Raw genomic sequence first — 57,671 nt, forward strand, 5'->3', positions numbered from 1 at the left:
CGCAAAGTCCGCACTACTGATGTTTTTATTACTTAGACCTTCAAGCGTGCCTTTGCCTGCATCCAAGGTCAGCGTATTGGCTGTGTTCTTCACAACCACCTTACCTGCTTCGAGTTGCGTTTGAGTCGTTCCATTTTCAATATTCACGCCCGTCTGACTCAGCACGGTTTTGTTTGTTCCCGTACCCGCGGTTACCGTATCAATATTCAGATCTTTACTTAAACTAAAATCAATGGTGGTGGTGCCTTTGCCATCATTTACCGCAGTCGATTTTAGATTAGTTTCACCTGTGGCTAAGCCAATATCGACCGTATCCGTCGGCTTCACTTGTGTTGCTGCCAAGTTACTATCTGATTTTACATTCCAGCCTTTGTTGGCGTTCTGTGCTACATCGCTGACTGACTTTAACTGTTCCTCAGTCGCTGCTTGTTTACTGTTATAAGTTGCGTTCGGGTCCCATGTGGTATTGGTCAAGCCATTGATTCGACCTGTGACACCATTCACCGTTACAGGGTTGCTGCCTGCGCCTGATCCAATCGTGACTTGATTGGCTAAACCAATATCCACATTATTACCTTGATTGCTGATCACAAGGTTACTGTCTGCATTGGAAATATCCACGGTACCGTCAGGTGCAACATTGCTCTTACTGGCAGCATTGTTATTGGTGGTGAGGTTCCAACCCTTATTGGCAATTTGCTCAACCTCATTCAATTGACTGCCATTTACTGCATCGGTTGAACTCGCATTCACATCACCTTTGGCCACGTTGGTGATCTTTTGATTGCCCGCACTAATTCCGTTCTTACTGATGCTTGGACTATTCGCAATTGCATTACCACTACCATCGACAAAGCTTAAGCCATTACTATTGATCAATGTGCCTGCTGCATTGACGCTATCGACTTTCACATCTTTAGCTAATTTAACCGTGAGCTTGTTATTTCCATCAGCCACAACACCAATATTATTATCTGTCAATTTACTGGCATCTGTTATACCACCAACGACATTGAGTGTTTCTCCAAGTTTACGCTGCACATTGGTACCGCTGTCCGCTTGAAAGGTTAGTGGTGTATTGGCTAAATCTTCAATTGCAGTATTGGTTTGATGCAACTGACTACCATTAATCGCATCCGTACTGGTTGAGCTGATTCGACCTGCTGCGACATTGACGATGGTACGTTCATTCCCTGCACTGCCCACACTTACACTTGAAGAATTGGTAGGTGTGCCTGCAAAACTATAGGTCTTACCATTAATCACCGTACTGGTTGTTTGTACATAATCGGCAGATTGCGAACCACGACCAAGTGCAACAGCATTGTTATGATTAACGACTGTATTTGCACCTATGGCAGTTGCACCTTCAGCTGTTGCCTGTGCATTGGTACCTTGAGCAATGGTATTGGTATTTAATGCTTTGGCATTGAAACCTTGTGAAATTGCTGCGTTGCCTGTCGCCAAAGCATTTGCACCAATCGCAGTTGCATTATCCGCAATAGCTTGAGCATTATTCCCTTGTGCAATCGAATTAATATTTAACGCTTTCGCAGCTACACCTTGGGCCAGCGCATTCTCCCCATCTGCTTTCGCTTGTTTACCTAAGGCAACCCCATTTGCGCCAACCGTCTGCGCATCTAAACCAATAGCGATCGCATCTTTCGCTTCAACTTTACTGTTTTTACCCACTGCAATAGTATTTTCTTCTGTTGCTCGGGCCGTATTCCCCAAAGCAATTGCACTTTGGATCTTGGCTAAACTATCTGTACCAATGGCGATGGTATTTGAATTGAGATTGTTGTCAATTTCATCTTTGGTTGGGTTGGCTTTCCCTGAAATAGAATTGTTCCCCATTGCAATCGCATTGCTTGCATAAGTGGTTGCTTGCGTACCTGTTGCAATCGAGTCACGGGCATTTGCATTAGCTTGTTTACCTGTCGCCAGAGCATTGGTTCCAGATGCCGATGCTTGTGTACCTAAAGCCAACGCGTCAGTACTTGAGGAACGACTGCTGACCCCAACGGCAAGCGCCCGATCGGCACTGGCTCGAGCATCATAACCTTGCGCTATACTTTCTTCACCTCGTGCAATGGTTTCTTTACCAATCGCAATTCCTTTACTATTGGTGACCAGTGCATTGCTACCAACAGCTATCGCATCATTCACTTTATCGTTAGTAGTTTGTGGTTCTGATTTCGCATCTTTACCAATGACAATACTGTTTTCACCACGACTAATCGCATGCTGACCAATCGCTACACCAGCTGCATCATATGCGATTGTGCCGGTTGAACCGATCGTGGTTGCATTATCTCCTAACGCATAGACTTGCGAACCAATTGCGGTACTGTTTTTATTCTGCGCAATCGCCTCAGGTCCAATTGCGACAGCATCGACCCCTGATGCACCTTCATTATTTTTATTTCCAATCGCTTCTGATTTAACGCTGATATATTTAACTCGACTCGCTTCAACCGCTTCTTGCATTTGAGCCAGATTGACAGCATCTGTCCCTACTTTGCCTGCTGCCAAGCCACTAATCACGGTATTGGGTCTTAAATTAATTTGCTTAGATGTCGCATCTGTATAAGTCACAGCATTATCAACACTTGGAAGCACAGCACCGCTGGAGATTGCACCTAAGGCATCAACCACCGTGTTATATTTAAATTCATTGCCTTTATTATCTTTCAGCGTAATTTGTGAATAATTACCGTTGTTATCGACACTCACATCGCCACCAATTAAATTTCCCACTTTTTCTTGGGCGATTTTTAATTGTCTAACGTTTACAGCATCATAACCATCCGCACCATCATCGACATGAGCAATTCGTCGATTAAATGCAGCCACTCCACCAGAACCATCTGAACCAACCGAGACAACACCTTGATTGCTCGTTTTAGTTGAAGTCAAATAGCCTGTTTGTGTTTCAGCTAACTCTTTTGAAGCGACAGAATTAGAACCCAATGCAATACTGTTGTCTTTTGCCCATGCATTAGTCCCAATGACAACCCCATTATCTGCATTTTTCTTGGTGCCTGTACCAGAACCGTCATCAATCCCTTCTACTTTTGAATTGGACCCAATCGCAACCGCCCCCTGATTATCAGCATTGGCAAGATAACCTACAGCCACAGCCGCCTGACCAGAAATGGAACGTCCACCAATTGCTGTCGTATGATCCGTATCACTGGCATCTTGATTTGACAAATACCCGATACTGACATTTTCTTCACCTGCTGAACCTTGTCCTGACTTAGAGCCAATCGCAATATTATAATTACCCGATGTTCCATTTGAGGCTTGTAATCCAATCGCAATATTTTCATTTCCCTTAATGTTCTGTCCGGCGCTAGTACCTATTGCAATATGGTTTTGATTACTATTTCCTGCATTATTGGCTGTACCCACACCAGCATTCGCACCTAAAGAAATGGCATTGCTACTATTCGCCTGAGCACCTGAACCCAATGCCGTGGCATTTGCTCCGCCCGCAATTGCACTATCACCTATGGCTGTTGCTGAACCTGAAGCGGCTTTCGCCCCTTGACCAATAGCAGTCGCATTGGTTGCAGAAGCCTCTGCCCCTGTACCGAATGCACTTGCATTTGCTGCACTTGCAATTGAGTTAGAACCAATCGCGATTGCATTTTTAGTGCTGTTACCACTGATTTTTGCGGCATCACCAATTGCAATCGAACTGGTAATTTCCATCGTATCAGTCGTCGCTGCCTGTCCAATCACGGTATTTTTATTGCCTAGTGCCTTAGTGTCTTTACCAATCGCAATTGACTCAATGCCATCGGTAGCAGGTGTACCACCAGCCGTTGCTGTTCCGACAACGGCATTATTACCAATCGCCACCGCATCTTTAGCCGCTATATTGGTCACAGCCTTTGGCCCTACCGCCACTGAGTCTGTACCATCTGCGACAGAATCATCTAAAACCGAAGTTGCATGAAAATATTTAGCACGTTCAATCCCTGCATTTAATAAATCCTGCTCTACTTGATACAGTTGATCACCCGTTACGACCTCCTTGGAGCCAGAACCTACAGTGGCATTTTTGGTCACTGTAATTTGACCATTATCAAGCACAACGCCATCGACAGTCACTTTGTCAAAACTGACTTCTGGCTTAGTTGCTACTGTAAGATTATTGCCTGATCGGGTAATCGCAATATTTGCACCATCATTAAACTGGACTGTATCTGAAGCTTTTACCGATGTGGCAGCATCGCCATTTGCTTGAATTTTCCACGTTTGATTCGATATTCCCCCGACTGAAGATTGTAGATTTGCAATATCTCCTTCATTGGTCGTGACTCGATTACCTAACGAAGAAATATCACCTGTGTTTTTAGATACACTCGAGTTTATTGATGAAATATCACTTGTATTTTTAGAGACGCTTGAATTTAAGGATGAAATATCTGAGCTATTTTGACTGACTTTATTATCGACAGTTTGCAGTTGTCCAAAAGTTGCAGCATCATCATTGTTCACCCCATTACTCAACCCAGATACTTTATTAGTCGCACTATCAATCACCACTGATCCCACGGCGACATTTTTAAAATTGACATTATCTAAAGTAGAAATCGTATGTTTGATATTAAGTGGGTCACTATTATCTGTAATGACTTGTATATTATTTCCCTGAATCACATCATCTGCATAGCTTGTCTCCATCCCCACTGTCAGATGAACCAGTATGACAGCGGCTGAAACTTTGATGGTTTTTGACTTTACTTTGGATTTGGCCAGCTCAGATACCGCGACCCAAACACCAATTGAAGCATTCCAAACCAGTTTATAGACTTTATTCATGATTTTTTCACCTTATCTTTTTATCTATGTTTTTAAAGTATTTATTTTGAATAAAATATAAACAGAAACCCGTCAAAGCCTTGGTAAATTCAAGTAATTCTTTATTTATAGTTTTGTTTTTTTAATGTAATTTACAAAAATACAATTTATTTTTTAATTATTTAAAATCCATTGATTAATTATATTTTACAAAAAAAATAAATCATTAAAATCAAGTAAATATAAATTAATTATAAAAACTTACTTATTATTTTAAAATTATTTAAATAATATAAACAACCCGTAATTACTCAGATTTCAATCTGTTTATTTGTGTAACTTTATTTTATCTTTCGTTAAGTTAAGTTTATATAAAAACAGTTTATAATAAAAAAATTTAGTTTTTATAGTAACTTAGGCTAAAAATATAAAAACACAATAAAATCAATAGATTTGCACAGAATCGCTCTGAGGCGTATTTTAAAAAAACATGAAAAATAAATAAATTTCAAACCTAAAGATAGATCGAATAAGAAAAGTGAGATCGAAAAATGATTGAATGGTTACAAGGCGAATTAAAACATAGCCCAGAAATATTATTGTTCTTATCCTTAGCGATAGGTTTCTGGATCGGTCAGTTTCAATTCGGAAAATTTCAGTTCGGTGGTGTAGCGGGTTCTCTACTTGTTGCAGTCGTACTCAGTCTCATCGGTGTTCCCGTCGATAATGGGGTCAAGGCTATTCTGTTTGCATTGTTCATTTATGCAGTTGGTTTTGAAAGTGGCCCACAGTTCTTCAAATCATTGGGTCCACAATCGATAAAAGAAATTCTGTTAGCCGTCTTTATGGCAATCAGTGGCTTAATCACAGTCTTAGTCATGGCGAAGTTATTCCATTTAGACAAAGGCTTAGCAGCAGGGCTAGCTGCTGGCGGAATGACCCAATCTGCAATTATTGGGACTGCAGGTGATGCGATTTCTCGCCTCGATCTCCCTTTGGCTGAGATTCAAAAACTACAGGCCAATGTCGCAATCGGATATGCCGTGACTTATATTTTCGGTTCATTGGGTGCCATTATTGTCTGTGTGAATATCCTGCCTAAATTTATGGGCAAAGAAATTCATGATGATGCGCTGAAAGCTCAGTCTGAACGTCTAAAAGGTGCTTTTGAATTAGCCCCAGGTCAAGAACTGGCGATGCCTGAAATTGTCGGACGTATTTATAAAGTCAAACAAGCTAGTGGGCAAACGGTGGCAGAGCTTGAAGCTAAACAAGCCAGCATCACAATTGAACGGTTAAAGCGAAAAGATCAACTGATTGATGTTGTACCAGAACTAACTTTACAAACAGATGATGTGATATTACTGGTCGGCCGTCGTGCCAGTGTGGTGGCTATTTCAGACCAAATTGGTACTGAGCTACAGTCTTCACAAGGCATGGAAATGATTATGGATACCACGGACGTGATCCTAAGAAATTCCAAATATATCAATCGTAGTCTCGGTGACATTAAAGCCAATACCCCTGCTTATTTGAAACATGGCATTTATGTGCTGGCGATTAAACGTAATGATGAAATCCAAAGCTTGAGTGATGATACCGTGCTACAACAGGGCGACGTCATTACGGTTTATGGAACTAAAAGTGATCTTGATCGTTTAGTCAAAGAAGCAGGCACAGCACTGCCAGAAAGCTTAAAAACCGATTGGATTTTCCATGGTGCAGGTTTGGTTGTCGGCTTGTTAATCGGTCTGTTTGTAATCCGTATTGGCGATGTCCCTCTAACACTCGGTGCGGGTGGCGGTGCGCTACTCTCAGGTCTTCTATTTGGTTGGTTACGCAGTCGCAATCAGGTTCATGGCAACATGCCATTAGCTGCCTCGCAACTGCTTAAAGATTTAGGTCTTGCGGGCTTTGTCGCTGCTGTCGGTTTACAATCTGGTCTACAAGCCATTCAAACCATTAAAGACAGTGGTCTGTCCCTATTTATGATTGGCGTCGTGGTTACCTTAATTCCTTTAATTCTTTCCATGCTTTTCGCACGTTATGTACTGCGTTATGACAATGTTGCGGTTATGGCAGGAGCCTTATCAGGTTCACGCAGTGCCAACCCAGCCTTTGGTGCCATTCTAGATAAAGCAGGAAACTCGATTCCGACCGTACCTTTTGCAATCACCTATGCCTTGGCAAACGTATTCTTAACACTGCTTGGCCCACTGATTGTTGGCCTTGCTTAACATCCATATTCAAAATTTTATTGCCGTCACTATAATTAAGGAGACTTCCCATGGGGAACGTTGATTATTCAAAATACTCAAAACTTAGCCCATTCGAACTAAAAGACAAATTAATCGAGCTTGCTCAAAGCAGAACGGACAGGATGATGCTCAATGCAGGACGTGGAAATCCGAACTTTTTAGCCACCATTCCACGTCGAGCCTTCTTTCAATTGGGGCTGTTTTCCACAACGGAATCAGAGTTCTCTTTCTCTTATATGCCAGAAGGTTTGGGCGGTTTTCCTCGCCCTGTCGGTTTGCAATCCCGCTTCGATAATTTCATTATGCACAATCGGGATAAACCCGGTGTCATTTTTCTTGGTAAAGCCATTTCCTACGTCAGAGATCAATTGGGCTTAGATCCCGATGCTTTTTTACTGGAAATGGTTGAGGGCATTTTAGGCTGTAATTATCCGGTCCCTGATCGAATGCTACGCATTAGCGAATCAATTATCAAAGAATATATATTGCGTGAAATGGGCGTCCAAGGCATGCCTAAAGAAGGTTTGGACTTGTTTGCAGTCGAAGGTGGAACCGCAGCAATGGCTTATATTTTTAACTCATTAAAAGAGAATAAAATTATTGCCAATGGCGATCGGATTGCAATTGGTACTCCAATTTTCACTCCCTATCTGGAAATCCCGAAACTGAATGACTATCAACTTGAAGAAGTATTGATCGAAGCGGACCCGAAATTAGACTGGCAATATCCAGAATCTGAATTGCGAAAACTGGAAGATCCGTCAATTAAAGCCTTTTTCCTCGTCAATCCAAGTAACCCGCCCTCAGTAAAACTGAGTGATGAAGGCTTGGCTATATTGGCAGATATCGTTAAAAAACGACCTGACCTGATTATCTTGACCGATGATGTTTACGGTACTTTCGCAGACAATTTCAAATCACTGTTTGCGATCTGTCCAGACAATACCATTTTGGTGTATTCATTCTCGAAATATTTTGGAGCAACGGGTTGGAGACTGGGTGTTATCGCACTATCCAACAATAATATTCTGGATAAAAAACTCGCCGCACTCTCTAAAAAAGACAAGAAAGAACTGGAAGAACGTTATTCATCTTTAACCACTGATCCAGCCAATATTAAATTTATTGACCGTCTGGTCGCAGATAGCCGTAATGTTGCACTGAACCATACCGCAGGACTATCGACACCACAGCAAGTGCAAATGGTCCTATTTGCACTGTTTAATATGATGGATTCTCAGCAGAACTATAAGAAAGCAGTCAAATCTGTGGTGCGTGAACGTGATGCGGCACTGTATCGCCAGTTAGGGGTTGAAGTTCCTTCCGACCCGAATTCTGTCGATTACTACACTTTGGTGAATTTGGAAAACACCTCTCGCACATTATACGGGGATGATTTTGCCGATTGGGTCATGAAAAATAAGAATCCAACCGAATTATTATTCCGTGTTGCCGATGAAACAGGTGTGGTGCTCCTACCTGGTTCAGGCTTTGGTGTACAGCACCCTTCTGCCCGTGCGTCATTGGCCAATCTGAATGAATACCAATATGCTGCAATCGGAGACTCACTAAGACGTTTTGCCGAAGAAGCCTATCAAGAGTACTTAAAAACCAAGAAAGCTAAAAAATAAATCTGAATCAAATTTTCAGTAAATAAAAAAGCAGCTTAGGCTGCTTTTTTATGGTTTTAAAATCATAACTGAACATTTAAAGATCGAGTACCAACTTTTTACCTTTAGCACGTGACACGCAGATCATCATCGATTGCTGCGAGGCTTTTTCATCATCACTCAGATATTGGTCAAAATGCTCCGCCTCACCTTCCAGAATCATGGTTTCACACGTGCCACAGACTCCTTCACGGCATAAACATTCCACATCAATATTGAGCAATTCAATTGCTTGTAAAATGGTTTGATTGCCTTGCACTTCAACTTGCTGATTGGATTTTGCCAGCACCACTGTAAATGCTTCACCTTCTTCGGGTACCGTAGATGCGAATTGCTCCCAATGGATATATTCATCGCGGTAACGATGGTAATTACAACGATCGATCACTGCATCAATCATTGGCTTCGGGCCACACACATACACATGCGTGCCTTTCGGTTGAGCGCCAATCAGTTGATCGAGGTCCAGACATTTTCCATCCGAATCGATATAGCTAAAAATATGTTCAGCATGTTTTTGCTTGAGTTCTTCTAACAGCGCGGCATGCTCTGGCGAACGATAGGCATAATGCAATTCATAATCAGCACCTCGTGCAGCTAACTCATCCATTTGCGGCACAAATGGCGTAATCCCTATACCACCCGCAATCAGAATATGTTTCTCACCATCTGCCGCCAATGGAAATAGATTCTTCGGTTCAGAAATCAGAATTTCACAGCCTTCATTGCACTGATCATGCATATAAACTGAACCACCTTTACCTTCAATATCTTTACGGACACAGACTTGGTAAGTCGATAAATCGTGAGCACAGCTCATCAGTGAATAGGCATTGGACAGTTGGTCATTCATTTTCACAATGATATGACTGCCACCATTGAATTGAGGGAAATTTTGTCCGTCCTGACGTTTAAATGTAAACCGTTTGATCAGTGGTGTCAGTTGCTCTACCCGTGTGACCACCGATGCAAACATTTCATAATGACTAGCCATGTCTAAATCCTCTTTACCGCATGCTGCTCATCTAAGCATTTTCTAATTTTAAGCGCATATTGCCTGTTGACCCTAGGTGAAGAGAGTCTTCACAGGCATTGTTGCTATAACCCTAAACACATATATTTAATGGTCATAAACTCTTCTAAACCGTATTTTGAACCTTCACGGCCAACACCAGATTGTTTCACCCCGCCAAATGGCACCACTTCGTTGGAAATCGCAGTTGAGTTCATCCCGACCATGCCGTATTCCAGCTGTTCAGCGACACGCCAGATCCGTGAAATGTTTTCGCTATACACATAAGCGGCCAAACCAAAAATGGTATCGTTGGCTTGCGCAATGACATCAGCTTCCTCAGTAAAGCGGATTAACGGCGCGACTGGCCCAAAAATTTCTTCCTGAACAATCTCCATATCACGAGACACATCGGTTAAAACCGTCGGTTCAAAGAAAGTCTGACCCAGTGAATGCTGTTGACCGCCACAAGCGACTTTTGCACCTTTACCGCAAGCGTCATCAATCAACTGTTTTGCTTTCAGTACCGCCTTGTCATTGATTAACGGTCCGATCTGTACATTCTGTTCCAAACCATTGCCGATTTTGAATTTTTGTACCTCTTGCACAAACTTCTCGGTAAAGGCCTGATAAACCTTGTCATGTACATAGATTCGATTGGCACAGACACAGGTTTGTCCTGCATTACGGAACTTGGCAAAAATTGCACCTTGTACCGCTTTATCCAGATCTGCATCATCAAACACAATCAGCGGCGCATTGCCCCCTAGTTCCAGCGCCAACTTTTTAATGGTGCCTGAGCATTGTTGCATCAATAACCGCCCCACTGGTGTAGAACCGGTAAAGGTCAATTTTTTGACTTTTTCATGGCTGCTAAAGACCGAACCAATGTCTTGTGATTTGCCTGTAACAACATTAAGGACACCCGCTGGGATACCAGCCATTTCCGCCAGTTTGGCAAGCGCAAGTGCGCAATACGGCGTTTCATTGGCTGGTTTAATCACGATGGTACAACCTGCCGCCAAAGCAGGTGCAGCTTTACGGGTAATCATGGCAATCGGGAAATTCCACGGCGTAATTGCTGCCACTACACCGACAGGTTCTTTGGTCACAATAAAGCGCTGCTGGCTATTGGTAGTTGGAATCACATCGCCATAAACGCGTTTGCCTTCTTCGGCAAACCATTGAATAAATGAAGCCGCATATTTCACTTCACCCAAAGCTTCAGCTAAGGGTTTACCTTGTTCAATGGTCATCATTCGCGCCAGTTCATCGGCATGCGACAAAACCAATTGATACCAAGCCAATAACAGGTCTGCACGTTTTTGTGCCGTTAATCCTTTCCATGCAGCTAAAGCCTGATACGCTACTTCGACTGCTTCGGTGGCTTCGTCTGCCCCCATATTGGGAATGACGCCAATTTCCTCACCTGTCGCAGGGTTGGTCACAGCAATGGTGGCATCGGATTGTGCACCCACCCATTGACCATTGATCAGTCCGCGTTGTTGAAATAACGGACTTGCTTGCAAACTTGACATGTCATGTTCCTATCGATTGAAAGCAAGGTACGGCCTGATCACCGCACCTTAAATTATCTGATGCCTGATACAAAATTACTTGTGATGTTGCGCAACAAGATTCTGGAAATAAGCAATACCGTGTTCACTGATTCCTGAACGTTGCTTGTCGGTCATGATACGGCCCTGACCACGATAACCCCGTGATTTTAAACCACGTTGTACGCTTTCAACCAGTTCGAGGTCTTCAGGACGGAAGACATTGCGATACCATTCAATCAGGTCTTTCTGATCTTGGGTCAGCTCTTCATTGGTGAAGAAAATGTCATAGTGCTGCAAAGTGGTTTCCGCATCCATCGGGAACTCATAGATCACCGTCATGAAGTTTGCACCCGGCGGTACGTTAAACATGGTGCACGGCCACGTCCAGAAACCACTAAAGGTCGGATCTTTAACCGATGGATCAAGCTTGAAAGATTTTTCTGAAGAACGTGCATAGCCATATTGCAGCGTCCAGTTTTGATGGGTGGTGTGCCAGTATTTATCTACTTGCACCGAATCAGCAAAACCCGGATGTGCTGGACCACAGTGATAACATTCTAAATAGTTATCCACGATCACTTTCCAGTTGGCAGGCGTTTCCGTGACGAAACGTGCCGCCAGTTTCAAGTCTTTGATGACCGCACAAGCTTCATTCAGTTTTTGTGCAAATTCAGGCAACTGATCTTCAACACAGGTAGCATTTTCATCCATATTGATAAAGACAAAACCGCCATATTCTTCCACTTTTAATGGCACCATGCTGGAGTTTTGCTTGTCGAAAGACTCAACATGATCACAGTTACGCGCCAATGCCAAGCTACCATCTAACTTAAAGGTCCATGCATGATACGGACAGGTAATCACGTTTTTGGCTTTACCACTACCACTTAACAGCTCATGACCACGATGCGGGCAAACATTATAAAAGGCACGTAAAACGCTATCTTTACCGCGGATCACGATAATATTTTCCCCAATCACCTTACGGGTAATATAGTCATTGGCTTGGGCAACTTCACTGCCATGTGCCACGCAAATCCAGCTTTTCGCAAAAATTTCTTCTTTCTCACGCTCAAACACCTGAGATGAGGTATAGAACACTTTTGGAAATGTCCATGCCACATCTGGGTTTGAACAGAAATCTTCTGGTAATTTTTCAACTGCATTCATGGTTTTACTCCATTAAACTGTTTTGTCCTAACGACCGTTTTATCAAAATTGGCTGATGTCCAAATCACTTGAACATTTGCTTTAACGAATTCAGCATGTGCTGATATAAATCCTGCACTACAGGACAGTCCCGTACTAAACGTAAACTGCCATGCAGTAATCCTTTGCCGAGATAAAACTCGGCGACAATATTGGCCTGCTTCAACTTGTCCACAAAAATACGTCCGTCGTCACTCAGTGGATCGTATTCAGCGACTGCAACAAAACTACGTGGCATATCACTGAAATCTTCTGCCAACAGTGGTGCTAAACGTGTGTCCTGCCAATCACTTTCATTCGGTGCATATTGTTTCAGGTAATAATGCATTTCCTCGAGCGTCAATAACGGCGCCTGTGCATGCTGCTGGCAAGACGCTGTATCAAAACTGCTGCCCAAACATGGATAAATCAAGGCCAGACCACAGGCCTGGACACCTGTATGCTGTAGCTGAACTGCCAGTGCTGCAGCTAAATTTCCGCCTGCACTATCTCCTGCTAAGGCAATCTGCGTTGGGTTAATGTTCCACTCTGCCCCATACTCACGTAGCCAGTGATAGACCGTTTCACAGTCTTCATAAGCGGCTGGAAAATGATGTTCTGGCACCAAACGATAATCCACACTCAGTACTGCAACATTCAGATCACGACATAAATAGCGGGTGATAAATTCATGTGAATCCAGATTTCCCAGCATCCAGCCACCACCATGGATAAACAACACGCAAGGCCAACCTTGCGCAGGTGCTTGGCCCAAGGGTGAATACAACCGAAGATTGACGGGATGAGTCGCATGCGTAACGGTTTTATCTTCAATCTTCACCGTTCCATCACGTGGTAAGGTGTAATGCAGACACATGGCATCATAAGCTGCACGAATTGAATCAATATCGTTATCCGCTGCTGAATAAATGCTGCTCCAGTACACCAGACTTTGCATTTCTTCGCTTAACGCATCGCGCGTGTTCGGTTGTGCTGTCATGACAATTCCTTTTGACTGCTTTTATGTGCCAGTGCGGTTACCGCAATATCAATCTGCATCTGTTGATTTGGGTCAGTATGCTCAAGCACTTCCAAGTCATTAAAGCTACTCTGTTCAATCAAATGCGATGGCACCTTGGAATAATCTTCAATCAACCATTTCACCAAGCCATAGGTCTGTACCAGAATAATCACAATAAACGGTAAGGCAGTCACAATGGTGGCAGTTTTCATGGTGTCTAAAGGTGCTTTAGAGAAAATCATCGCAATCGGCACTAGGGTTAACATCAAACACCAAAACAAACGCGCATTCGGAGATGGATCTTGCCCTTCACTTAGGCCACGGGTACAGGTTGCAGAAACCGCATAGCCCACCGCATCCATATGTGCTGCAAGGAAAATCACCATAATGCCAAGGAACAACCACATCATCAGCTTGCCTGCTGGCAATAAGCCCAACAGTTGACCAATCGCCACTTCACCGCCCTGTTGGCTCAAGATTTGCGGCACATTGACCATGCCGTGAATAAAGCTGTGAACGCTGTAATTTTCAAATACCCCAAAGATGAACCATAAACCAACGCTACCGCCGATGACCATGGCAAGAATCACTTCTTTAATGGTGCGTCCTTTGGAGACACGGGTCACAAACAACGCCACACCGGGTGCATAAGAAATCCACCATAACCAATAGAATACGGTCCATTCACGGGTGAACTTTCCATCGCCCATCGGGTCGGTAAACAAGCTCATATCGACAAAGTTGGTCGCCATCAGACCAAAACTCATCAATGAATTATTCATAATGAATTGGGTTGGCCCAAAGCACAGCACATAGATCGCAAACAGCACCACACCCAAACACACCATATGACTCAAACGCTGCATGCCTTTATCCATACCAACATAGGAGCTGAGTGCGAATAACACTGACACCGCTAAAATGATGATGACTTTGGTCATGAAGGTATTCGGAATACCTGTCAGCTGCGACAGAATGTTGGTAAAGGTCACCGCAGTCAGTACCAGTGAAATGGTCAAGGCACCAAACATACACAGCAAGAACATTAGATCGACCACACGTCCAACTGGACCCGTTGCTTTAAAACCCGTTACTGCTTCGACCATTGATGCTAAGCTCAGGCCTTTATTCTTTCTGACATGGTAGCTATAGCACAGTGAAATCGATGCCAAGGCATAAATCGACCACGCACTTAGACCAGAGTGAAAGAAGGAATAAGCCACACTATATTTCAGGGCTTCTGCCGATTCTGGGGCTAAATTCAAACCCGGAGTTTGATAATAATAGGCCCAGTCTAAAAAGCCCCAGTACAAGGTGGATGATCCAATCCCCGACAAAATAAACATGAAAATCCATGACATGGTGCTGTATTGGGGCTTACCTTCGCCGAGCTTGATTTTGCCGTATTTACTAAAGGCCAAACCGAAGGTAAAAATAATTGATAAAAAAGCAAATAGTAGGACTGGCGTGGTAAACACCGACGTGGTCCACTGCATCCATTTTGCAGCCAGTTGTATTGATTCAGATGAGTAGATTGCCAGCCCAGCCACCGATGTAAATACAACGGCAAGACTGGTGATCGCAAGCGTCTTATCTGTATAAGGCTTTGTAATTTGATTATCCATATCTATTCAATCCATCTCGGATAGTGACTATTCCCTCAGGGGTACTTACTCCATCGCGAATAAATCCATTTTTTGCTGAGTCACACAGGATGCAATCGCATCACCCACTTCATAGGTCTTGGCAATACCACCGACATCAGGTGTTTTCGGGCCATGCACCAACACATGCTCAATCGCCTGCATGATTTCCTGCCCTGCCTGAATCACCTGCTCATCTCCATCTGCCAGAAAATCCAGCATCATGGCACCCGACCAGATCGCCGCAATCGGATTGGCAATCTGTTGTCCGTAAATATCGGGTGCTGAACCATGTACAGGTTCAAATAGCGAAGGAAACTTACGTTCAGGGTTGAGGTTGGCCGAAGCCGCCAAACCAATGGTACCCGTGCATGCAGGGCCTAAATCCGACAAGATGTCACCAAATAAATTCGATGCCACCACCACATCAAAACGCTCAGGCTGTAGAACAAAACGTGCCGCTAAAATATCAACATGTTGCTTATCTACCTTGATCTGCGGATAATTTTTTGCCATTGCATCGATACGTTCATCCCAATACGGCATGCTGACTGCAATACCATTGGATTTGGTTGCAGCCGTGATTTTTTTAGCCTCACGCTGATCTGCAAATTCAAACGCATATTTTAAAATACGATCGACACCATGACGGGTAAACACCGCTTCCTGCAACACAAACTCACGATCGGTGCCTTCAAAAGCTTTACCACCAATCGCTGAATATTCACCTTCACTGTTTTCACGTACCACATAAAAATCGATATCGCCGGGTTGTTTGCCAGCCAATGGACATTTCACCCCAGGCATTAACCGAACAGGGCGTAAATTCACATACTGATCAAAACGACGACGGAACTGCAGCAATGATCCCCATAGTGAAATGTGATCAGGCACCTTTTCAGGCCAACCCACTGCACCAAAGAAGATTGCATCATATTCCTGTAGGACCTCAAACCAGTTATCCGGCATCATTTTGCCGTGTTCAAGGTAGTAATCACAGCTGGCCCAATCGAAGCTATCCATTTGAACTTGAATGCCATATTTGTCTGCCGCTGCCTTTACAACCTTGATGCCTTCTGGTAGAACTTCTAAACCAATCCCATCACCCGCAATCGTGGCAACTTTATACTTTTTTGCCATAACGCTCCCTTACACCTTTGGTTAATATCCTTAGCTGTAAACATGCTGTTTTCAGCAACAATGATCAATAAGAAAACTATCACCCCAATGGACACGGATCGTGAATAATCTACCTAACCTATCGGATTTAAAGGTTTTTTGCACAGTCGCAAAACGCAAGAGTTTTGTCGATTCAGCTGAGGAGCTGGGTGCTTCACCTGCATTTATCAGTAAACGCATCAACATTTTAGAAACCAACCTAAACTGCAAACTGTTCCATCGCAGCACCCGCCATGTCAGTTTGACCGAAGATGGCAAACTGATTTTGGATCGAGTCTCGAATATTCTGGATGAGTTTGATGAAATCAGCGAGCTGGTGAATAACCCCTTAAGCACGCCCACAGGTCATCTCGACATTGTCAGCAGCTTTGGTTTTGGCCGTAAACATGTTGCGCCCATCTTGTCTAAATTGATGACCATGTACCCCAAACTGGAAATTCAATTCGATACCATCGATAACACCAAAGACCTGATTCAACACAGCATTGATCTGGATATTCGGATTGGTAATGACATTGCCCCGAATATGATTGCCAAAAAACTGATGTCTAATTTTCGGATATTTTGCGCAGCGCCCAGTTATTTGCTCAAACATGGCATGCCTGAAAGTCTGGAAGATTTACGTAACCACGATTGCCTGACCATCAGTGAGCGTGACCAATCCTCAGTATTATGGAAATTACGTCATCCTTCGGAAGATCGGTCGGTACATGTCACGCCACGCTTTATCTCCAATAATGGCGAGATTATTCATCAACTGGCCATTGAAGGACATGGCATTATATTACGTTCAATCTGGGATGTTGCCGATGAACTAATTAGCGGTGAATTGCAGCATATCTTGCCTGAATACTGGCAAGATGCCGATGTTTGGGCAGTGTATCCTTCGCGCTTAAAAAGCTCGTCTAAACTACAAACCTGTATCTTGTTTATTCAGAATGAATTGATCAACCGCTTACAACATGTTCAGAATTTGACTCGAGGTCAGTTGATCCAGCCGATTGAGCCAATCAATCCGAATACGGAAAAAGTCTTTTTATAATCGCGATAAGCTACCTGCTTTCTTTTTTCACCAACATCATGCACATTAGCGAGATCATGAATCAGCAGGCAGCCTATGAGCACGGCAATATTTGTCCTTATTTTAATCGCAGCGGTATGCCATGCCACATGGAATGCCATTGTAAAAGCAGGCACAAATAAGTTTTTAACCACGGTATTGGTCACTGCATCAGCAGCAGTTTTAGCAGCGCTACTGCTGCCCTTTTTCCCCATGCCGCATCGCGAGAGCTGGCCTTATATTCTGGCTTCAACGGCAATACAAATTCTGTATTTTGGCATGGTGGCTAAAATCTATCGCGTTGCCGACATGGGCCTGACCTATCCCTTGATGCGTGGTACAGCGCCGCTGATTGTGGCCGTTTTAGGCACCTTATTACTGCATGAACAACTACATTTCAATGCATGGCTTGGCATCATCACTATTTCCATCGGCATTTTATCGATGATTCTGGCTGCGCCCCAAACGGGACGTAAAGGTATTGGTCTGGCTTTGCTGAATGCCGTCTTGATTGCAGGATATACCTTGCTGGATGGTCATGGCGTTCGCCTTGCAGGATCAGCCATTGCCTATATCCTATGGAGTTTCGTACTTTCAGGACTGATCTTTTTTATCTTTGCCCTAAAAATGCGATATCGTCAGATGGGTGAGTATTTTCGACATAATTGGCATTTAGGCTTAATTGGTGGCATCGGTTCATTTTTCTCTTATGGTTTGGCGCTATGGGCAATGACGCTTGCACCTGTTGCGATTGTTGCCGCACTAAGAGAAACCTCGATTTTATTTGCCACACTGATCTCAATCTTTATTCTAAAAGAACGCATCAATGCGGTACGGATTATCTCCTCATGTCTCATTTTAGTTGGTGCTTTAATCTTAAGAACCGCCTAAACGAAAAAAGCCAGTCTATCGCAAACAGACTGGCTCATTTTCAACGCTGAGTTTAGAAGTAATAACCCAACGATAAATAGAACAATTTATTCCATTGATTGCTGTCACCTTGAGCAAGGCCATCCGCACCACTGCCCGTCATTGGGTCATTGCGACTCCAGATATATTCACCCTGTATGCCGATTTTTTTATAGTTAAAATATAGGCCTGCGATTAAGCGATCCGAATCTTGATAGCCTGATTCATCTTTATAAAAGCGGCTATAAGACACATAAGGTTTAATATTTTCTAACTGATGGAAAGGCTTGGCAAAGGTGTAGTTAATCTCATTGGCCATATATTTGCCTTTGTTGGCCACTTGATAGGGATAATCAAATGCACCAATGGTCGAGCTTTTCGGCAAAAGATCATCTGCATTTTTAATATTCTGCTCACCTGCCAAAAATAGCCATTGCCATGCCTGATAGTTGGTGGTGCTAAAGACGCTCCAAGTACTGCGATGCCCATCTTGATGAGTACGGTTATTTTCCAGTTCTGAATACCAGTAAGAGCCACCAATTTCCGTCGAGAAATTCTGCGATTGATCGAGCTCAAATTTTCGGGATAAACGCGTCACCCACATATTCTTTTCATCAATATCGGTGCCTTGGGTCAAATCATCTGCCCGCACAAAGTTACCGCTATAGCGACTGGAATCATTGGAGGTACCTTTGTAATTGCCACCATCGGTAGGATAAAAACCAAGAATGAAATTATACAGATTGTCCTTATACTGGTACTTCACCCCAAGGTTTTGGATATCTTCCAGTCCAACGGTATTCAGCAAAGTTTCATAATAACTATTGCCCCACAGTCGTCCAAAGCCAAAATCAACCGATTGAAAACCGACTGTCAGTCGTTGCTGATCCGAGAATTTATAGCCTGCCCAAGCATCTTTTAAAAACAGTGCATCACATAAGCGATCATACTGGTAGCAACGCACATCCATTGAAGCAATCCAATTCGGATTTTCATAACTGAGTACCGCTTTGATATCTGCCAGTCGCCAATCATCGTTTTTGGAACCTTCATTGGCTTCGACAATATAGTCTTTATGGATATAGCGAGTACGGATTGCGCCTGTCAGTTTCAGTTCACCCGCTTGTGTTTTTGGGTCACCGATACTGAAATCGGCGGCCAAGACTGGCATATTTGCCAAGATACCCATTGAACCCAAGAGAAATAGTGCTTTTTTCATTGTTGTACGTCCTTGTTTAACCTCATAAGAAAATGAAGAAATTCATGCAGACAAACAACGCTTAAACTATAAAGTTGGTCTTTACGGAGTGTGTTTAATAAAACAGGATTAAGCTCAGACAAGTATGGAATATCCTTTTAGATAGATAAAATTATCAATAATTGAATTACAGCCAAAAGAGCATAACTGAGCTTATAACTATCATAGAACCAAAAAAAACAGATAACTTAATATAAAACCATAACTTTTTATGCTGCTCTACCACGCTCATAGCCGAGTTGAAATCCAAGCTATAGAATAGTTTTCTTTTTTCAAAAAATTTTTTTAAGCTTTTCTCGGAAAATAATAAAATTGTACTGACAAAAGTGACACCTAAAATCACTGCTTCAATATTAGTCACATCCATTGATTTATTTTTATACAAGTTACCGTAAAATATACTCTTTAAAGCTTCATTGCGATTCAAATACCTTGCAGCTAATTGGTGAAAAGTAGCCCACAACACAACCGACAATAATAAATAAATTACTAACAAGTCTTTAATTAACATAAAAAATACTCATAAAATGTAGTCCCATTATGTTAAAAATAAAAGACCATAAAGTTTAAAATAATGTTAATTGTAAAATTAATTAAATCACACCCATTAATTATTGTTAAAATAAGGAACTAACATTAAAATAAGCTCATTTAAATTTCAATAATAGCTTAGATTTAAATGAAAAATTTTTTAGTTCTCACATCACTTATCTTCTTGATTTCATGTGGCAATTCTCAACAAAATTCCACCTCAAATACAAACAATTCAGATGCAGAAAACGTGTATATCTATGATCAAAAAACAAATAAAAAACTAAAACAAGCAGAAGATTTCATCAACAATGATCAATATGATAAAGCATTTCCGATCTTATTAGAGCTTGCTAAACAAGGGAATCCAGTTGCTCAGAATGATGTTGGTGCAAGTTACCAATATGGATTTAATGGCGAAACCGATAAAGAAAAAGCTATTCATTGGTATACATTAGCAGCTAAACAAAACCATGCCCCTTCAATACATAACTTAGGCTTAATAGCGTTTAATAAAGCAAAAAATGAAGATGACTATCAAAAAGCATTAACCCTTTTTGAAAAAGCAGCTAAGCTTGGTTCTTATGAAGCTGTTAATTATATTGGTATATATTATGAAAATGGGATTATCTTTCCACAAGATTCAACAAAAGCTTTAGAAAAGTTTCTATTTTCTGCAGATCATGGTAGTGCTGCTGGTCAGTTTAATGTAGGACAAGCATACTATTATGGTAGGGGAGTTAAGCAAGATTACAAACAAGCATTTGAATGGTACACAAAGTCATCTAAGCAAAATTATGCAACAGCAGCTATTCAACTAGCAAGTTTATATGATGAGGGTAAAGGTACTGATAAGAATATAAACAAAGCTATTGAATTGATAAAACCATATGCAGAACAGGGTTATGATCTTGCGCAATACAATATTTCTCTTTACTATAAAGATAAAAATGAACTAGGAAAATCTATATATTGGCTAGACCAATACAAGAAAAACCCAACTAAGAGCGATTAGATAAATTTAATATTCTATGAGCTATAAAATTATTGATTATTTTTCTTCAAATAATCCTCTTCATCCATAATTTCCCACTTGCCAGAAGGATCATCTACTGCGATTTGTATATTATCTCCATTTTTTAAAATCCGAATATTTTCTTTAACTACTTTACTATCTAGTTCCAATAATTTTTTTTGAGCGGCATCCAATCCAAACTCTTTTGCTAAAGTGTAATAGGCATACGCAAGATCAAAATCTTGTTTTACTCCGTCACCTTTTTCATATAACGACGCCAAATTATAAGCAGCACGAGGTTCACTATTCTCTATTGCTTTTTTATACCAATACACAGATTTTTCAATTGACTTATCAACAACTTCTCCTTTTTTATACATAACAGCAACATTAAATTGTGACGGTGCATAATTTTTTTCAGCAGCTTTTAGAGAATAATCAAAATACTTATGCTTATCTTTTATACCTCCCCAACCTTCATAATAACAATTAGCAGTATTTGCAGCTCCTAAACCATAGTCAAAAGTTGCTGATTTCTCATAATATTCGCATGCTTTTTTTAGATCTTTTTCAAGATAGAAACCATTAAAATACATAAAACCGATTGAATTAATAGCCTCAGGTACATTTTTACTCATTGCATTCTTATAGTAGTTGTAAGCTTTCTCATAATCTTGCTTAACTCCATTACCATGAGCATACAAACTCCCCATATTGTTTTCAGCCACTCCATTATTATTTTTTATTGCCTTTTCATACCAATATATTGATTTTTCAATATCCTTCTTTTGATTTAAATATCCATTTTCAAAAACCACCCCTACTAAATTTTGCGCAATAGGATTATTATTTTCAGCCTCAATCAATAAAGCATTAAAATATTTTATTTTTCCATTATTGTCTTTGCTTTTTACAACTTTATCAATTTTAGATAAATCTAGACTAACACCTTGGCCTTCCCTACTAACTTTATTAGCTTTTACATCACAACCTGTTAAGCTTATCGCCAATACTAATGTAGTAAGCAAAAATTTCATTTTAAGGAATCCTGTTTTATCCAACCAAATATAAAGCGGATCTGGATAATCCGCTTCTTACCAATTAAATTAACCTAAGACTAAATATCTAAAATATTTTGAGTCACTCATTTTTAAAAAATTTGAACTATTCACATTTATTACTTTAATTTGGATGCTCAATATACCACTTCAAGTTTTGCTGTGCTTTTGGATCACCTAAATCTGCCAAAGGCTTAATAATTTCAATGGCTTTCACAACATTCTTATTAACACCTTTGCCGCTAAAGTACATCTCAGCCAATTGAATCTGCGCTAGGCTATAATCTTGATTTACAGATTTAGTAAGCCATACAAAAGCTTTTTTATAGTCCTGCTCGACCCCTTCTCCATAGTAATAAGCTTGTCCAATATTAAATAGAGCACTTGCATTATCTGCATCAATATCTATAGCTTGAGAAAAATATGAAAGCGCCTTTTTATAATCTTGTTCAAAAACTATTCCTTCTTGATGATAAATTCCTAACATATTGATAGAATCGGCATTATTCATACTTGCAGCTTTTTCAAAATACGGTAAAGCCTGCTTATAATTTCCTTTTAAAAACTCTAAGATACCTAAATTATGGATACCACCAACATAATTTTTATCAGCTGCTTTTTGAAACCATTTTTTAGCTTGTTTTAGATCAGTCTCTCCCCAAAAGCCATGCTGATAACCATTGCCTAATGCGTTTTGAGCTTTAGCATCACCTTGATCCGCAAGTTGCTTAAATATTTTATATGCATCTTCATATTTATCTTCATCGAATAAATTTTGTTCTTTTTCAAATAAAGGATTAACGTCTTGTTGGCTATGGTTATCTTTCGATTTTGTCGTATTAGCAGAATTACCACAAGCGACTAAAATAAATGAAGATAAAAACAAAGTCAGAAAAACTAAGAAAACATTCTTTTTAGTCTTAATCCACATATTCGATACCTTTTACTTCACTTTATTTTTATTATAACAACTTAACAAAAATAAAATTTATAAAACCCACACCTGTTAAAAAATACTAAAATCATAAAAATTAATATTCAAACATAAAGAAATAAGTTAACGACCCAACAAATAACACCCCAGAAATAAAAAAAATCAAAGAATATTTTTTTAAAAAAATGTAATTATTATTAATAAATTCAATCAACTCATCTTTAGAAAAGTTATTCATTACTACATTATGTTTATCATCATAAACTGGGAGGCGCCCACTTTTCTTATAGAAAATATTATAATGAATAAAAAAAGAAAATAGCAGAGATTGTATTTTCAAAAATCTCATAAAATGAGTATTTTTTACCATTGATTTTAGGAAAATTCAATTCTATAAACTTATTTTTATTCATAAAACTATAAGAATATAAATAACTTACCAAAAACAGTAATATACTAAAAATAAAGATAAAAAAATTAAAACCCATTATTTACACAATCCCATACTTTGATACAGTGCTTTATCCACATACATACTTGAACCAGCAGCAGCACCTAAATCCTGCTACAGTTATAATTACCTGCCCAACTTTAGCATGAGGCGTAATACCTAAAAATCCAACTAGACGCTTGCTTAAAATTTCACCTACAGCTAATGCCGCTCCAGTTTAGTAAGATATTTGATCAATTTTTCTTATGCAATTAATAACGGCCTCAATATCAACTTACTTGATTTTCCCCATCTAGTTGATACTGAGTAATTAATTTTATTTTTAATATAAAATGTTATTCACAACCTATAGTTTCTTTACATTTAATGTCCCAATATTCATATTTCCCATTATCATTCATAGACTTATAGTAAAGTCTAATATTATAAATTGCGTCTGGATCACCCTTTTCAGCCATTTCACTAATAACATTTATAGCTTTCTCAACATTTTTCTCCACACCATACCCTTTATAATATGATGTTGCCAACTGAATTTTCGCAAAATCATAGTTTTGCTTTGCAGACTCATCATACCAATAGAAAGACTTTTTATAGTCTTGTTTAACTCCCTCACCATAAAAATACATTTGCCCTAAGTTGAATTTTGCATCAGGGTTCCCCAAATCAGCTGCTTTTTTGTAATATAAAAAAGCCTTATTTAAATCTTTATCAACATAATCCCCATTATTATACATAATACCCAAAAGATTAATAGCTGGCGCATAATTATCACTTTCTATTTTTTTCAATATAGACAAAGCTTCAGCTGAATTCCCATCCTCTAGTTTCAATCTACTAATATTGTACATTGCAGGAACATAATTATTATTACCCGCTTCAGCATACAATTTTATTGCCTTCTTTATATCCTTTTCAACAAATATACCTTTCTCATAAAAAAAACCCATTTCATTCTTTGCAAAATCATCATTTTTTTCAACTAATTTTTCAAGTATACTAAAAGCACCTTTATAGTTCTCACTATCCATTTCAGCTTGATATTTAGAAACATATTCTTTTTTTTCAGCTTCAGAAATACCACTAGTGCTTTTTGAATTACAAGCACTACTAAAAACAAGAAAGAAAACTGTAAAAATAAAAACTATTTTTTTAAAATCAAACATAATTAATCCTTAGATATCAAATCTATTTCCACAATAGGATCTCTATCAAAATGCTTTTTAGAAAAACGTCTATATGGATCAATGATTAATAATCCATAAGTTTGTGATTGTGCTAATGATGCTGATAGATGAGTTTTTTCATTTGAGATAGAAGATGCTTTCTTCGATCCAATTGATGCTGCTGCACCATAGCCTTTTCCACGTATAGTACGTCCATCAGCAGTTTCAGCTATTGTATGTACTCTGCTCAAATCCGCAATAGGCAATTTAACAGTGTTAGTAATACTATATCCAGATCCAGTGAGATCTTCTACATGTTGGGCATTTGTTCTTACTACAGAATCGCCTATGCTGAACGAAAGCCTTTTAAGATGTTTTTTAATTTCTTCTTTAGTCCACTTACGTTTTTTTACAAGCCCCTTTTTCTGATAGCTTTCAATAATTTCGTAAATGGTACCTTTACCACTTTGAACATCTGATACTATATTATTTATTAAATTCTGAGATAAATCTATTTGCTCAATAGTAGATACATATAGCATCTTATTACCATTTAAATCATATGCAAAACCTAATTCAAAGCTCCCAACGAAATTAAAAAAATCTGTTCCTAAACTTACTGATGCCTGCGTAGCTTTTTCTTGAAGTGCCATTTGTACAGGAAAACCACTATTACTTCCGTAAAAAGCTCTTCTCTTGATTTCTATATCTATTTCTTGTCTTGCAAATGCATTTTTGAAATAATCTCGATTATTTAATACCAATGTTTGACCTACATTCAAAGTATCAATTTTTTTTATTTTATTATCAAAAGCTATTTCATCAACATTTAATGAGTACTCTTTAGCTATAGAACTTAATGTATCACCTGATCTAACAATATGAGATGACTTAATAAACATTTTTTTATCAGGGCCAATAAGTTTTGGATCAGCAATTTTTATAGGATTATCACCAATATAGAGTCTTTGTCCTTGATATATTTTAAACTCATGCGCTAAACCATTGTTCGACATTAAAAGCTCTTTAGATTTATTAAACTTCCTAGCGATAGATTCCAATGTATCTCCAGACTTAACCTCATAAAGATCACTTCGTTTATTACCACTACTTCCTTTTACATCTGTTTTAAAAATTCCAACTTTTTCAACAGGAACTCTAGCTTTAATAGTTTCCTCATAAACAATAGATCTTAATATATAGGCACCAGTATCAACATTAAGTTTTTTTATAAGCTTCCATTCTTTATGCTTAGTTGGAAGCCCTTTTACCTCTACATAAATATAACCACTAAATCCATTGATTTCAAAAATTTTGGATAATCCATTTTTATCAGTTTTTTCCCCACCTTTTGTCAAAGTACTTGCAATTTTTGGATAGACTGTTGGATACATTCTTATTCTATATTCAATATTAGCAACACCCTCGTCACAATTTGCATATATAAATTTAAATGAAAGCTTTAATTTCATTTCTTATCATCCAATTGAATTTTTAAAAATTCTTCTTCAACATCAATTTCAACATCAATTAACAATGAATAATTTTCACTTTCCGTACCAAATACCCTCTTTGTTCTTCCCCTTTCATCTAAATTCCCAGCATAAAAATAGCCTTTACTAGATAGGAATTTATAATGAGTATTTTGATACTCTAGATTAGTGGAATAATAGGATAAATCTGCTCTTAAGCTAAATTTCGTTGTATCTCCCGCCCCTTTCAAAACAGGTAATTCATATTGAGCTTTCGCCCCACCCATAAACAAATGCTGTCCCGCCTTCACCTCAAACTTCCCACTGGTCACAGGGAAAATCCCTGAGCCATTCAACTTAATCTGAGAACCGCCCGCAGTAATCACAATCTCTTTAGGGCTACTAATCTCAATACGGTCTTCAGTCGAAATAATCTGGATACCTTGCTTGGCAAGTAAATCCATGCCATCCGATTGTGCCTGAACTTCAAACTTACCTTTGGCGGCCACCTGTTTAATTCCATTCTGCGCAGCGAATACACTGATTCTGTTTTGCGCATGCGTAATCAGGTTCTTCTGTGTACTTAGATTGATACTATCGCCTGCAAACTGATTGATCTGTCCATCTGCCGATAAATGAATATCTTCATTGGTACTTAGGCCAATCCCTGCTGGTGAATTCAGCAATAGCAATGATTTTTTAAACTGGGCGATTTTTTCTTGAATCTGTTCCGCAAACTCTTTCAGTTGATCCAGCGATTCTATTTCATCGGTTTGCTGATTCTTGGCAACTTCGCTCAGTGCCTTGGCATTGCTTTGATTGCCTTCTAGCTGCTGTTTAGCGACTTGGGCATCCAAATGTTCACCTTGGGCCTGATCCTGTTTATAGGTGGAAACGAGAAGACCTTCGCCTGCCCGCACTGCACCCCATTGGTCGGTACGTAACTCGAAACCTTCGCCTCGATCTTCACTTTCGGCTTTGTCTTTAGGATGGCTGAGTTTACCCAGATTCAGTTGGCTGACGGCATGACTGCTTTGTAGTTGAGCACTGATCTGTCCTGTGGTGTCATCAAAGCGGAGTTGGTTAAAACCTTCACCTTGGTACTCTTTCGATTTGATCCCCGCCAGTTTCTTGGTGTCTGGCAGCTTACCAGCATTGTCAAACTTGGTCGGGCTACGATGACCTTCATGAATTCTTCCCACCACAAAGGGACGGTCGATATTGCCATCAAAGAAGTCGATGACAACAATCTCACCAATCCTCGGTAATAAGCGTGCGCCATAGCCTTCACCAGCCCAAGGCGTCAGTACATCCACCCAAGCTGAATCGGTGTCATTGTCATTGGCACCTGCACCACCATCGTGGCTATGATCGTCGTTGCGAGTAAACAGGAAACGGACTTTAATTCGTCCCCATTCATCGACATGGATTTCTTCACCGCTTGGCCCAACCACTTTAGCTCGTTGCGGTGAGGCGGCTGGGCGGTGTTGTAAAGGGTTAAATTCAGGTACGGTTTTAATGCTGCGGCGTTGTAGCGTCAGTTGATTGGCTTGGCGTTCATCATTATTAGATTGAGTGGGTTGCCAATTACTTTGTGCTAATAATTGATTGATCTGTTGATGTAGATCTTTGGGCAAATTGTTTTGGTTATAGAAGTTTTTGCCTGTAATCAGGAATTCTTTATCGCTGCCAGCATGTTGATCAATTTCAGGATGTTCAGCCAATTCAAACCAGTAACCCACATGCGTGTCGCGGACGGTGGTATCGGCGATAAATTGTTTGGATTGTAAGTCGTAATATTGACCGAGATTTTGATTCAGTTTTTCGATCTGTGCATTGCCCGATGCGGTTGCCCCATCTTCACCATTCAGATCTTGCATCCATGCCGGTGAGAAATGCCATGCTTGTTCTAGACCAAGACTGGCATTGTCATATTGAGCACTGTGTTTATGTGTGCTCTGCACACTGCCTGCGCCATCTTCCTGTTCCAGTACATCGGCTTGCCAACGCTGTACATGCACGCTGCTCGGTTGTAAGCTGCGTTGCCCGACCAAACTGGTCATGCTGTCATATTGCTCTGTCGCACTGCTGCGATGGTAACGAATCGTTCTTCTGTCTAGCGCTTGGTATTGGCTATTGTCATCAATCAAGCGTAGTTTTTGCGGCTGAATCGCAGCGCGACTTTGCGGAACGATTCGTTCGGCTTCATCAATTAACCAGCTAATCCCTTCGCTACGCATCAAAGATGTTAAAAAATCTTCATCTGATTGATTATATTGCATAATAAAGGGACGGATATCATAGTTCTGGCTCAGTCCGCTTAAGTCCAAAGTTAAGCTTGACGCAAATAAGGAACTCTTTTGCTGCCACTCCTTGAAGATAAGTTGCACGACATCAGGCACGCTCTTGTTCATAAACACACGGCTGTTACGGCGTTGTTTCCACAGTGCGGTGGGATCTTCTAAAGTCAGCTTATAGACGGTTAAGCTACCATCCGATTGCCCTTGTAAGGCTTGAGTAATGATCCCTGTGACACGGGTCAATTGACCTTGATCGGTCACCGTATCAATTGCCGCTTGGCTACCAATAAATTGTTTGAGTGGAATGGTCGCATTGGTCGACAGGCAAATCAGTTCTGCCTTAAATCCATCATTGAGTTGATGCTGACCATCAATACGTTGTAGGAAGACTTGAGTATTTAAGTTTTGATTAGAAAATTGAATATGGATTGCGCGCTTTTGTGCAGTAAGGCCCAAATTGTCCAAGGCCTGAAATATATTACTCAACATTATTTTATAAAATATTAACTAAAATTTACGCTATTTTATAAACAGCATACAAATCTGTCTATATTTTTAATGTTACGTTCTTGCAACAAAGCCTACAATAAACAGAGGATTTTAGTCTAAGCGCTTAAAATAATGATTAATAATTTTTTTTACAGGATTAAATAAAAATACATATAAACCAAAATGTTTTATCAAATAAGGCCAATTCTCCCTATTTGATAAAACAGCAATCATTCAGCCTTAGACTGTAGCCTTAAAATAATCTTCTTTCGGCATATCAATCACTTCAACACACAACTGTATCGGATAGCTGAGCTCAGACTGGATATAGCTTTTTTGCTGCAGTCGCTGCAACAATGCCGCACCAACAGCTTGTTTTTGAGCCTGCGTTCTGCCACTCAATAAATACAGTTTTAAATGAATATAGGCTTCTTCTGTTTCATTCAAACCAATTAAAAATATCTCGTCTTTAAATGCACGAGATTTAATATCATGTGCGACAAATAAATCCGTTTCAATTAATGCGATATTTGCATCTTTTAATAATTGATGCGGGTTTAGTTCAGTTAAATTAGCCGAATAGTTTGCAATTAAATGCGGCATTTTTATGATTCCTATTCTACAAATAATAAAGCTAAACGGACTTGGTCATAAGCCATTCGCGGACTAGTGGCTTCAACAATGGGACGCAATTTAATCGAACCATCATCAGTAAAATGTTCAGGGTTTTTACGTTTATGCAAACGCTTATAAATCTTACGCACTTCTTCAATCACTTCATCGCCTGGACTGGCAACTGAAATATCCAGACCCTGCTCTTTATGCAAACGTGCCAAATGATTGATGATCGTTGCAGGGGTTAAACCACGCTCATGTGCAATATCTTCAATTTCATAACCCTCTTCAAATAAAGTACGGGTTTCATCCAAGGTCGCAGCGGCATAATTCTGTTTCGCACCTTTGGCGATTTTCTTTTCATTACGGGCAATTTCAGTGGCATTCAATGTGCCACCACAATGCCGAATAAAAGCATTATGCTGTGTGGTTAAATCAATATTTTCAAAGTTGGTTTCTGCTTCAGTCGATAATTCCTGAAAACGGCGATCCGCTTTGATTGCGAGACTATCTAGTTCAAGTGCCTGCTCGTTAAAGCCAAGCAGCTTCAGCCCTGTCAGAGATTTTAAGCGTGATAAAGCCACATAACCCTGACCTTTTTCAAAGGTATTACTGAGATTGATTTCTGCAGCTTCCAAAGTCATACCCTGACTTTTATGAATGGTAATCGCCCAAGCCAAACGCAACGGAATCTGTTGAAAACTGGCAATCGCCTTACCTGCTTCATTTTCAATGGACCATGTTTCTGGCTCAACCAAGAAGGTTGTGCCATCAGTCAACTTCACTTTAGGTAAAATGCCCTGCTTATCGTCTTCTTCAAAACCAATGACTTCACCCAAACTGCCATTGATATAGCCCATATCAAAGTTGTTTTTAACAAACATGACTTTGGCATTTTTCTTTAGGGTGAGTTCTTCAGGCGCACGCACTGATGATTTTAAGGTTTCCATCAACTTTTCGTTGCCATCGACAACTGCATTGAATTGATGGCTTTCATTGTCAATTTCATTCAGGTGCTGATAATTAATATTATCGACATCCATATTGTGCGTATATAAACGGGTAAAGGTCTCGCCAATATCATGCTGCCGCGATTGTTGCAAAGCACTAATATGGTTGCTTTGAATATTCTGTGCCCGAATTGCATTGAGAATCTGATTGAGGATTTCATCATCCTGACGATGCTGTTCCGTTAAATAGCAGACACGGAATTTCGCTTCGACCCAAGCATCAGACATAAAGCAGAATTTATCGCGATTGCTTTCATCCTTTTTACCAACAGGCGGTAACTGAAAGAAGTCACCTGCTACAATCACCTGAATCCCACCAAAGGCCTCATCACTTTCTTTAAAGTATTTCAGGACTTGATTGACCAGATTCAGTTGCTTGGCGTGCAACATGGAAATTTCATCAATAATCAGAACTTGGGCATTTTCCAAATGCTCTTTTAAGTATTTACGCTCTTTCATTCGCTTGAGGTCATCATCACTCAAACGATCTTTAATTCCAATCCCTGCCCAAGTGTGAATAGTCATACCATTCATATGGGTTGCCGCAATCCCTGTCGATGCGGTAATCGCCACAGGCACTTTACGCGCTTTGAGATAATGGATGTATTGATTAAGCGTATAGGTTTTACCTGCACCAGCTGAGCCCGTTAAAAAAACATTTTCCCCAGCTTTAAGTAACTTGAGTGCAGTCTCTTGTTTCATAATTTCTTCAGTCAAAAACAACAGCGCATAGCTTAACGATTTTTTGTCTAAAATAAAAATGCAATACGAAATCTAGCCGCATTTCCTCATCAAACCTCCAACATTGTTGAACGCTTGATGTCGCATAATTGCATTGACATCCAAGGGTTTTCATTTAATGTGGTTGTTAATGAATTCAGACTTGATCTATAAAAATGACTACTTCAAATCTCTATACATATCAACCAGATATACTAGGTGAAGATTATCAGCAACTGACCTTAAATTTCGCTGATGATTATGATGGAAAAGTTGTTGCTACTTTGGTTCGCAAGAAGGCTGCTGAAGCGACCAAAAAAGCAGTTTTATATATTCATGGTTTTGCAGACTATTTTTTCCAAAAAGAAATGGCTGAACAATTTAATCAGCATGGCTACGACTTTTACGCCCTTGACCTGAGAAAATATGGTCGCTCTCGCCTGCCACACCAAAAATTCTACTATGTGCTTGATTTACGTGAATACGATGCCGAGATCAGCAAAGCACTGGAAATTATCGGTCAAGAGAATCACAATCAAGTACTACTGGCAGGCCATTCAACCGGTGGCCTAATTGCCACCTTATATGCGGCACATTATCCAGATCATCGCTTAATCAAAGCGGTCTGGAACAACAGTCCATTCTATGATTTCTATAAAAGTGTGCTTGAGAAAAAAGTAGGGATTCCCTTGCTCAGCGAAGTGGGTAAACGCTTGCCGAATGGCAAATTTCCAAGCGGTCTAAATCAATGGTATACCCCAAGCTTACATAAAGATTTTTATGGTGAGTGGGATTTCAATCTGGATTGGAAACCAAAAACCATGCCTTTTGTACACTTGTCTTTTGTCACGGCAATTCACGAAGCGCAAAAAGAAATTCATCAAGGTGTGAGCTTAAATGTGCCGACCTTGATCATGCATTCACATCAATCTAACAATCCAAGAAAATGGGGAATCGACGCTCAACAAAGCGATGTGATTCTCGATGTCAAAGACATGACCCAGAATGCCAAGAAAATGAAAGGTGATGTGCAAACACTGTCCATTCAAAATGGTCTGCATGATTTGGTTTTATCTGCGCCGCCTGTGCGTGCACAGGTCTATAAGGATCTGTTTGCTTGGTTAGCAGAAAAAATTCAGTAATACTGACGACCCTTTTAAATATCTGAATGCTCAGTGGTCTTGGTACTTGCTGAGCATATTTTTAGCAGGATGCGAGGCTGGCAATAACTCTAATAAGCGTTCAGCAGCATCCACCGCTTCTGGACAATAGGCCAAATGTTTTAATAAAGCATCACTGCCCTGTGTCTGAAAAATCGCATGACTCAAACGTGATTCCAAACAATCCCGCCAAGCTGATAAAAATGGACTCTCGGTTTTCGCTAAGAAAATACCGGTATACCCTTGTAGAGCGGTACTGATATAACCCGCATCCAATGCTTGTTCCAGTTGCAGGAAATCCGCCTCAACTGGTACATTCAGGCGATAAGGACGAGAACCAAGTAAATCCCCCAAATGCTCTCTTAAATGTGACATCTCCGCTTTTAATGTCCCCATACTGACTTTACGTTCCCCATACAAAGCCTGATGTAAATTTTCTAAATTCAGCCCTTGCGGGCATAAAGCCAAAATTACCAGAATTTCCACTTGTCTCGGGCTTAAGCTTAAGTTTTTGCCATTGATCAACACCTGTGCCGTATTAAAAGTACGGAGATACAGATGCTGCTGTTGTAACTCCTGCATTGCCATTTGAATAATTGCAGCACAGCGTTCGACCGCCAATAAACCTAAACTATTGTGGTTTTCCCATGTAGTAGATAAATCTACTACGCCTAAGACTTGTTTGGAGTATGGGTCTACGATTGGAGCAGCATAGCAAACCCAATCATGTACCGACGCCATATAGTGTTCATTGGAAAATACACAACTTGATTTCTGCGTCTTCAGCGAAAGTGCCAGAGCATTGGTGCCGACCAATTCTTCCTGCCATTGCCCACCTGCAACAAAATGGACACGTTCGGCAGCATTGCGCATTTGGGTACAGGATGCTGTCCAAATAATAGTACTGCCGACATCGCCAACCGCAAGCACCATCGCTGACTGCTCTGCAACATGCTTGAGGTCTTGTTGGCAAACCTGTAATGCCAAGGCCAAAGAACCTGTTTGAGTCGAAACTTGATCGAGCAAAGGCGCAGCTAAACGTTCTTTAGGAATATCAGCGAGTGTAGAACGCTCCCATGAACTGGCGATACTCTGTTCCATTTTTTCAGCATGCTGTGGATTGAGGCTACTTTGCGACCTGAGTTGCTCAACCAATGTCCGCTGTTGCTGTAATTCCCTTTTTGTATGCATTTGTAATTTCCCTATTCCCTTACATGCAATTCCAACCTTTTTCCAACCTTCAACGCGATAACGTCATTCTCAATAACGTACCCAGTACTTTATTTAAAAATATCACAACACATAAAGGAGTATGTATATGCGCTATGTTGATCCCAATCAATCTGGTTCAAAAATCCATTTTAAAGACCAATATGAAAACTTTATTGGTGGACAGTGGGTTGCCCCTGTTAAAGGAGTCTACTTCGACAATATTTCTCCTGTCGATGGCAAAAGTTTTACTCGTATTCCTCGCTCCAGTGCCGAAGACATTGAACTGGCACTGGATGCCGCCCATAAAGCCAAGCAAGAATGGAATAAATCCTCTCCAACCACACGATCAAATTTATTACTAAAAATTGCTGACCGTATGGAAGCCAATTTGGAGATGTTGGCGGTTGCTGAAACTTGGGATAATGGTAAACCTGTCCGTGAAACACTGGCGGCAGATATCCCATTAGCCATTGACCATTTCCGTTATTTTGCAGGCTGTATTCGCGCACAGGAAGGTGGTATCTCCGAAATTGATGAAGACACCATTGCCTATCATTTTCATGAACCACTCGGCGTGGTTGGACAAATCATCCCGTGGAACTTCCCGATCTTGATGGCGGCATGGAAATTGGCACCGGCATTGGCTGCGGGGAACTGTGTGGTGATCAAACCTGCGGAGCAAACCCCTGTTGGTATTTTATTGGTGGCGGAACTGATACAGGATCTCCTACCAGCAGGTGTCCTCAATATCGTCAATGGTTATGGTGCCGAAGTTGGTCGACCTCTAGCCACCAGTCCACGCATTGCCAAAATTGCTTTTACTGGTTCAACCCAAGTTGGGCAACTGATTATGCAATATGCCACTGAAAACATTATCCCTGTGACGTTGGAGCTCGGCGGAAAATCACCGAATGTATTCTTTGCCGATGTGATGGATCATGATGATGATTTCCTCGATAAAACCCTTGAAGGTTTTGCCATGTTTGCACTGAATCAAGGTGAAGTCTGCACCTGCCCATCTCGTGCTTTGATTCAAGAAAGTATCGCCGATCAGTTTATGGAAAAAGCCATCGAACGGGTCAAGCGAATTAAGCTTGGACATCCACTCGATACCGACACCATGGTCGGTGCCCAAGCCTCCTTGGAACAGCAAGAAAAAATTCTGCGTTGTATCGATACAGGCCGACAGGAAGGTGCTGAGGTGCTATTGGGTGGGCATGTTCGCCAAGAGGTCGGCAATGGTTACTACATCGAACCGACCATCTTTAAAGGTCATAACCAGATGCAAGTATTTCAGGAAGAAATCTTTGGACCTGTACTATCAGTCACCACATTTAAGGACTTTGATGAAGCCATTCGGATCGCCAATGACACCATGTATGGTTTAGGCGCTGGGGTCTGGTCACGTTCAACCCATACTGCCTATCGTGCAGGTCGTGCCATTGAGGCCGGTCGAGTTTGGACCAATTGTTATCACATCTACCCTGCCCATGCTGCATTTGGAGGCTATAAAAAGTCGGGCGTAGGCCGTGAAAACCACAAAATGATGCTCGATCACTATCAACAAACCAAAAACTTGTTGGTGAGTTATTCAACCAAAGCCATGGGCTTTTTCTAGGCGATCCAAATCGGTTTACTGACCTGTATACGCCTTATGTTTAAAGGTTTATACGGGTTTAAACCGCCAGATGCTAGTTTATAAAAAACCTCTATTTTTCACTCAAACTGAATCACCAAAGCAAATAAAAATTAAATTTTGGCACAAGGTGTGCAACATCGGCATTGCTTTTGCATCTTGCTGATGAGACCCATACACGGAGCTTTGTATGAACAATCAAGAACCTATTTCTGCACTTTCAGCATCTGCAACCTCTTCTGAAGATTATTTTGCCCAAAGAAAACTCAAGCAAGGTGCCGTGGGCTGGTTATTACTGATCGGCTTAGGGGTCGCCTATGTCATTTCAGGTGATTTCGCTGGCTGGAATTTTGGTATCGCTCAAGGGGGTTGGGGTGGCATGTTTGTTGCCACCGCAGTCGTTGCCGTGATGTATCTCTGCCTATGTCTGGCCATGTCCGAAATGGCAACCATGCTGCCAACAGCGGGTGGCGGCTATAGCTTTGCCCGTATCGCATTTGGCCCACTCGGTGGCTATTTAACAGGTACCGCGATTCTGATTGAATACGCGATTGCGCCTGCCGCCATTGCGGTCTTTATTGGGGCCTATTGTGAATCTCTATTCGGTATTGGTGGTTGGCAAGTTTATTTAGCTTGTTATCTGATTTTTATGGCTATCCACCTGAAAGGTGCTGGTGAAGCACTTAAGATTATGTTTGCCATCACCTTGGTTGCAGCGATTGCATTGGCTGTTTTTATCGTTGCGATGTTGCCTCATTTTAATTCGCAGAATCTGTTTGATATTGCTGCCGAGCAACAATTTGGCGCAAGCAGCTTTTTACCCTATGGCTATTTAGGCATTTGGGCAGCGGTTCCCTATGCAATTTGGTTTTTCTTGGCGGTTGAAGGTGTACCCTTAGCTGCTGAAGAAGCCAAAGACCCTGCCAAATCACTGCCACGCGGATTGATTGGTGCGATGTTAATTTTAACCGCCTTTGCCCTACTGATTCTATTTTTAGGCGCAGGTGCAGCCGGCGCCAGTACCTTACAACACTCCAGTGCACCTTTGGTCGATGCCCTTGTCAAAGTCTATGGTCAAGGTACTTGGTTAGCTAACTTTGTTAATTTTGTCGGTCTTGCGGGGCTCATTGCCAGTTTCTTTTCAATTATCTATGCCTATTCGCGTCAAATTTTCGCCCTATCTCGTGCCGGCTATTTACCTACATCGCTGTCATTAACCAACAAAAATCACGCCCCTTATTTAGCCATTATTATTCCTGGCATCATTGGATTTTTCTTGTCTTTAAGCAAAGAAGGCGATTTGCTTATTTTAATTGCAGTCTTCGGTGCAACCATTTCTTATGTCTTGATGATGCTCTCACATATTAAACTGCGGGTATCTCGGCCCTTAATGCACCGTCCCTATAAAACACCTGGCGGTATGTTCACTTCAAGTATTGCCTTGATTCTAGCTGCCATCGCAGTTGTCGCAGGTTTTCTCGTTAACCCTAAAGTGTGGTGTATTGCAGCAGGTATTTATATGGTCTTTATTGCCTATTTTATCTTTTATAGCCGCCATCAACTCATCCAAGGAACGCCAGAAGAAGAGTTTGCCCAGATCACCGCAGATGAAAAGCAATAATCAGGAAGATTAAGGAGAAGCGCATGCGTTACCGTCAAATCGTCGCCCAGCAACACTATCAGTTTGCTGATCTTAAAACCTTGCTGGCAAAAGCCACCCCTTTACGTTCTGGCGATCAACTGGCAGGGATTGCTGCACAGGATGCAACTGAACGAGTTGCAGCACAAATCACGCTGGCAGATGTGCCTTTAAAAAACTTTTTAAATGAAACCGTGGTGGACTACGAAAGCGATGAAATTACCCGTCTGATTATTGATGAACATCGTGCTGATCTGTTTGCACCGATTGCACATTTTACAGTGGGTGATTTCCGCAACTGGTTACTGAGTGAAGATGCAACTACAGACAAACTACAACAACTTGCAGCAGGTCTCACACCTGAAATGGTTGCCGCTGTCAGTAAAATTATGCGCAATCAAGACTTGATTTATGTTGCAAGCAAATGTGAAGTGGTGACCAAGTTCCGTAATACTATTGGCTTGAAGGGACATTTATCCACCCGACTGCAACCCAACCATCCGACCGATGATGTACTGGGCATTTCCGCCAGTATTTTGGATGGTTTAATGTATGGCAATGGTGATGCGGTGATCGGGATTAATCCTGCAACCGATAATCTGCATAATTTATCTGAACTGTTAAAACTGATCGATCACGTCATTCAGGAATATCAAATTCCGACCCAGTCTTGTGTTCTGACCCATATCAGTTCAGGCATTCAACTGGCAGAAAAAAATGTTCCAATTGACCTGATGTTTCAATCCATCGCAGGTACACAGAAAGCCAATGAGGGTTTTGGTATTTCTCTTGCCATGCTACAAGAAGGTTATGAAGCGACGCTGGCTTTAAACAGAGGTACGCTCGGCAACAATGTGATGTACTTTGAAACAGGCCAAGGCAGTGCCCTGTCCAGCAATGCACACCACGGCGTAGATCAACAAACCATTGAAGCGCGTGCCTATGCCGTGGCGCGCAAATACAATCCTTTATTGGTGAATACCGTGGTTGGTTTTATTGGCCCTGAATATCTGTATGACGGCAAACAAATTATCCGAGCCGGTCTGGAAGATCATTTCTGCGGCAAACTGCTCGGTCTGCCGATGGGCTGTGATATTTGCTATACCAATCATGCTGATGCCGACCAAAACGATATGGATGTGCTGCTGACCCTATTTGGTACGGCGGGAATTAATTTTATTATGGGCATTCCGGGTTCAGACGATGTGATGCTGAATTATCAAACCACCTCTTTTCATGATGCACTATACCTCAGACAACTGCTTGGGCTAAAGCCTGCCCCTGAGTTTGCATCTTGGTTAGAACAGCAAGGTATTTTAAAACAGCAACAACAACATATTCATTGGGCAGAACAGATGCCTGCTCAATTCTCCAAGTTACTGATGCATTGAGGAGAATCAAATGAAACTTTCCAAAGACATTCAATTTCCTGCACAGGCGCATCAAGACCCGTGGGAAACCCTAAAACAGTTTACCGATGCCCGTATTGCCATTGGGCGTGCAGGTTGCAGTATCCCAACCCGCGCTTTACTGGATTTCCAACTCAGCCATGCTCAGGCCAAAGATGCGGTTTTTCAGTGCTTAAATGTTGAATTTCTGACTGAGCAATTACAGCAATTGGGGCTCAATCCCATCCATGTGCAAAGTCAGGCAGAACATAAAGAACTGTATTTAAAACGACCTGATTTAGGACGTTTACTTTCAACCGATTCGATGCAACAACTTCAGCAGATGCAACAAGATCAGCAGAGTTATGATGTCTGTATCGTGATTGGTGATGGTTTATCGGCCCGTGCCATTGAAGAAAATGCACTGCCTTTTATACAGGCACTAATCCAACCTTTTGCAGAACAACAATGGTCTTTAGCACCCGTTGTGATTGCCACAGGCAGTCGTGTTGCTTTAGGTGATGAAGTCGCTGAAATTTTTCAGGCAGGTATGCTGATTATGCTGATTGGTGAGCGTCCCGGTCTCAGTTCGCCTGATAGCATGGGACTCTATTACACCTTGGATGCATTCAGTGGCTGTCTGGATTCACAACGCAACTGTATTTCAAATATTCGTCCCGCAGGATTAAGTATTCCGATTGCTACTCAACGCTTATTGGCTTTAATGCATAACTCCAAACGACTGGGCTTATCTGGTGTCGATTTAAAGGATGAACATGTGGTTCCAACTATTGAAGAACATCATCAACGCAGATTGCTTTTTTAACTGAGCAATTGGACAGCCCTATTTTCCAGCGCTGTCCAAAAAGCATAAGGTCAACACATCGGTCTTAAAAATGATTTAAGATACAACATAATTTTTATTCATTGGTACTCGGTCATGCCCCTCGCTTCTCATCTAAAAACCGTTTACGCCATTCAGCATCTTGCTTTTGAAGACCTTGGTTCATTAGAAGATATTTTTTATCAGTTGGGTTTTCGCGTCCGTTATTTTGAAGCGGGTGTCGATGATCTGAGTCCTGCACTTAATTATGAAGGCTTAACCGTAATTCTTGGCGGTCCAATCGGCGTCTATGAAACCGAGGACTATCCATTTTTAGTAGATGAAATTGCAGGTTTAAAACAACGTTTAAAAGCCAACAAACCCACCATTGGCATTTGTTTGGGTGCACAGCTGATTGCACATGCGCTGGGGGCAAAAGTCTATGCTGGACATCAAAAAGAGATTGGTTGGAGCAAATTAGATATTAAAGTGCTTGAGACGAATCCCTTAGCCGCATTAGAAAATGTCGAAGTGCTGCATTGGCATGGTGATACTTTTGATTTACCTGAAAATAGTACCTTATTGGCAAGTTCGGCGATCTATCCAAATCAAGCTTTTTCTGTTGGTAATAATATCTTGGCCTTGCAGTTTCATCTTGAAATCGCTGAAGAAAATTTTGAAAAATGGCTCATTGGCCATACCTGTGAAATACGTCATGCGGGTTTATCCATTCCTCAATTACGCCAAGATAATCAGGCTTATGCAGCACAATTAGAGCAGCAGTGCCGATTGGTCATTCAAACGTTCTTAGACAATCTGAATGTTTAAAACTTCATTCTTTCAGATTCTCAATAAAAAAGCCCAATTTTAAAATTGGGCTTTTTTTCAATCTAAATCCAACTCTCCAAACACTCAGTGAGGAGAATTTACTTCACACTTACTTCTTGTCGGCTTTAAAACTGTCTTTCAGATCCAGAATACGGTTGAACACTGGCTTGTCAGCTTGATGATCATATTGATCCGCAACAAAATAACCTTCACGTTCAAACTGGAAACGATCTTCAGGTTTTGCTTGGGCTAAAGCAGGTTCAATCACCGCTTGTACCACTTGCAGCGAGTCTGGATTTAAATGTACCAAGAAATCATCATCTGCATCTGGTGCAGCTTCGTTAAACAGACGATCGTAAATACGAACTTCCGCAGGTACACCTTTGCTCGCAGAGACCCAATGAACAACTCCTTTCACTTTACGACCTTCAGGGTTTTTACCCAAAGTTTCAGGATCAATCGAACATTTAAGTTCGATCACTTCACCATTAGCATCTTTAATCACTTCATCGCACTTGATCACATAAGCATGGCGTAAACGCACTTCACCCTCAGGAATCAAACGTTTGAAACCTTTTGGTGGTACTTCTTCAAAATCTTTACGATCAATATAAAGTTCACGCGTTAACGGAATGATACGTTCGCCCATATCCACGTTTGGATGACGCGCATGCGTGAGGTCCAATTCTTCAGGTAAATTGGTCAAGGTTACTTTCAATGGATTGAGTACTGCCATGCCACGTGCTGCAGTATTTTCCAAAGACTGGCGAATACAGAATTCGAGCATTGCCACATCGACAATACCATCCGTTTTAGAAACACCAACACGCTTACAGAAATCACGCAGACCTTCAGCGGTAAAACCACGACGACGCATTCCCACAACCGTTGGCATACGTGGATCATCCCAGCCCTGTACATAATTGCCTTCAACCAATTTACGCAATTTACGTTTAGAGGTAATGGTGTAATCGATATTTAAACGTGAAGATTCATACTGACGTGGTACAGCTTGTGAATGAACCTTCTCTACAATCCAGTCATAGAATGGACGGTGATCTTGGAATTCTAAAGTACAGAGTGAATGGGTAATGCCTTCGATTGCATCAGACAATGGATGAGCATAGTCATACATTGGATACATTTTCCATTTATCACCCGTTTGGTGATGCTCTGAATGTAATACACGATAAAGAATCGGATCACGCATATGCACGTTCGGGCTAGCCATATCAATTTTGGCACGAAGTACAGCACCACCCTCTTGAATCTCACCATTACGCATTTGTTCAAAACGCGCAAGATTTTCTGCAACAGTCGCATCACGATAAGGTGAGTTTTTACCAGGTTCGACGAAATTACCACGGTTCAGCTTGATTTCTTCTGGGGTTTGCAAATCAACATAAGCATCCCCTTGTTCAATCAATTGAACAGCCCATGTATAAAGTTGATCGAAATAACCTGATGCATAACGAGGCTCACCATTCCAGTTAAAACCTAACCATTTCACATCATTGGCAATACCATCGACATATTCTTGCTCTTCGGCATCTGGATTCGTGTCATCGAAGCGTAAATTACATAAACCTTCGAATTCTTCAGCGATACCAAAGTTCAAACAAATCGCTTTCACGTGACCAATATGTAGATAACCATTTGGCTCAGGTGGGAAACGTGTCACCACTTTCTGGGTACGACCTTCTTTAAGATCATCGGTAATCACTTGACGAACAAAGTCTAAGCCTGCCTGTTGTTCTTGCTGCGCGGCATCGACAGAGGCATGGGTATTCGGCGTCGGGGTCTTTGGCAGTTCAGAAACAACATCATTTGGCTTCATAGGGTGTAAATCACTTCTTACAGTTAAAAATGGGAAATAAAAACGCAATCTTTGCTATTTATGAAAGATTTTAACGTTTTTTACTTGCCTTGTAGTTTACAGTTTGCTTATGCTTCTCTCAACCAAAAACCCATGGTCAATTTGCCCATGTTTAGGAGATTAATGTAATGAGTTTTCCTCAAGTCGAATTAAACACCAACAAAGGTCGTATTGTTCTTGAGCTTAACGCTGAAAAAGCACCAAAAACGGTTGCAAATTTCTTAGAATATGTACGTGACGGTTTCTATGACGGCGTAATTTTCCACCGCGTGATTGATGGTTTTATGATCCAAGGCGGTGGCATGGACGAAAACTTCAAAGAAAAAGCAACACGTGATTCAATCGAAAACGAAGCTGATAACGGCTTAAGCAACGATGAAGGCACAATTGCAATGGCGCGTACTCAAGCTCCGCACTCTGCATCTGCTCAATTCTTTATCAACGTTAAAAACAACTCTTTCTTGAACCACACTGGTAAAACAGCTCAAGGTTGGGGTTATGCAGTATTTGGTAAAGTTGTTGAAGGCCTTGATATTGTAGAAGCAATCAAAGGTGTGCGTACAGGTAACCGTGGTTATCACGCAGACGTTCCTTTAGAGAACGTTGTCATCGAATCTGCTAAAATTATCTCTGAATAAAAATCTCCCCTAACCCCTCTTTTAAAAAGAGGGGGAACTCCTCCCTTTGTAAAGGGAGGTTGGGAGGGATTATAAAATAGGATATAAGTGTGACCTACCTGTTTATCTCAGATTTACACTTGTCACCTGATCACCCTCGACTCGTTCGAGGGTTTTTGGCTTTATTGCAACAATATCAAGATAAAAATACCCAACTCTATATTCTAGGTGATTGGTTTAATGCTTGGATTGGGGATGATTACACCGCGCCTTGGTTAGATGAAATTGTCAGTGCGTTACTACGATTTACTACAGCTAATAACCAAGTGTATTTCCAAGTAGGCAATCGTGATTTCGCCTTAGGTCAAAAATTCCTCAATCAATTTAACGGCATTCTATTGCCAGACGTTTATACCTTAAATATTCAACAGTATACATTCCGACTGGAACATGGAGATGCACTCTGTACTGATGATGTTGCCTACCAACGTTTTCGCAAAGTGATTCGTAACCCCATTTTATTGGGGCTAATAAAACGTACTCCCCTCAGCTTTAGACAAAAACTGGCCAATGGTTTCCGTAAAAAAAGTAGCGAAACCAAGCAGCTGAAAAGTTATGACATCATGGATGTCAATACTCAAGCCGTAGAGTCTGTGATCGAACACGTTGATTATTTAATTCACGGTCATACCCATCGTCCAGAGATTCACCATGTCCTCAACAAACAACGTATTGTTTTGGGAGATTGGCGAACAGATTCAGCTTGGATTTTAGAGCTCAACGAGCAAGAAAATTATCAATTAGATTTTAAACAGTGGTTCTATTGATCATATAAATCATCAATCACTGTCTTGATTTTCTACTTACATTTTTTAGCTGAAGAATAGAACAGCTTTGATTCTTACTTTTCTATAAAAACTTTACCGAATATGTATAGCTGTAGATTTTTTCTAATGGAAGTTGATCTAGTTTTGTATTTTAGAAAATTATAGTCGCTCTAATCCACTCATATACGACTTAAATCTATATAGAAATCACATTTAGCTACTTTTAGTGAAAGTTAGATCAAGTAAAATAAATTAAATTTTAAAATCGAGTGAATGACGGATGGATACTTTAGCTACAGCAAAAACACGTTACGCCACAAAAGCTTATGATGCAGAGAAAAAAATTCCTCATGCACAATTTGAGAAATTGTTAGAAATTTTACGCTTCAGCCCTTCTTCGGTAAATATTCAACCTTGGCACTTCTTGGTTGCTGAATCTGATCAAGCAAAGCAGCGTATCGCATCGGCATTGACAGGCAATTATGTGTATAACGCGGCCAAAGTTCTAAATTCTTCACACACCTTAGTATTTTGCACGCGTACCGATATTTCTGCTGAATATCTAGAGCAATTATTACAGCAAGATGATGCCAGTGGTCGCTTTAAAGATGAAACTGCCAAACAAGGACAACGTGCCACACGTTCTGGTTATGTTGAATTCTATCGCAATGAACTTAAAAATCTTCCTGCATGGATGGAAAACCAGACTTACCTTGCACTTGGACAACTGCTTTTTGCTGCGGGTCTAGAAGGAATCGACGCAACGCCTATGGAAGGATTTGATAGAGAACTCATTAATAAAGAATTTGGTTTGACTGAAAAAGGCTTAAAAGCCTCTGTAATTGTTGCACTCGGTTATCGCAGTGACAGTGATTTCAATGCCAAACTGCCAAAATCACGACTGCCAGATGAAGTGGTTTTTACTCGTCTATAACAGCATTGATTGAATCAACGCCCTAATAATGACCAATTACACCTTATTATTAGGGCTTAACATTACGCATTCGTATTGATTTGAGATTGACTTAAAACAGTCTGATCTAATTCTTCAAAGAATACCTTTAGATCATCAGCCTGAATAAAATCTGCTTTAAACAGCATTGATGTCTGAACATCATCAATCCCACAATAGGCAAAAATACCTTCTACGATTTGTTTATGAATCGCTTGTGTATAACCATGCCGATCGTATCCAGATTGCGTTCCTGTTGCAGTCCCTATCAATTTGACTGGAATATTTTTTAGAGTACCTAATAGATTCCCCTGTTCATCGTATTTATAGGCCCAGTCCTGACTAAATACACGTTCAAACCAGCCCTTTAAGAAAGCAGGAACTGACCACCAATACACAGGAAAAATAAAATAGACAACATCTGCACGATCAAAGCGCGCTTGTTCAAATTGAACATCGGCATCCAAAGCTTGACGACCACGATAAGCTTCAATATCAGAAAGCGTCATCACAGCTTGAAAACCTTCCTTATATAAATCAGCAATTTCTACTGAAATTCCCTTTTCTGTTAAATCACGAGAAATATGCTGTGCAATCTGATGAGAAAGTGATTGTGTATCTGGATGTGTTATGACAATCAAAGCATGCTGGAGTTTATTTGAATTAGACATAGATCAATTCCGAATAAATGATTCACACAAGTTACCAATAGTAACTTATACTGTCAACTCAGTTCTTGATGCCTGTATTTAGGTCGCTGAATAATCTTGTAAAATAACTAAAAGTGAATTTTCCATCACCTGCTGTGCAGTCAGTGCATCAATTTGATTTTTACTTGCTGCTGTCGATACCGTTTCAATCAGACCCATGATCGCGATCACGATCGCCTCACCCTCTTTTCCATCCAATTGAATAAATGGGCGCATGCTTTGTTTAAAAATTTCTGTGAATTTTTGCTGACATTGCTGAAAATAGTTTTGCAAGATATCACTACCAGACAAAGCAGCAATCACCAATCCAACCTCTGGACCCATTGAAATAAAACAACTTAAATAGGCTTTGCAAAAAATATGAATAGTTTGCTGTAAGGTTTTTGCTTCGGCAGCTAAAGACCGATTAAGCTCTGCAGTCTGTTTATCATCAAACTCTTGATAAATCGAAATCAGTAAACCTTCACGGTCGATAAAGTGTCGGTATGTAATTGGCTTAGTAATACCAGCTTGCTCTGCTAAATATCCCAGAGTTAGGGCTTCTACACCCTGAGTTCGAATAATTAAACGGGCCACCTGCAACAATTGTTGTCTGCGCTCTTCTTTACTCAGTCTCTTACCAGTCATAATTTTACTTCCATCAAATTTAACCAAATCGCTTTACATCATTGCTTTGGCTAAACACAGGACGGCAACCACACCACAGATCAATCCAATCCAGGTGTAGGCTTTTAAGCGTTCTTTAAATAATACAACACCACTGAATACACCTAGTACCACGACAAGGATATTCATGCCAGCAAAGACAATAGCAGGCGTTTCTTTAAAAATCATATGTGCTTTGACATATAAAGCGATATTGGCAAAATTCAGTACGCCTAGAAACAAACCTGTAAAAATATTTTTAGGTTGCCAGTTTGGTTGAGTGATTGCGATATAAGCAATGGATAAAATAAAGGCCGCAATAAAGGTTAAATTCAGTGTGACTGCAAACTGTAAACCTAAACTACTACTATATTTAAGTAATATATCTACAGCAGCATAACCGGCCCATACGCTAAACAAAAACAAGGCTGATTTTAAATTCATGCCTTTAGTTGCCTGTTCTGTGGCCTGTCCGATAATAATCGCTAAAATCGCAATGACGCCCAACACGACACCAATTAATTTTAATTGGCTAAATTGCTCCCCAAAAATAAAATAGGCAGCTAATAATGACAGTATGACTGCAAGCCGCTGAGCAATTTCCGTTTTCAGGATGCCTGCAAATTGCAAAGACTTTGCCAAGCATAAAAATATGCTGGGTAATAACACGGCTAAAATAAGAATGAACCACCAAGGCGTATGATTCAAAGAGATATGCGTAATATCGGTTTTAAACCAATAAAAACATAAAAGGCTTGCGCTCAAATAATTCCACGCAATCATTTGAAAAACATCAAATCCTTTTGCCTTTAAGTATTTCAGCAAAATTGAGACCAATACACTACAACATGCCGCAGCAACAATCATTTCCATAGTATTTATTCTAGCTTTCTAATAGACAAAAAAATGCCAGTCTAGCGTGAGACTGGCATTTTCTTAAAGATCATCAATCAATTAACGATTGTTTTCGTCTTCTTGACCATCTTCAAATTTAGTTTCGCCATCGAAGCCACCTTGATGACCGAAGCCACCTTGACCACCGAAGCCGCCTTGACCACCGAAGCCACCTTGACCACCGAAGCCGCCGCCTTGACCGCCGAAGCCACCTTGACCACCGAAGCCACCACCTTGACCGCCGAAGCCACCTTGACCGCCGAAGCCGCCACCTTGACCACCGAAGCCACCAGCAGCACCTTGACCACCGAAGCCACCAGTAGCGCCTTGTGCAGGGAAGCCACCAGCAGTACCTTGAGCACCAGCAGGACGTGGGTTACGCGCAGGAACAACTGTAGAAATCGCGTGTTTATAAACCATTTGACTTACAGTGTTTTTCAACAAAACAACATATTGGTCAAATGACTCAATATGACCCTGCAATTTGATACCGTTTACAAGGAAAATAGAAACTGGAATACGTTCTTTACGGAGAGAATTTAAGAACGGATCTTGTAAAGTTTGACCTTTAGACATTTTTAACTCCAAAAAATTTTTAAATCAGCGCAAAAAAACTATCTTTATTTTTCAACTAAAAATTATAAAAAGACAGCCTGCGAATTTTGCTTTATCCAAAGAAGTTTCGCAAGTCTTCTTTCGCCTGCTTTATCGTCACGTAAGTTTTAAAATCGTGTATTTCTTGCAAAGAACGTAACCATGTGTATTGACGTTTAGCTAATTGCCTCGTCGCAAAAAGGGCTTTGTTCTCCATTTCTACTTTATTTTTGAGACTTAAGTCACTTTTTAGTAAAAAATCCAAAGCTTGACGATAACCCACAGACCGCATAGACGGTAAATCATCATTTAAATCGTATTTTTTAATCAAGTCCTCTACTTCATTCAAAAAACCAATATTCCACATTTTGCTCAATCTTTGCTCAATGCGTTGATGTAATTCTAAACGATCTGGCATTAATGCGTAGTTATGAAATATGTAACGATATGGTTGATTTTTAGGTTGTTCAGCTTGTAGTTTTGTTATCGGTTCACCCGTGATTCGAAACACTTCAAGCGCACGAATGATGCGCTGCTTATCCGATACTTTAAACTTTTCCCCTGCAACTGGATCAACCGCAACCAACTCTTCATAGACGGCTTGCCATCCTTCCTGTTCAGCTTTTTGAAGAATGGCATCACGTATCGTTTGATCCGCATTGGGTAAATTACTTGCCAGACCTTCAAGTAAGGCCTTGAAGTACAACATGGTTCCGCCCACCAAGATTGGAGTTTTGCCACGGGCATGCATATCATCAATCAATGGGCAAACATCTTCAACAAATTGTGCTGCCGAATACACCTCTAAAGGGGTAATAATATCAATCAAATGATGTGGATATTGCTGCTGCTCTGCTTTGGTTGGTTTCGCTGTACCGATATCCATATCTTTATAAACTAAAGCTGAATCGACTGAAATCAGTTCGAAATTTCCACGCTCATAAAGTTCACATGCCAATGCTGTTTTACCGCTCGCGGTAGGCCCCATTAAATTGATGACGGGCAATTGATTTGACATGTAAAACTACTCTCCTCGAGCAAATAATTTATCTAATTGATGTAATGGAAATGCACGCCAAGTCGGACGCCCATGATTACATTGGCTGGCAAACTCGGTTTGTTCCATTTGACGTAATAAAGCATTCATTTCCGATAGGCTTAACTGGCGATGCGCACGCACAGCACCGTGACAAGCCATCCCAGCGAGTAATTCATCACGTTTTTGCAATAAACCTCTCGCTTCATCATTTGGATCAAGATCATTCAGCAGTTCTGGAATGAGGTTGCTAAAATCAGCTTTATGCAAAATCGCTGGGACACCACGCACAATCACTTGATCATCACCATATTGATCGACTTCTAAGCCGAGACGTTGTAATTGTGATTGTAAATCTTCGATCCGTGTCGCCTGCATACGCGTGATGGATACAATTTTTGGAATCAATAACTGTTGAGATGTCCAAAATTCAGGTTTATCCCAAGCCGATTTCATTTGTTGAAGCAAGATACGTTCATGCGCTGCATGCATATCGACAATAATCAGACCTTCGGTATTTTGCGCCAAAATATAAATACCATGCAGCTGCGCAATCGCAATACCGAGTGGAAACTCATCTACTCGTGATGGGCCTTGATCATTTCCATCCTCGACTTCTTCACGTAAAGGCGCTAAATAACTTTTGAGTGCATTATTCAATTGCGTAGAACCGTTATAACGTGGTTCTTGTGGTGTTGAATTGTAGTGCACTGCTTGTGGACGACTTTGATTAAACTCTGTCAATAAATCTGTCGATACTTCAGCAGGTAGATTTGATTGAGGTTCAGCTTCTACCACCGCACGATGTAAATTGAATTGTTCTTGATATTTTGGCTGCTGTTGATAATTAAAATTATCCGTTAGCGCCTCATCTGTTTTCATTGCCTGTGCTAAATCTGCAGTTGCAGTCTGAAATTGAGACAAGGTTGCTTTAGCATAGTGACGTACAAACTCATGCACTTCACGTTGATTCAAAAAGCGAATTTCATGCTTAGTTGGATGTACATTGACATCAATATTTTCGGGATCAACTTCTAAAAACAATAAATATGATGAATGTTGATGTCCATGCAAAATCCCGTCATAGGCCATACGCAACGCATGTGAAATGGTTTTATCTTTGACAATACGACCATTGACATAGACATATTGCATGTCAGCCTGCGCACGTGCATCAGAAGGATGTCCCAACCATCCAGATAAGCGCATATTAATGCTATCAGAGTCAATCCAATACGCATTTTGGATAAATTGCTGACCCAACAATTGCTGCACGCGCTGATAACGTAATTCGCCACTGTCAGCGACAGGTAGGTTTAAACGAATATTATCATTATGCTCTAGTACAAAACGGATATCGAAATGGGTTAAAGCCAAACGGCGAACAATTTCTTCAATATGATTAAATTCAGTTGTTGGTTTTTTTAAGAATTTACGGCGTGCTGGCACATTAAAAAATAAATCCTGTACCCGAATGTGTGTACCTTTTTGTGCAGCGACCGCCTGAATTTGTTGATGATCAAAAGCTGTACCATTCACTTCAACTTGATAGCCAACACCTTGCTCATCTTGACTGCTGGTGAGGGTTAAACGTGATACTGCTGCAATTGAAGCTAAAGCCTCTCCACGAAATCCCAAACTGACAATCGCATGTAAATCATCTGCAGTTTGAATTTTACTGGTGGCATGACGCATTACCGCCAATGGTAAATCTTCTGCATGAATACCATTACCATTGTCAATGATTTCAATCAGGGTTGAACCACCCTGCGCCACTCGAATAATCAACTCCGTTGCGCCCGCATCAATTGAGTTTTCTAATAATTCTTTGACTACTGATGAGGGACGTTCAATCACCTCACCTGCAGCAATCTGGTTGGCTAAGGCAGCATCTAGGGTATGAATACGACGAGTTGAATCATGCGCCATTCAATTGTTCCTGCAAAGTTTGAGATAAAGCTTCAGACGCTGTGGTTAAAGTCACGAATCGAGTCAGTTCATCTTCCGATTTTTGAATATCAATCACAATATCTGGTTTTGGAATTTCATCACCACCTTTCGATGGCCATTCAAATAAAAATAAAGCATCGGGTGTTTCCAGATAATCACGGATGCCCATTAACTCAAGTTCATAAGGATCATTCAAACGATACAGGTCAAAATGGAAGATCTCTTTACCTTGAATGGTATAAGGTTCAACCAAGGTATAAGTCGGACTCTTGACCGAACCTTGATGCCCTAACTTTTGTAGAAAGTAACGGGTAAATGTGGTTTTTCCTGCGCCCAAATCACCAATTAAATAAATAATGCCAGCATGCACATGTTGTGATAGCACCTGTGCAAAACGTTGAGTGTCTTGTTCATGATTTAAAGTAAATTTCACTGAAGATGACATGGCAAATAAAACAAAATTGGGATGGCAGCTATGATAACATTGCCCTGCTTTAAAGCCTAATCCATAGAAAGAAGTTGATTCTTTTTAAAACAACTCCTAAATTATTTTCTGAGGAAACTGTTGTGGACGAACATCGGAAACTCATTTCGAAATTTACGCATCAGCTTTTTTTATCCATCGAAAAACCTTTTGAGACAACAACTGAGCTAGAACGGCAAATTCTTGCAAGTTTTAGTTTTGGTACAATTCATGCCCAATGTTTTTTAAACCAACTCCCTGCTTTAGAGATTCATAAACTTGCAATTTTTATTTTTACTACAGAATTTAAATATGCACCTCAACAAGCACAAGATTTCTTAGAGCATCTCATTGAAGTTGCTAGTGATAAAGAGCTTCACCCGACCACGCATGCAATCATTCATAGAGGAATTGATGGACACAGGCAATTCATCAACTCGGATTATGTTAATCTAAGCAAAAACATCAACGAGATACTTAATCTCATTTGTTCTTAAAATGCCGGACCTTAATTTTAGTGGCATCATTTATCTCTATGAATCAATTCTCAAATAAAGATTTTACTCCTCCACTCATTAATGGTGTCAGCGCGAGCAAAGTCTTTTTACCTCACGATGTTTCTGCACTTACTATTTTTGATTATCTCTGCCAACACTTCCCACATATTCAGATCAGCGAATGGCAACAGCGTTTTGCCGATGAGCTGATCTATGCAGCAGATGGCAGCAAACTCGAATTGGATAGCCCCTATACACCCAATACCCATATTTTCTACTATCGTTTCCTTGCGCATGAAGTGCATGTGCCATTTCAGCATGAAATCCTATTTGAAAACGATGAATTACTGGTAGTCGATAAACCGCACTTTTTGACCATGACGCCAACTGGGCAATATGTACAAGAAACGCTCTTGGTTAGACTAAAAAAACAAACTGGCTACGAAGATCTCACCCCCATCCATCGACTTGATCGAGAAACAGCAGGTGTAGTTTTATTCTGTAAAAAAGCCGCCTCAAGAGGTGCATATCAGCAGCTTTTTGCCGAACGAAAAGTGCAAAAAACCTATCATGCGGTTGCAAAATATCGACCTGAACTGAATTTTCCGCAAATTTTACAGCTACATTTAGAAAAAGGTCAGCCTTTTTACACCATGCAAATTAATCCCGAAAAACCCAATAATACCGAAACACGAATTGAATTATTAATGCATGATCAGCAGCATGCCAAGTACAAATTAATGCCTAAAACTGGAAAACAACATCAGTTACGTGTACATCTAAATTATCTGAATATTCCAATACTTAACGACTCTTTTTATCCACAGATTGAACATAAAGCAGAAGATGATTTTAGTCAGCCATTACAGCTACTTGCCAAAGAAATTTGCTTTATTGACCCGATTTTAAATCAAGAAATGCAGTTTAGTTCTCACTTTGAACTTGCATTGCCAACACAACGTAATGACAAAAATTCTATTTTTTCACTTCAAAAATATTGAAATTACATTGCAATGGTTTAAAATACATGACGATAACTAAAAATATTTGGTCTTATTCTTCATGCGAAAAACAGAAGTTTATCAGGTTCGCCTCGATTCACAGGAAAAGAAGCAAGCTTTTGCAGTGTTTAAACAGTTGGGTATCTCCCCTGCTCAAGCCGTTCGTCTTTTCTTTAAACAAGTGGTACTCACCAAGTCGATTCCGTTCGCAATTGAGAATCAGAACATCAACATGGAACAGTTACTGAAACTGCGCAAATCAAAAGCAGCGGCCAGTACTGAAAATCCATCTTCTGTCGAAATTGAAGATGATCATGAAGACCTGTTTGAAGAGTTGAATGCACTTCTCGGCGAAAGTGACAAAACTTAACAATGTTGCATTTATAAACAAGTTTTTATTTTTTAAGCTGAATTTTTTTCGCTATCCTGACAGTCCTAATAAAATGAATAAGCGTAAGGATGGACAGGAATGATTGTTAAGCGAGCAACAAAGGAAGATCTTCATCAACTTGCTGTCTTGTTTGACGAATACCGTCAGTTCTACGGTGCATCCTCAAATATTGAACAATCGTATCAGTTTTTAAAACACCGCTTCGACAATAAAGACAGTGTCATTTTTATTCATGTTAAAGATGATGTATTTACGGGCTTTGTTTTACTCTATCTTGCCTTTTCTTCTGTGGCTTGTGAAACCTACTATATTCTCGATGATGTCTATGTCACTCCCTCTTATCGAAAACAAGGTTCCGCTAAACAACTGATTGATACCGCTATCTTGTTTGCACGGCATGAAAATGCACAACGCATTAGCCTCGAAACGCAAAAAAACAATTATCAATCTCACCGTCTATATGAACAGATGGGCTTTATTCAAGACAGTGAGTTCAAAACCTTTCATTGTTTTTTAAAGTAATCATTCATCTAAAGCGATGTTTTGACTTAACTGTTTTTGCACAGGGCTTAAATACGTCCATTCTCCCTCCGCCAAATCAGGAAGTTCGAGCAAACCCACTTGATGACGATGTAGGACTTCAACTTTATTTCCAACAGCAGCAAGCATCCGTTTCACTTGATGGTAAACACCTTGGTGAATGGTCATTGCAATTTGATGTTCTGAGAATAATTGCACATCCGTAGCAGCATAGATGCCTTTTTCATTACGCAGTTCGACACCTTGCTCTAAGCCGTGTTGCTGTTCAGCTGTAACTGGATCTGCAGTGGTCACATGATAAACTTTGGGTACATGTTTACGTGGATGTGTTAATGCCTGTAGATATTGTCCATCATCGGTCAGCAATAATAGACCAGTGGTATCTTGATCTAGACGTCCCACACATTGAATTCCACGATGCAGTAGAATTTCAGGAAAAAGACTGAATACGCTTTTGTGATGTGTGGCCTGATGTGAACATTCATAACCTTGCGGTTTATTCAAAACAATATAGACATGCTCTCGAAATTGGTATTCTTCACCAAAGACCTGAAAGACCAGTTGATCGGTATTGAGATTCTGTTTCGGATTATCACAAACTTGATTTTCAATCTGAACAGAACCATTTTTAATTAACTGCTGACAATACTTACGTGAACCAAAGCCTTGTGATTGCAAAATTTTTTCCAGCAGCATAAATAAATCCTAACCTAAACTGCATCCATTGTACTCGATTACAACGCTAGCTGTTGATCGTTGCCTATTCATTCTTTATTTTTATAATTTATTCACAATCCCTTCATTTGTTATAGAACACCAACAAAACCCTCGTCAAACACTCTCAATCTAGATATTGCGCTCCATATTTTCACTCACAACTATTGTTACATTTGTCACAAGCAAAAAAGAATATTGTCCAAATGAATGGATAAGGAGTTTCACCATGAAATCAAATATGTGGTTATGTAGCGTTATCTTAGCAGCGTCTTCCATGATGACCGTTGCACATGCAGACAATACCACTCGTGTAGCAGCAACCTCTGCTCTAGGAAGTGTGGTTGGTACTGCCTTAGGAAAACAACTTGGTGGTGACACGGGTGCAATGATTGGCTCTGCAATCGGTGGTGCTGGCGGTGCCGCTGCATCTAGTAATCGACGCGACCGTACTGAAGCTGCTATTGGTGGTGGTTTAGGTGGCGTGGGTGGTTATACCGTTGGCCGTAATATGGGTGGAAGCAATGGTGGTTATATTGGTGCAGCCCTAGGCGCGGCTGGTGGTTCGGCCTTAGGTCAAAAGGTTGGTCAAGACCGTGATGCGGATCGACGTTATGATGATCGTCGCTATGACCGTCGTTACGATAACCGTCGTTCTTATGATGACCGTCGCTATTACAATTCTCGTGAAAGCTATCGTCATGACAATGGTCGTCATCGTGGCTGGTACAAACACCGTTAATCAGATTAAAACGTTTTACCCCTTTAGCACCTTCGGGTGCTTTTTTTTGTTTGATCAAAACAACAATATATCGATCTAAAACGATATACAAAACCAAACTTATATCGTATTATTTCGATATATAGTTTTGAGACACCATAATGAAATCACTACAAGATATAAAATTCTCTATCCTAGAACTCGCTCCTGTTCGAGATGACAAGAGTATCGAGTTTTCTCTCCGTCATGCATTAGAACTCGCGCAACATGCAGAAAATTTAGGTTATGAGCGTTTTTGGTTGGCTGAGCATCATAATATGGATGGGATTGCCAGTTCAGCAACGGCAGTTTTATTAGGATTTATTGCTGCAAATACGCAGCACATCCGTTTGGGTTCAGGCGGTATCATGCTGCCAAACCATGCACCATTGGTAGTTGCAGAACAGTTTGGAACGCTAGCCACACTTTATCCAAATCGTTTTGAACTCGGTTTGGGGCGTGCGCCTGGAACAGATCAAATGACAATGCGTGCCTTACGTCGTGGCCGTCAGGAAACTGAAGATCAATTCCCTCAAGATGTGATGGAGATTCTGCAATATTTTAAAGCACCGCAACCGAATCAGAGAATTATCGCCACACCAGGTCAAAATACCCATGTGCCTGTTTGGTTACTCGGCTCAAGTTTATTTAGCGCGCAACTGGCCGCAAAACTTGGACTACCTTATTCCTTTGCCTCTCATTTTGCGCCAAGAATGTTAGGTCAGGCGATCGAAATCTATCGTGATAATTTCCAAGCCTCTGAATATCTTGATAAACCTTATGTCTCAATGGGTGTCCCAACAGTCGTTGCTGCAAGCGATGAAGAAGCCCAATACCTGGCAACCAGTTCATATCAACGTATTTTGAATCTGATCCGTGGTCAGAGCTTAAAGCTTAAGCCACCGATTGATTCAACTGAAGGTCTTGCATCGAGTGCTGAACAAGTGGCAATTCAGAATTTTTATGCCATGGCACAAATTGGTTCTCAAGAAACGGTTAAAGCTGGATTAAATAAAATTGCAGCGCAATATGATGTCGATGAATTCATCTTTACTTGTGATATCTACGATACGCAAAAACGCTTAGATAATTTTAGTTTATTGATGGATATTAAAAACAGCTAAATCTTTGGCTCGAGTCTACAAGGTTCATTTACCAATCAGCCTTGTAGATTCACCATCCACTTAAATTCCAGCTTGGAGCATCTCTGTCGCTTGTTCTACATTCACAGCCCGACTAAATAAATAGCCCTGTCCGATTGAGCATCCGGAAGATTTTAAAAGCTCTAATTGTTCGGTGTTCTCAATGCCTTCTGCAACAATATCCAATGACAGTTTTGGCCCCAAAGCGATGATCGCCTGTACAATGGCTAAAATCGCCTCGTCATCATTCATTTGACGAATAAAATCGCAGTCAATTTTTAAACAGTCTACTGGGTAGTCTCTTAAACGAGTTAAAGAGGAATGTCCCGTACCAAAATCATCCAATGATATTTTAATACCTTGTTGCTTTAATAAGTTTAATGCTCGGATCACATAGTCAGAACCACGATCATCCAAGATATGTTCAGTAATTTCTATTTCTACTAAATGATGTGGAATGTTGTAGGCATTTAAACGATGTAGTAAACGCTCAGCATAATTGTCTTTTAGAAACTCAACTGGTGCTGCATTGATTGAAACAGGAACAACATCTAATCCTTGCGCTATCCAAGCTGCAATATTTTTAAAAACTTTATTCTGCATTGCATCACTAATTTTTGTTGCCAGAATATAGTCTTGAAAAGCCTGTTCAATATTACAAGGTGAATGAATATGTTGATCAAGCGTTTGCCAACGTAATAATGCTTCAAAACCAACCACCTTCGCATCCGCTAAACGCACTTTTGGCTGGTAAAATGGCACAATAAGGTCATCACGAATAATATGACGCGCATCATTTAATTGAATTGCAATGTTTTGAGCCGCAACTTGCATCTGCTGGTTAAACATACGAAAACCACCACGTCCCGTCGCTTTCAAATCATTGAGCGCAGTATCTGCGCATTTCATTAAATTAGCTGAATCTTTGGCATCTCGTGGATAAATCGCACAACCGATACTCATACTGCCATTAATCAAATTGCCAGCATAAGTAATCGGAGCTTCTAATAGTCGACTAACATCCACTGCTATTTTTTCAAGCTCTAGTTGTGTCTCAATTCCATTTACGACAATAGCAAACTCATCACCACCCAAACGAGCGACAAAAGTGTTTTCAGGCAAAATGTTTTCTATTCGCTTAGACAGAACACGGAGTAGATGATCTCCAGCAGCATGACCAAGCGTATCATTGACATGTTTAAAGTAATCTAAATCCAGCAACATTAAGCCAAGTAACTTCTTGCCTTTTTTATGTCGATGTAATGCACGCTTAAGTTGTAATTTGAAGAAACGACGGTTATATAATCCTGTTAAATCATCCAACTCACTCGAAAGCTGTAATTGGATTTCGGTTTGTCTTTGTGTAGTCACATCGCGAGACAGACACAAAACCTGCACGATCTGGCCTTTATCATTTAATATGGGGGTAAGCAAATTATCCCAATATTGTCTTCCAGCCCCTTCCCCACTCATTCCACGGAAACGTGCAGTTTTCCCTTTAAGTGCCGTTTTTAACGCATAACTCGCCTTGGTTCTTATTTCCACAGGTAACAGCTCTGCCCACTTCATTCCAAAGCTATTTTGGCTTTGAGGGAGATTAAGTGCGATACATCCCGTTTTATTGACATGCAGTAAAGAACCATCAGCTTCTAATAATTTTATGCAATCAATACTATTATCCAGCATGTTAGTTTGGGCATTAATACACTGAACTAAGTTTTGTTGATACTGCTTGGTATCATGAATATCAACACTATTGATAAACCAATGTGCCTTTTCTTCTGAATTCGCCGCTATAAATTTTGCTGACAATAAAAACCAGCGATATGCACCAGACTGATGTTTTAATCGGCATTCAATTTGAAATGGGGACTTATAGATAAATGCCTGCTGCCACTCACTTTGGAAGATTGCTCTATCCTCAGAATGGATTAAATCGACCCAGTCTTTTGCAAAATGTTCTAGGTCATTAAAACCAATATACTCTTGGCTTAAACTATTAAAAAAATACGCATCTCCAGACTCAGAGAGCAGCCACACCAG

47 protein-coding genes (1 of these 47 running past the window's edge) are annotated in these 57,671 nt (G+C 40.5%); 20 read left to right on the plus strand and 27 right to left on the minus strand.

The window, feature by feature from the left end; all coding sequences use genetic code 11:
* The coding region (locus A7P55_RS02310) for an ESPR-type extended signal peptide-containing protein (protein WP_171550975.1) at positions 1 to 4,836 on the minus strand (4,836 nt) is incomplete at its 3' end.
* A 530-nt stretch (positions 4,837 to 5,366) separates the two neighbouring features.
* Here A7P55_RS02310 and aspT point away from each other — a divergent pair.
* Positions 5,367 to 7,052 carry an aspartate-alanine antiporter gene (aspT, locus tag A7P55_RS02315; RefSeq protein ID WP_171550976.1) on the plus strand — a complete coding sequence of 562 codons (1,686 nt, stop codon included), beginning with the start codon at positions 5,367 to 5,369 and terminating at the stop codon, positions 7,050 to 7,052.
* A 50-nt stretch (positions 7,053 to 7,102) separates the two neighbouring features.
* Positions 7,103 to 8,704, plus strand: a complete 1,602-nt coding sequence (locus tag A7P55_RS02320; protein ID WP_171550977.1) for a bifunctional aspartate transaminase/aspartate 4-decarboxylase — start codon at positions 7,103 to 7,105, stop codon at positions 8,702 to 8,704.
* Between the two features lie 76 nt (positions 8,705 to 8,780).
* On the opposite strand, the gene cntB is transcribed toward A7P55_RS02320, so the two are convergent.
* The 6 genes from cntB to A7P55_RS02350 form a co-directional block, all read right to left on the minus strand.
* The gene (gene cntB / locus A7P55_RS02325) at positions 8,781 to 9,737 is read right to left on the minus strand and encodes a carnitine monooxygenase, reductase subunit CntB (RefSeq protein ID WP_171550978.1); all 957 of its coding nucleotides are present in this window, start codon (positions 9,735 to 9,737) and stop codon (positions 8,781 to 8,783) included.
* Positions 9,738 to 9,841: 104 nt separating this feature from the next.
* Positions 9,842 to 11,293: an NAD-dependent succinate-semialdehyde dehydrogenase gene (locus tag A7P55_RS02330; protein ID WP_171550979.1), complete on the minus strand. Its 1,452-nt coding sequence runs from the start codon at positions 11,291 to 11,293 to the stop codon at positions 9,842 to 9,844.
* Positions 11,294 to 11,368: 75 nt separating this feature from the next.
* The gene (gene cntA / locus A7P55_RS02335; RefSeq protein ID WP_005274384.1) at positions 11,369 to 12,484 is read right to left on the minus strand and encodes a carnitine monooxygenase subunit alpha; all 1,116 of its coding nucleotides are present in this window, start codon (positions 12,482 to 12,484) and stop codon (positions 11,369 to 11,371) included.
* 64 nt (positions 12,485 to 12,548) lie between these two features.
* Positions 12,549 to 13,502, minus strand: a complete 954-nt coding sequence (locus tag A7P55_RS02340) for an alpha/beta hydrolase (RefSeq protein ID WP_171550980.1) — start codon at positions 13,500 to 13,502, stop codon at positions 12,549 to 12,551.
* Positions 13,499 to 15,154, minus strand: a complete 1,656-nt coding sequence (locus tag A7P55_RS02345) for a BCCT family transporter (RefSeq protein ID WP_171551079.1) — start codon at positions 15,152 to 15,154, stop codon at positions 13,499 to 13,501. Before A7P55_RS02345 ends, A7P55_RS02340 begins: the two co-directional genes overlap by 4 nt.
* 39 nt (positions 15,155 to 15,193) lie before the next feature.
* A complete protein-coding gene (locus A7P55_RS02350) occupies positions 15,194 to 16,306 on the minus strand; it encodes a tartrate dehydrogenase (protein WP_171550981.1) in 1,113 nt (370 codons plus the stop codon).
* A gap of 100 nt (positions 16,307 to 16,406) precedes the next feature.
* Here A7P55_RS02350 and A7P55_RS02355 point away from each other — a divergent pair, with 100 nt between their 5' ends.
* Both A7P55_RS02355 and A7P55_RS02360 read left to right on the plus strand, forming a co-directional pair.
* Positions 16,407 to 17,387 (plus strand): LysR family transcriptional regulator, encoded by a 981-nt coding sequence (locus A7P55_RS02355; RefSeq protein WP_016542891.1) that lies wholly within the window; start codon positions 16,407 to 16,409, stop codon positions 17,385 to 17,387.
* Positions 17,388 to 17,462: 75 nt separating this feature from the next.
* Positions 17,463 to 18,296, plus strand: coding sequence for a DMT family transporter (locus A7P55_RS02360; RefSeq protein WP_171550982.1), 834 nt, complete (start codon positions 17,463 to 17,465; stop codon positions 18,294 to 18,296).
* A 52-nt stretch (positions 18,297 to 18,348) separates the two neighbouring features.
* Here A7P55_RS02360 and A7P55_RS02365 read toward each other — a convergent pair whose 3' ends face one another.
* Both A7P55_RS02365 and A7P55_RS02370 read right to left on the minus strand, forming a co-directional pair.
* Positions 18,349 to 19,533, minus strand: a complete 1,185-nt coding sequence (locus A7P55_RS02365; protein ID WP_171550983.1) for a porin — start codon at positions 19,531 to 19,533, stop codon at positions 18,349 to 18,351.
* 166 nt (positions 19,534 to 19,699) lie between these two features.
* Positions 19,700 to 20,083, minus strand: coding sequence for a hypothetical protein (locus tag A7P55_RS02370; RefSeq protein ID WP_171550984.1), 384 nt, complete (start codon positions 20,081 to 20,083; stop codon positions 19,700 to 19,702).
* A gap of 168 nt (positions 20,084 to 20,251) precedes the next feature.
* Between A7P55_RS02370 and A7P55_RS02375 the strand changes: the two genes are divergently transcribed.
* Positions 20,252 to 21,118, plus strand: a complete 867-nt coding sequence (locus A7P55_RS02375) for a tetratricopeptide repeat protein (protein ID WP_171550985.1) — start codon at positions 20,252 to 20,254, stop codon at positions 21,116 to 21,118.
* 29 nt (positions 21,119 to 21,147) lie between these two features.
* Here the strand turns inward: A7P55_RS02375 and A7P55_RS02380 are convergent, their stop codons facing one another.
* The 7 genes from A7P55_RS02380 to A7P55_RS02410 all read right to left on the minus strand — a co-directional run bounded on the left by A7P55_RS02380 (position 21,148) and on the right by A7P55_RS02410 (position 31,315).
* Entirely contained in the window at positions 21,148 to 22,155 is a 1,008-nt protein-coding gene (locus A7P55_RS02380; RefSeq protein WP_171550986.1) for a tetratricopeptide repeat protein, read from the minus strand.
* A 145-nt stretch (positions 22,156 to 22,300) separates the two neighbouring features.
* Entirely contained in the window at positions 22,301 to 23,107 is an 807-nt protein-coding gene (locus A7P55_RS02385; RefSeq protein ID WP_171550987.1) for a tetratricopeptide repeat protein, read from the minus strand.
* A 789-nt stretch (positions 23,108 to 23,896) separates the two neighbouring features.
* Positions 23,897 to 24,727, minus strand: a complete 831-nt coding sequence (locus tag A7P55_RS02390) for a tetratricopeptide repeat protein (RefSeq protein ID WP_171550988.1) — start codon at positions 24,725 to 24,727, stop codon at positions 23,897 to 23,899.
* A 2-nt stretch (positions 24,728 to 24,729) separates the two neighbouring features.
* Positions 24,730 to 26,199, minus strand: a complete 1,470-nt coding sequence (locus A7P55_RS02395; protein WP_171550989.1) for a LysM peptidoglycan-binding domain-containing protein — start codon at positions 26,197 to 26,199, stop codon at positions 24,730 to 24,732.
* The gene (locus A7P55_RS02400) at positions 26,196 to 28,988 is read right to left on the minus strand and encodes a type VI secretion system Vgr family protein (protein ID WP_171550990.1); all 2,793 of its coding nucleotides are present in this window, start codon (positions 28,986 to 28,988) and stop codon (positions 26,196 to 26,198) included. The genes A7P55_RS02395 and A7P55_RS02400 overlap by 4 nt, the downstream gene beginning before the upstream one ends.
* Positions 28,989 to 29,228: 240 nt before the next feature.
* Entirely contained in the window at positions 29,229 to 29,591 is a 363-nt protein-coding gene (locus tag A7P55_RS02405) for a 5-carboxymethyl-2-hydroxymuconate Delta-isomerase (protein ID WP_171550991.1), read from the minus strand.
* Positions 29,592 to 29,602: 11 nt separating this feature from the next.
* Positions 29,603 to 31,315 carry an AAA family ATPase gene (locus A7P55_RS02410; RefSeq protein ID WP_171550992.1) on the minus strand — a complete coding sequence of 571 codons (1,713 nt, stop codon included), beginning with the start codon at positions 31,313 to 31,315 and terminating at the stop codon, positions 29,603 to 29,605.
* Positions 31,316 to 31,509: 194 nt separating this feature from the next.
* Between A7P55_RS02410 and A7P55_RS02415 the strand changes: the two genes are divergently transcribed.
* A complete protein-coding gene (locus A7P55_RS02415; protein ID WP_171550993.1) occupies positions 31,510 to 32,475 on the plus strand; it encodes an alpha/beta hydrolase in 966 nt (321 codons plus the stop codon).
* A 30-nt stretch (positions 32,476 to 32,505) separates the two neighbouring features.
* Here the strand turns inward: A7P55_RS02415 and A7P55_RS02420 are convergent, their stop codons facing one another.
* Positions 32,506 to 33,684: a transcriptional regulator gene (locus A7P55_RS02420; protein ID WP_171550994.1), complete on the minus strand. Its 1,179-nt coding sequence runs from the start codon at positions 33,682 to 33,684 to the stop codon at positions 32,506 to 32,508.
* Between the two features lie 127 nt (positions 33,685 to 33,811).
* Between A7P55_RS02420 and A7P55_RS02425 the strand changes: the two genes are divergently transcribed.
* The 5 genes from A7P55_RS02425 (at position 33,812) to A7P55_RS02445 (ending at position 40,019) form a co-directional block, all read left to right on the plus strand.
* On the plus strand, positions 33,812 to 35,323 hold the full coding sequence (locus tag A7P55_RS02425) for an aldehyde dehydrogenase family protein (protein WP_171550995.1): 1,512 nt from the start codon (positions 33,812 to 33,814) through the stop codon (positions 35,321 to 35,323).
* A 208-nt stretch (positions 35,324 to 35,531) separates the two neighbouring features.
* Positions 35,532 to 36,962 (plus strand): ethanolamine permease, encoded by a 1,431-nt coding sequence (gene eat / locus A7P55_RS02430; protein ID WP_171550996.1) that lies wholly within the window; start codon positions 35,532 to 35,534, stop codon positions 36,960 to 36,962.
* Between the two features lie 23 nt (positions 36,963 to 36,985).
* The gene (locus tag A7P55_RS02435; protein WP_171550997.1) at positions 36,986 to 38,371 is read left to right on the plus strand and encodes an ethanolamine ammonia-lyase subunit EutB; all 1,386 of its coding nucleotides are present in this window, start codon (positions 36,986 to 36,988) and stop codon (positions 38,369 to 38,371) included.
* Positions 38,372 to 38,381: 10 nt separating this feature from the next.
* Positions 38,382 to 39,194, plus strand: coding sequence for an ethanolamine ammonia-lyase subunit EutC (gene eutC / locus A7P55_RS02440; protein ID WP_171550998.1), 813 nt, complete (start codon positions 38,382 to 38,384; stop codon positions 39,192 to 39,194).
* A gap of 114 nt (positions 39,195 to 39,308) precedes the next feature.
* Positions 39,309 to 40,019, plus strand: a complete 711-nt coding sequence (locus tag A7P55_RS02445) for a glutamine amidotransferase (protein ID WP_171550999.1) — start codon at positions 39,309 to 39,311, stop codon at positions 40,017 to 40,019.
* A gap of 109 nt (positions 40,020 to 40,128) precedes the next feature.
* Here the strand turns inward: A7P55_RS02445 and A7P55_RS02450 are convergent, their stop codons facing one another.
* Complete coding sequence (locus A7P55_RS02450; RefSeq protein WP_171551000.1) at positions 40,129 to 41,856, minus strand: glutamine--tRNA ligase/YqeY domain fusion protein; 1,728 nt, start codon at positions 41,854 to 41,856, stop codon at positions 40,129 to 40,131.
* Positions 41,857 to 42,023: 167 nt separating this feature from the next.
* Between A7P55_RS02450 and A7P55_RS02455 the strand changes: the two genes are divergently transcribed.
* The 3 genes from A7P55_RS02455 (at position 42,024) to nfsB (ending at position 44,273) form a co-directional block, all read left to right on the plus strand.
* Positions 42,024 to 42,533: a peptidylprolyl isomerase gene (locus tag A7P55_RS02455; RefSeq protein ID WP_004661403.1), complete on the plus strand. Its 510-nt coding sequence runs from the start codon at positions 42,024 to 42,026 to the stop codon at positions 42,531 to 42,533.
* A gap of 89 nt (positions 42,534 to 42,622) precedes the next feature.
* Positions 42,623 to 43,339, plus strand: coding sequence for a UDP-2,3-diacylglucosamine diphosphatase (locus tag A7P55_RS02460; RefSeq protein WP_171551001.1), 717 nt, complete (start codon positions 42,623 to 42,625; stop codon positions 43,337 to 43,339).
* A 280-nt stretch (positions 43,340 to 43,619) separates the two neighbouring features.
* Positions 43,620 to 44,273, plus strand: a complete 654-nt coding sequence (gene nfsB, locus A7P55_RS02465) for an oxygen-insensitive NAD(P)H nitroreductase (protein ID WP_171551002.1) — start codon at positions 43,620 to 43,622, stop codon at positions 44,271 to 44,273.
* A gap of 62 nt (positions 44,274 to 44,335) precedes the next feature.
* On the opposite strand, the gene A7P55_RS02470 is transcribed toward nfsB, so the two are convergent.
* From A7P55_RS02470 to tsaE, 7 genes are all read right to left on the minus strand, one after another.
* On the minus strand, positions 44,336 to 44,962 hold the full coding sequence (locus A7P55_RS02470; protein WP_171551003.1) for an NAD(P)H-dependent oxidoreductase: 627 nt from the start codon (positions 44,960 to 44,962) through the stop codon (positions 44,336 to 44,338).
* 78 nt (positions 44,963 to 45,040) lie between these two features.
* On the minus strand, positions 45,041 to 45,628 hold the full coding sequence (locus A7P55_RS02475) for a TetR/AcrR family transcriptional regulator (RefSeq protein ID WP_171551004.1): 588 nt from the start codon (positions 45,626 to 45,628) through the stop codon (positions 45,041 to 45,043).
* Between the two features lie 33 nt (positions 45,629 to 45,661).
* The gene (locus A7P55_RS02480) at positions 45,662 to 46,519 is read right to left on the minus strand and encodes a DMT family transporter (protein WP_171551005.1); all 858 of its coding nucleotides are present in this window, start codon (positions 46,517 to 46,519) and stop codon (positions 45,662 to 45,664) included.
* Between the two features lie 81 nt (positions 46,520 to 46,600).
* A complete protein-coding gene (gene hfq / locus A7P55_RS02485) occupies positions 46,601 to 47,116 on the minus strand; it encodes an RNA chaperone Hfq (protein WP_004806048.1) in 516 nt (171 codons plus the stop codon).
* 91 nt (positions 47,117 to 47,207) lie between these two features.
* Complete coding sequence (gene miaA, locus A7P55_RS02490) at positions 47,208 to 48,152, minus strand: tRNA (adenosine(37)-N6)-dimethylallyltransferase MiaA (RefSeq protein ID WP_171551006.1); 945 nt, start codon at positions 48,150 to 48,152, stop codon at positions 47,208 to 47,210.
* A 6-nt stretch (positions 48,153 to 48,158) separates the two neighbouring features.
* A complete protein-coding gene (mutL, locus tag A7P55_RS02495) occupies positions 48,159 to 50,099 on the minus strand; it encodes a DNA mismatch repair endonuclease MutL (RefSeq protein WP_171551007.1) in 1,941 nt (646 codons plus the stop codon).
* Entirely contained in the window at positions 50,089 to 50,565 is a 477-nt protein-coding gene (gene tsaE, locus A7P55_RS02500) for a tRNA (adenosine(37)-N6)-threonylcarbamoyltransferase complex ATPase subunit type 1 TsaE (protein ID WP_171551008.1), read from the minus strand. Before tsaE ends, mutL begins: the two co-directional genes overlap by 11 nt.
* A 122-nt stretch (positions 50,566 to 50,687) precedes the next feature.
* On the opposite strand from tsaE, the gene imm48 reads away from it, so the two are divergent.
* From imm48 to A7P55_RS02520, 4 genes are all read left to right on the plus strand, one after another.
* Positions 50,688 to 51,080, plus strand: coding sequence for an Imm48 family immunity protein (gene imm48 / locus A7P55_RS02505; protein ID WP_171551009.1), 393 nt, complete (start codon positions 50,688 to 50,690; stop codon positions 51,078 to 51,080).
* Between the two features lie 38 nt (positions 51,081 to 51,118).
* Positions 51,119 to 52,081 (plus strand): pseudouridine synthase, encoded by a 963-nt coding sequence (locus A7P55_RS02510; RefSeq protein ID WP_171551010.1) that lies wholly within the window; start codon positions 51,119 to 51,121, stop codon positions 52,079 to 52,081.
* A gap of 61 nt (positions 52,082 to 52,142) precedes the next feature.
* Entirely contained in the window at positions 52,143 to 52,451 is a 309-nt protein-coding gene (locus tag A7P55_RS02515) for a type II toxin-antitoxin system RelB/DinJ family antitoxin (RefSeq protein ID WP_005152044.1), read from the plus strand.
* 99 nt (positions 52,452 to 52,550) lie between these two features.
* Entirely contained in the window at positions 52,551 to 52,994 is a 444-nt protein-coding gene (locus tag A7P55_RS02520) for a GNAT family N-acetyltransferase (protein ID WP_004654380.1), read from the plus strand.
* On the opposite strand, the gene A7P55_RS02525 is transcribed toward A7P55_RS02520, so the two are convergent.
* Complete coding sequence (locus A7P55_RS02525) at positions 52,995 to 53,708, minus strand: pseudouridine synthase (protein ID WP_171551011.1); 714 nt, start codon at positions 53,706 to 53,708, stop codon at positions 52,995 to 52,997.
* Between the two features lie 247 nt (positions 53,709 to 53,955).
* Between A7P55_RS02525 and A7P55_RS02530 the strand changes: the two genes are divergently transcribed.
* Both A7P55_RS02530 and A7P55_RS02535 read left to right on the plus strand, forming a co-directional pair.
* Positions 53,956 to 54,468, plus strand: coding sequence for a glycine zipper 2TM domain-containing protein (locus A7P55_RS02530; RefSeq protein ID WP_004806031.1), 513 nt, complete (start codon positions 53,956 to 53,958; stop codon positions 54,466 to 54,468).
* A gap of 140 nt (positions 54,469 to 54,608) precedes the next feature.
* Positions 54,609 to 55,610 (plus strand): LLM class flavin-dependent oxidoreductase, encoded by a 1,002-nt coding sequence (locus A7P55_RS02535; protein WP_171551012.1) that lies wholly within the window; start codon positions 54,609 to 54,611, stop codon positions 55,608 to 55,610.
* A 60-nt stretch (positions 55,611 to 55,670) separates the two neighbouring features.
* Here A7P55_RS02535 and A7P55_RS02540 read toward each other — a convergent pair whose 3' ends face one another.
* Positions 55,671 to 57,671, minus strand: the 3' portion of a protein-coding gene (locus tag A7P55_RS02540; RefSeq protein ID WP_171551080.1) for an EAL domain-containing protein. The gene runs 78 nt beyond the window's last position; only the last 2,001 of its 2,079 coding nucleotides appear in the window; its start codon lies beyond the right edge, outside the window; the stop codon is at positions 55,671 to 55,673.

Source organism: Acinetobacter sp. Ac_5812 (genome assembly GCF_013072695.1).
Lineage (GTDB): Bacteria > Pseudomonadota > Gammaproteobacteria > Pseudomonadales > Moraxellaceae > Acinetobacter.

Bases quoted from the DNA above. Each gene is read 5' to 3' on its own strand.
- A7P55_RS02400 (WP_171550990.1), bottom strand. From the start codon at position 28,988: ATGTTGAGTAATATATTTCAGGCCTTGGACAATTTGGGCCTTACTGCA.
- cntA (WP_005274384.1), bottom strand. From the start codon at position 12,484: ATGAATGCAGTTGAAAAATTACCAGAAGATTTCTGTTCAAACCCAGAT.
- A7P55_RS02375 (WP_171550985.1), top strand. From the start codon at position 20,252: ATGAAAAATTTTTTAGTTCTCACATCACTTATCTTCTTGATTTCATGT.
- cntB (WP_171550978.1), bottom strand. From the start codon at position 9,737: ATGGCTAGTCATTATGAAATGTTTGCATCGGTGGTCACACGGGTAGAG.
- A7P55_RS02340 (WP_171550980.1), bottom strand. From the start codon at position 13,502: ATGACAGCACAACCGAACACGCGCGATGCGTTAAGCGAAGAAATGCAA.
- A7P55_RS02395 (WP_171550989.1), bottom strand. From the start codon at position 26,199: ATGAAATTAAAGCTTTCATTTAAATTTATATATGCAAATTGTGACGAG.
- A7P55_RS02435 (WP_171550997.1), top strand. From the start codon at position 36,986: ATGCGTTACCGTCAAATCGTCGCCCAGCAACACTATCAGTTTGCTGAT.
- A7P55_RS02520 (WP_004654380.1), top strand. From the start codon at position 52,551: ATGATTGTTAAGCGAGCAACAAAGGAAGATCTTCATCAACTTGCTGTC.
- A7P55_RS02475 (WP_171551004.1), bottom strand. From the start codon at position 45,628: ATGACTGGTAAGAGACTGAGTAAAGAAGAGCGCAGACAACAATTGTTG.
- A7P55_RS02330 (WP_171550979.1), bottom strand. From the start codon at position 11,293: ATGTCAAGTTTGCAAGCAAGTCCGTTATTTCAACAACGCGGACTGATC.
- A7P55_RS02510 (WP_171551010.1), top strand. From the start codon at position 51,119: ATGAATCAATTCTCAAATAAAGATTTTACTCCTCCACTCATTAATGGT.
- nfsB (WP_171551002.1), top strand. From the start codon at position 43,620: ATGGATACTTTAGCTACAGCAAAAACACGTTACGCCACAAAAGCTTAT.
- A7P55_RS02390 (WP_171550988.1), bottom strand. From the start codon at position 24,727: ATGTTTGATTTTAAAAAAATAGTTTTTATTTTTACAGTTTTCTTTCTT.
- A7P55_RS02320 (WP_171550977.1), top strand. From the start codon at position 7,103: ATGGGGAACGTTGATTATTCAAAATACTCAAAACTTAGCCCATTCGAA.
- A7P55_RS02415 (WP_171550993.1), top strand. From the start codon at position 31,510: ATGACTACTTCAAATCTCTATACATATCAACCAGATATACTAGGTGAA.
- eat (WP_171550996.1), top strand. From the start codon at position 35,532: ATGAACAATCAAGAACCTATTTCTGCACTTTCAGCATCTGCAACCTCT.
- A7P55_RS02360 (WP_171550982.1), top strand. From the start codon at position 17,463: ATGAGCACGGCAATATTTGTCCTTATTTTAATCGCAGCGGTATGCCAT.
- A7P55_RS02365 (WP_171550983.1), bottom strand. From the start codon at position 19,533: ATGAAAAAAGCACTATTTCTCTTGGGTTCAATGGGTATCTTGGCAAAT.
- aspT (WP_171550976.1), top strand. From the start codon at position 5,367: ATGATTGAATGGTTACAAGGCGAATTAAAACATAGCCCAGAAATATTA.
- A7P55_RS02370 (WP_171550984.1), bottom strand. From the start codon at position 20,083: ATGTTAATTAAAGACTTGTTAGTAATTTATTTATTATTGTCGGTTGTG.
- A7P55_RS02525 (WP_171551011.1), bottom strand. From the start codon at position 53,708: ATGCTGCTGGAAAAAATTTTGCAATCACAAGGCTTTGGTTCACGTAAG.
- A7P55_RS02350 (WP_171550981.1), bottom strand. From the start codon at position 16,306: ATGGCAAAAAAGTATAAAGTTGCCACGATTGCGGGTGATGGGATTGGT.
- A7P55_RS02410 (WP_171550992.1), bottom strand. From the start codon at position 31,315: ATGAAACAAGAGACTGCACTCAAGTTACTTAAAGCTGGGGAAAATGTT.
- A7P55_RS02455 (WP_004661403.1), top strand. From the start codon at position 42,024: ATGAGTTTTCCTCAAGTCGAATTAAACACCAACAAAGGTCGTATTGTT.
- miaA (WP_171551006.1), bottom strand. From the start codon at position 48,152: ATGTCAAATCAATTGCCCGTCATCAATTTAATGGGGCCTACCGCGAGC.
- A7P55_RS02385 (WP_171550987.1), bottom strand. From the start codon at position 23,107: ATGTGGATTAAGACTAAAAAGAATGTTTTCTTAGTTTTTCTGACTTTG.
- A7P55_RS02450 (WP_171551000.1), bottom strand. From the start codon at position 41,856: ATGAAGCCAAATGATGTTGTTTCTGAACTGCCAAAGACCCCGACGCCG.
- A7P55_RS02480 (WP_171551005.1), bottom strand. From the start codon at position 46,519: ATGGAAATGATTGTTGCTGCGGCATGTTGTAGTGTATTGGTCTCAATT.
- A7P55_RS02535 (WP_171551012.1), top strand. From the start codon at position 54,609: ATGAAATCACTACAAGATATAAAATTCTCTATCCTAGAACTCGCTCCT.
- A7P55_RS02420 (WP_171550994.1), bottom strand. From the start codon at position 33,684: ATGCATACAAAAAGGGAATTACAGCAACAGCGGACATTGGTTGAGCAA.
- A7P55_RS02445 (WP_171550999.1), top strand. From the start codon at position 39,309: ATGCCCCTCGCTTCTCATCTAAAAACCGTTTACGCCATTCAGCATCTT.
- A7P55_RS02425 (WP_171550995.1), top strand. From the start codon at position 33,812: ATGCGCTATGTTGATCCCAATCAATCTGGTTCAAAAATCCATTTTAAA.
- A7P55_RS02405 (WP_171550991.1), bottom strand. From the start codon at position 29,591: ATGCCGCATTTAATTGCAAACTATTCGGCTAATTTAACTGAACTAAAC.
- A7P55_RS02470 (WP_171551003.1), bottom strand. From the start codon at position 44,962: ATGTCTAATTCAAATAAACTCCAGCATGCTTTGATTGTCATAACACAT.
- A7P55_RS02515 (WP_005152044.1), top strand. From the start codon at position 52,143: ATGCGAAAAACAGAAGTTTATCAGGTTCGCCTCGATTCACAGGAAAAG.
- tsaE (WP_171551008.1), bottom strand. From the start codon at position 50,565: ATGTCATCTTCAGTGAAATTTACTTTAAATCATGAACAAGACACTCAA.
- eutC (WP_171550998.1), top strand. From the start codon at position 38,382: ATGAAACTTTCCAAAGACATTCAATTTCCTGCACAGGCGCATCAAGAC.
- mutL (WP_171551007.1), bottom strand. From the start codon at position 50,099: ATGGCGCATGATTCAACTCGTCGTATTCATACCCTAGATGCTGCCTTA.
- A7P55_RS02530 (WP_004806031.1), top strand. From the start codon at position 53,956: ATGAAATCAAATATGTGGTTATGTAGCGTTATCTTAGCAGCGTCTTCC.
- A7P55_RS02380 (WP_171550986.1), bottom strand. From the start codon at position 22,155: ATGAAATTTTTGCTTACTACATTAGTATTGGCGATAAGCTTAACAGGT.
- hfq (WP_004806048.1), bottom strand. From the start codon at position 47,116: ATGTCTAAAGGTCAAACTTTACAAGATCCGTTCTTAAATTCTCTCCGT.